The sequence below is a fragment of the Actinomadura napierensis genome (assembly GCF_039529375.1).
GTDB classification, from domain to species: Bacteria; Actinomycetota; Actinomycetes; order Streptosporangiales; family Streptosporangiaceae; genus Spirillospora; species Spirillospora napierensis.
The window spans coordinates 1-57671 of sequence record NZ_BAAAMR010000051.1; the positions used below are offsets into that span (position 1 = coordinate 1).

A 57671-nucleotide genomic window follows, 5' to 3' on the forward strand; every position below is an offset into this window, starting at 1 on the left:
GCGCTGGCGGCCGCCGCGGCCGGCCAGACGGCGTCGCCCGCCCGCGCCCGGACACTGACCCCCAACGACCTCCAGACCGCGCACCTGCGGTCGCCGCTGGGAATCGACGCGACGCGGCCGACGCTGAGCTGGCGGTTCGCCGCCGGGCCGCGCAACGCCTCGCAGACCGCGTACCAGGTCCGCGCGGCGAGCGCGGACACCCGCCTGGACCGCCCCGACCTGTGGGACTCCGGCAAGGTCGCGGGCGGCGCGGTATCCGCGGCCTACGCCGGACGCGACCTCGGCTCGCGGCAGCGGGTGTCGTGGCAGGTCCGGGTGTGGGACGAGCGGGGCCGCGCGTCCGCGTGGAGCGAGCCCGCGCACTTCGAGACGGGCCTGCTCGCCGCGTCCGACTGGACGGCGCGGTGGATCGGGAACCCGGCGTGGTCCGACCCGGAGCCGACCCCGGCGACGGTCGCGTTCACCGCCCGCACCGCCCGGTACGTCCGGCTGAACGTGACGCGGCTCGGCCTTCCGATCAAGGAGGGCTGGCCGTACAAGGTGTCGCGGCTGCAGCTCGCCGAGGTCGAGGTGCGGGACGGCGCGTCCGGCGCCGACGTGGCGCTGCACGCGCCGGTGACGGCGTCGGAGAGCTACACCGTCGCGGGCCAGTGGGAGCCGAAGGCGGTCACCGACGGCTCGCCGACCAGCGACGCCGCGCCGTTCGGTTACACGAGCATGCAGTATCAGGACCAGGACCTCGCCAGCCCGATCTGGCTGCAGATCGACCTCGGCGAGGAGCGGCGGTTCGACCGCCTCCTGCTCTACCCGCGCACCGACGTGATGACCGACGACGGGAAGACGGCCAACTTCCCCGAGGACTTCACCGTCCAGACCTCCACCGACGGCAAGACGTTCGACACCGCCGCCACGGTCAAGGGCCAGCAGGCCCCGCCGCCGCTGCACGCCCAGCCCGAGGCGCTCCCGCTGTTCAAGAAGGAGTTCGACCTCGGCAAGCGGGTGCGGTCCGCGCGGCTGTACGCCACGGCGCTCGGTGTCCTCGACGTCACCGTGAACGGGAGGCCGGTGAGCGATGCCGTCCTCGAACCGCCGTACACCGCGTACAAGCAGCGCATCGTCTACTCGACGTACGACGTGACGCGGCTGCTGCGCCGGGGCGGGAACGCGATCCAGGCCGAGGTCGGCAACGGCATGGCGAACGTCCCGGCCACGCCGGGCCGCTACCAGAAGCTCACCCGCTCCGACGGCAGGCCCGCGTTCCTCGGCCAGCTCGAGATCACCTACACCGACGGATCGCGCGAGGTCGTCGCGTCGGACACGTCGTGGAAGACCGCGCTCGGTGCGACCACGTTCAGCAGCTGGTACGGCGGCGAGGACTTCGACGCCCGCCGCACCCCGGCGGACTGGACGGCCGCCATCCGCCGCGACGCGCCCACCGCGAAGCTCACCGCCCGGGCGGCGCCCCCGATCGAACGGGTCGGCACGTTCCGCACCCGGAAGATCACGCAGCCCAAGGAAGGTGTGTACGTCGTCGACCTCGGGACGAACTTCGCCGGGTGGGCGCAGCTGCGGGTCGGCGGCCCGGCCGGGACGAAGGTGACGATGCGTCCCGGCGAGCTGCTCAACGACGACGGCACCGTCAGCCAGAACACCACCGGCTCGCCGATCTGGGACAGCTACACCCTGTCCGGGAAGGGCACCGAGACCTGGCATCCCCGGTTCTGCTACCACGGCTTCCGGTACGTGCAGCTCGAAGGGCTGCCGTCCGCGCCGGACGACGGCACGGTCACCGGCATCGTGCTGCGCGCCGCCAACGCCACGGCGGGCTCGTTCACCAGCTCGCACGGCCTGCTCAACGACATCCACCGGATCATCGACCGGGCCGTGCAGAGCAACATGTACTCGGTCCTCACCGACTGCCCGCACCGCGAGAAGCTCGGCTGGCTGGAGCAGGCGAACCTCGTCTTCCCGGCCGTCGCCCGCAACTACGACGTGACCGCCTACTACGGCGCCATCGTCCGCGACATCGCCGAGGCGCAGACCGGTGACGGGCTCGTCCCGGACATCGCGCCCGAGTACACGGTGTTCTCCGGCGGCTTCCGGGACGACCCGAACTGGGGCAACGTCATCGTGTTCGCGCCCTGGCAGATGTACCGCGCGTACGGGGACGAGGCGACGCTCCGCACCTACTACCCGAACATGGTCCGCTACGTGGACTACCTGTCGTCCAAGGCGAAGGGGAACCTGCTCGACTACGGCCTCGGCGACTGGATCACCTTCGACAACAGCACCCCGCTCGGCGTCACCGCCACGTTCGGCTACCACCGGGCCGTCACGGCGCTGGCGTCCATCGCCAAGGTCATCGGCAAGGACGACGACGCCGCGAAGTACACCACGCTGGCCGGGGACATCGGCGACGCGTTCAACGGCAAGTACGCGACCGGCGACACCTACGGTTCCGGAAGCCAGGCTTGCGACGCGCTCGCCCTCGACATGGGGATCGTTCCGGCCGCGTCCAAGGACAAGGTGCTCGGCCACCTCGTGCAGAGCATCACCGACAAGGGCTACCACCTCACCGTCGGGGAGATCGCCCTGCCGTCGGTGTTCCGCGTGCTGTCGGCCGCCGGGCGCGACGACGTCATCCACGCCGTCGCCACCCAGACCGGCAACCCCAGCTACGGCTACCAGGTGGTGCACGGCGCGACGTCGCTGACCGAGAACTGGGACGGGCCCACGTCCGGCAACTCGCAGAACCACTTCATGCTCGGCGCGATCGACGAGTGGTTCCACGCCGGGCTCGCCGGGCTGTCGCAGACGGACGACTCGATCGGCTACGCGTCCCTGCTCGTCCGGCCCGCCGTGGTCGGCGACGTCACCCGCGCCGCCGCGACCTACGAGACGCCGCGCGGCCGCGCCGCCGGGTCCTGGCGCCGCACCGGTAAGCGGCTCCACCTCGACGCCACCGTCCCGCCCAACACGACGGCGCGCGTCGAGTTCCCGCTGTTCGGCGGCAAGACCCGGCCGACGGCGCCCAAGGACGCCAAGTGGGTCGGCATCGAGGACGACCGCGCCGTCTTCCAGATCGGCTCCGGCGACTGGACCTTCGAAGGAGCCACGAAATGAGCGAAGCGAACCGGGGGGCGTGGGGAGTCGTCCCCCCACAGGGAGCCCGCATGAGCGACAGCGGGCTGAGCCGGCGGCGGTTCCTCGGTGCGTCGGCGATCGGGGCGACCGGCGCGATCGTCCTCGGGCACGCCGGGACGGCCGCCGCCGCTGCGCCTGCCGGGAAGGGGGTCGCGGCGCGCACGCCGTCCGGGCTGCTGACCTCCCTCCTGCCGGACGGTCTCGGCGTCTCGGCGGCGAAGCCGCGGCTGAGCTGGCAGGTCGCAGACCTCGGCCCCGGGACGAAGCAGACGCACTACCAGGTGCAGTTCGCCACGACCCCGTCGCGGCTGGCCAAGGGCCCGTACCAGTGGGACAGCGGCCGGGTGGCGTCCGCCGCGTCGGTGGCCGTCCCATACGGCGGGCCCGCGCTCGCGGCCGGGACGGCGTACTGGTGGCGGGTCCGGACGTTCGACGGGCACAAGGCGTCGCGCTGGTCGGAGCCGTCGCTGGCCGCGACCGGCCTGGACGGCTGGAAGGCCGAGCCCGTCTGGGTTCCGGCCGCGACCGCGCCCGGCGACGGCGTCCTCAAGGCCCGGGTGCAGATCACCTCGGTCGCGGCGGGCCTGTGGTTCCGCGCGTCCTCGGCGAGCGCCAACTACCTGTGGCAGCTGCGGGCCGGATCGCCGGGCGTGCTGAAGAAGCACGTGTGCGTGAACGGGACGTACCGGGTGCTGGAGGAGAAGGCGCTCGGCGTCCCGATCGAGACGGGCCGCTGGTACGAGGTCACCGTCGAGATGCAGGGCTCGACGTTCACGACCTCGATCGACGGCACGGCCGTCGACACCACGACCGACGCGACGTACGCGACCGGCACGGTCGGGATGCGCAACGGCTCGACCGAGGCGAACCAGTGGGACGCCATCACCTTCACCGCTCCCGACGGCAAGGCCCTCATCAGCGAGGACTTCACCGACGGCCCCGGCACGTTCACCGCCGGGACCGTCTCGGGCGGCGTCCTGACGCTCGGCAAGGGCCAGTCGACGCTGTCGTCGGCGGGCGCGGCGGACGACGACTGGGCGCTGCTGCGCACCGAGTTCACCCCGGCGCGCAAGCCGATCGCCGCCGCCGTCCTGCACGTCGCCGCGCAGTCGCCCACGCCGATCCGGCAGTACCCGGCGAAGATCTGGGTCAACGGCGAGGTCGCCGGGTTCGCGTCCCAGCGCGCCGGAGCGGGCGCGCCGCGCTACCACTCGTTCGACGTCACCGACCTGGTCGAACCCGGGCGCCGCAACGCGCTGGCCGCCCTCGCCTTCACCACCGAGGACAAGCGGTTCGTCGCGCAGCTCGCCGTCACCTACGCCGACGGGACGACCGCCACGTTCGCCAGCGGCGCGTCGTGGAAGGCGCGGCGCCAGGCCGGGATGCTGCGCGACGCGGGAACGATCGGCTCGACCTACTACGTGGGCCCGCAGGAGTACTGGGACCTGCGCAAGGAGCCGGCCGGCTGGACGAGCCCCGGCTTCGACGACTCCGGCTGGGACGCGGTGCAGGTCAAGCCCGCGATCGACGGGCTGGTGCCCGCGCTGGTCGAGCCGGTCCGGCTGCACGACGTCCGGCCCGCGTCGGTACGGAAGGTCGCGTCCGGCACCTGGCTGGTCGACCTCGGCAAGGAGATCGCGGGCGGGTTGCGGCTGTCGGTGCGCGGCAAGGCCGGGCAGACCATCGAGGTCCGGCTCGGCGAGGAGCTGAACGCCGACGGGACCGTGAAGTACGCGCTGCGCGCCGGCGTCACCTACAAGGAGGTCTGGACGCTGCGCGACGGCCGCCAGTCCGCCGAGCACTGGGGCTACCGCGGCTTCCGCTACGCGCAGCTGATCTGCGACGACGACCTCGACCTGTCGGACGCCGCCACCGGCCGCGCCTGGCGCCTCGACTGGCGCGGCTCCGACGCCTCGTTCTCCAGCTCCAGCCCCGATCTCGACCGGGTCTACGAGATGTGCCGGTACTCGATCGAGGCCACGCGCGGCGACTTGTACATCGACACCCCGACCCGGGAACGCGGCCCCTACGAGGGCGACGCGCTGATCAACCAGGCGTCGGAGTACGCGGTGCAGCGGTCGTTCGCGCTGGCCCGCGCGTCCGACTCCTATCTGGCCCGCAACCACACCTGGCCGACCGAGTACAGGCTGATGAACGTGATGTCGGCGTGGCGGGACTACCTGCACACCGGCGACCCCGAGCAGCTGGCCGCCGACTACGACCTCCTCGCGACCAAGCACCTGACGTCCTACATCGGCGACGACGGCCTGGTCCACAAGAAGCCCGGCTCGTCCAGCCAGGACCTCGGCGACCTGGTCGACTGGCCGGTGTCCAACCGCGACGGCTACGTGTTCACCGACGTCAACACGGTCGTGAACGCGTGCCAGTACGCCGCGTTCATCGCGATGGCCGACATCGCGACCGTCCTCGGCAAGACGACCGACGCGGCGATGTGGCGTAAGAAGGGGACAGCGCTCGCGGACGCGATGCGCAAGACGCTGCTGGACGCATCGAACGGCCGGTTCGTGGACGGCGCCGGCACGACCCACAGCGCGCAGCACGCCACCGCGTTCCCCGTCGCGCTCGGCGTCGCCGGTCAGGGCACCGTGCCCGACACGGTCGTCCAGGCGCTGGGGAAGACGCTCGCCGACGGCGGCATGAAGGTCAGCGTCTACGGCGCGCAGTTCCTGCTGGACGCGCTGTTCGCGACCGGCCGGGCCAAGGACGCGATCGGGCTGATGACCGCCACCGGCACGAACTCCTGGCTGCACCTGATGGACGACCTCGGCGCGACCATCGTCGGCGAGGCGTGGGATCCGTCGCTGAAGAGCAACATGACGTTCTCGCACGCCTGGGGTTCGGCGCCCGCCAACGTGATCCCCCGCCATGTGCTCGGCGTGGAGATCACCGCGCCGGGCGCTGCGGAGATCGAGGTGCGCCCCCGGCCCGGCGATCTCACCCGGATCTCCGGCACGGTGCCGACGGTCCGCGGCCCGGTCTCCGTCGCGCTCGACCGCGCGAAGGGCTACCGCCTCGACGTGGACGTGCCGCCGAACACCGCCGCCCGCATCGTCGTGGAACTCGGCGGCACCGACCCCCGGGACGTCCGCGTCACCGGGCCCAACGCCCGCGCCCCCCGCACCTCGAGCCGGGACGCGACCGGACCGCTGCTCACGATCGGCCCGGTCGGCTCCGGCCGCACCACGGTGATCGCGCGCACCTGACCCGCGCGATCGATTCAGGAGGAATGAAGAAAGTGAACGACGACCGTAACGAGCAGGGACCGCGCGGCCTGACCCGCCGGCGCGTGCTGCAGATCGGCACCGCCGCCGCCGCCGTGGCGGCCGCGGCCCCGGCGCTCGGGGGAGAGGCGGTCGCCGGCGCGGCGGCCCGCCCGGGCGCGGGCGGGTTCGCCCGGCCCGGCGCGGCCGTGCGGCCGAGGTTCCGCTGGTGGTGGCAGGACTGGCTGGTCGACCCCGCCGAGATCCGCCGCGAGATCGACCAGATGGCCGACGCCGGGTTCGGCGGCGGCGAGATCTCCGCCGTGCACCACAGCATCAAGGACGCGTCCGTCCTGGACCCGGCGGGCCACGGCTGGGGGACGGCGGCGTGGGTCGCCGGCGTCGAGGCCGCCCTGGACCAGGCCGCCCGGCGCGGCCTGACCGTCGATCTGACGATCGGCCCGGCCTGGCCCGCCGCCCTGCCGACGATCACGCCGGACGACGCCGCCGCCGTCCAGGAGCTGGCCTACGGGTCGGTGACGGTCGCGGGCGGCGCCACGCACGACGGCCCGGTGCCCGAGCCGGTCGCGGCGGCGGCGAAGGGCGTGACGAAGCGGGACCTCGTCGCCGTCCACGCCGTGAAGATCGACACGGCGAACGCCACCCGCAAGGAGACCGGGCTCGACTTCGCCTCCTTCACCGACCTCACCGCGAAGGCGGCGGACGGCCGGATCACCTGGACGGCCCCGGACGGCGGCGACTGGGTGCTGCTCTCCTACTGGCGGCGCGGCAGCGGCCAGCAGCCGGAGGGCGGCCCGCACACCAGCCCCGAGTCCTACGTCGTCGACCACTTCAGCAAGGCGGGCACCCGCGCGGTCACCGCGTTCTGGGAGGCGCGGCTGCTCACCCCGCGCGTCCGCAAGCTGATCGGGAAGGCCGGCGGAACGCTCTTCGAGGACTCGATCGAGCTGGAGACGCCCGCCCTCAACTGGACGCCGGACCTGCCCGCCGAGTTCAAGCGGCGGCGCGGCTACGACCTGATGCCCTACCTGCCGGTGATCGTCCTGAACAAGGAGAACACCGTCCACGCCTACGACGCCGAGCGCACCGCGCACGCCCGGCACGACTTCTGGCTGACGATCTCCGACCTGCTGAACGAGTACCACTTCGAGGCGCTGCGGACGTGGGCGCACTCGATCGGGCTGGAGCTGCGCGCCCAGCCGTACGGGCTGCAGACCGACGCGATCCGGTCCGCGGCGATCCTGGACGTGCCCGAGGGCGAGTCGCTCGGGTTCAAGAACCTGGACGACTACCGCGCGCTCGCCGGAGGCCGCGACATGGCGGGCCGGGAGCTGCTGTCCTGCGAGGCCGGCGCGTACCAGGGCGGCGCCTACAACACCACGTGGGACAAGCTGCTGCGCACGATGGGCGGCGCCTACGCGGCCGGCCTCAACCAGACGGTCTTCCACGGGTTCTCCTATGCGACCGCACCCGGCGCGGCCTGGCCCGGGTTCGCGGCGTTCACCCCGTACAACGGCGGCATCGGTTTCGCCGAGTCGTGGGGGCCGCGCCAGCCGACCTGGCGGCACGTCCCCGACATCGCCGCGTACCTCGGGCGCGTCCACCAGACGATGCGCGCCGGCACGAGCCGCATCGACGTCGCGGTGTTCCGGCAGAAGGGGTACACCAAGACCGGCATCGGCGTCGGCTGGTTCACCAAGTACGGCGTCCCGCTCGGCTGGACGCACCAGATGATCAGCGCGCCGCTGCTGGACCTGCCGTCCGCGAAGGTCCGGGACGGGCGGCTCGCCCCCGACGGCCCCGCCTACCAGGCGCTGTTCGTCGAGGGCGACCGCTTCAACGGCAACGCGTGCACGCTCCCGCTCGCCAGCGCCCGCACGATGCTGAAGTTCGCCAAGGCGGGCCTGCCGCTGGTGTTCCTGGGCGACTGGTCGGCCGCGACGGTCCCGGGCATCGCGAAAGACGGTGAGAACGACGCGCTCCGCGCCGTCCTCAAGGAGATGTTCGCGCTACCACGCGTGAAGAACGTCGCGGCGGAGACCGACGTGCAGGGCGCGCTCGACGCCCTCGGCCTGCGCCCGGAGGTGAGCTACGCGCAGAGCTCGACGCTGCTCAACGCCCACCGGCGCGACGGCCGCGTCGACTACTTCTACCTGTGCGACGGCAAGCACGCCGAGACGGTGAAGCCGCCGGTCGCCGCGATCGACCACGAGGTCACCTTCACCCGCGCCGACCGCAAGGCCGTCCCGTACCGGCTGGACCTGTGGACGGGCGAGACCGAGCCCGTCGCCGTCTACAAGGAGGACGGCGACGGCGTGACGGTCCGCGTCGCGCTCCAGCCGTCCGAGGCCACCGTGATCATGCTGGCGCGCGGCGGGCACCACCCGTCCGCCACCGCCTCGCAGGCCGAGGTCCGGGTGGACGGGCAGCGGCTCGTCGCCCGCGCCACCACCGCCGGCACCTACGCCACGACCCTCGCGGGCGGGCGCACGGTCACGACCACCATCGGCGCCGTCCCCGCCGCGCAGACCCTCACGGCCTGGCGGCTGAGCGTCGAGGACATCACCCCGGACGGCACGAAGCGCCACGACCTGACGCTCGACGCCCTCAAGGCCTGGCCCGACATCCCCGAACTCGCCGACGTCTCCGGCATCGGCACCTACACCACCACGGTGACCTGGGACGGCGGCGCCGGCGCCGTCCTGGACCTGGGCGAGGTCTTCGACACCTGCCGGGTGTCGGTGAACGGCCGCCGCGTCCCGCCGGTCAGCGTGCTGTACCCGACCGTGGACATCGGCCCCTATCTGCGGCGCGGCAGCAACACCATCGAGGTCGAGGTCGCCACGACGCTGAACAACCGGCTGCGGGTGTCCGACCCCGGTGTCTACGGCGGCGCGTCGCGCCAGGCGTACGGGCTGATCGGGCCGGTCCGGCTCGTCCCGTACGGCGAGGCGGTGGTCCCCGCCCGCTGAGCCCGCCCCCGAGAACGAGTGCGGGAGGGCGTTGGCCCGCCCTCCCGCACATGAATCCCCTTCAACCCCGTCCTGCTCACGGAACGGAATCCGAGGAACCCATGCACCACAGCGTATCCAGGCGGCGCATCGCCGCTCTGACCTTGGGAATGTCCGCCCTGCTGGCGGCGCAGGCCGTCCCGGCGTCGGCGGCCCCCGGCCAGGGGAGCGGCCACGGCTCGGCGCCGTGGAAGCGGTACAACCTGTCGCCGTCGTCCCGGACGGTCCGCCCGGTCGCGGTCTACAACACCAGTGGCGACGTCAAGAACCCGGACGCCGTGCTCAAGGGGCGCAAGACCACCCTCAGCGGCGCCGGGTCGTACGTCACGCTCGACTTCGGCAAGGAGGTCGGCGGCCTCACCACCCTGCACTTCGCCGGATCGGACGGCGCGCAGCAGGTCGGGCTGGCGTTCAACGAGTCGTCCACCTACGTCGCCATCGACAGCGACGCCTCCACCGGCGGCCCGCGCAGCCGCGACGGCGCCCTCACCGCCGACGTGGACGGCCGCACGACCTACACCACGCCCGAGAAGTACCTGCGCGGCGGCTTCCGCTACCTGACGATCTTCATGCAGTCCGGCGGCAGCGTCGACCTCGACGAGGTGTCGCTGTACTACACGCCCGCACCGCAGGTGAAGGACCCGTCGAAGTACGCGAACTACTTCTACTCCAGCGACGACCTGCTGAACCGGATCTGGTACGCGGGCGCCTACACCGTCCAGCTGAACACGATCTCGCCGAAGACCGGCCGCGTCTGGGAGGCGCCGGCGCAGCTGTGGGACAACACCGGTGACATCGGCTCTGGCACGTCCATCCTCGTGGACGGCGCCAAGCGCGACCGGACGGTCTGGCCCGGCGACCTCGGCGTCGAGATCCCGAGCGCGTACGCGGCGTTCGACGACACCGCGTCCGCGCGCAACTCGCTCGACGTCATCTACCAGCACCAGCGCGACACCGGCGAGCTGCCGTACGCCGGCCCCGAGCTGAACAAGTACGGCTCGGACACCTACCACCTGTGGACCCTCGCCGCGAGCTGGGACTACTACAAGTACACCGGCGACGCGCGCTGGGTCTCCGGGATCTGGGACCAGTACAAGAAGGCCGTCGACTACACCTCCGCGAAGATGGACGCGAAGGGCCTGCTGTCGATCACCGGCACGTCCGACTCCGTCCGGATCCTGGCCAAGGGCGAGAACCTCATCGCGAACGTGCTGCTGTGGCGCGTCCTCGACACCGGGGCGCAGCTCGCCCGCACCCAGGGCGACGAGGACCTCGCGGCCTCCTACGCGCAGCGTGCCGCCGCGCTGCGCACCGCCATCAACGCCAACTTCTGGGACGATGCCGCCGGCGCGTACAAGTTCTACCCCACCAACGCGATCCACCCGCAGGACGGCAACTCGCTCGCCGTCTGGTACGGCCTCGCCGACCAGGCGCAGGCCCGCCGCATCAGCGCCGAGCTGAAGGGCAACTGGAACGAGGTCGCCTCCACCGCGCCCGAGAACAAGGGCAACCCGGGCGTCTTCTCCGGGTCGATGGAGGTCAACGCGCACTTCGCCGCCGGAGGCCAGGCCGCCGACCAGGCCGGGGTCGACATCATCCGCCGCGAGTGGGGCTACATGCTGAGCAACCCGCAGGGGACCGGCAGCACCTTCTGGGAGTCCTACCGCAACCCCGGCGACGGCTGCGTCTTCTGCAGCGCGTACACCAGCCTCGCGCACGCCTGGGCCACCGGCCCCGTCACCGCGCTGACCTTCGGAGTCCTCGGGCTGAACCCGACCGGTACGGGCGGGCGCTCGTTCGACTTCGTCCCGCACACCGCCGACCTCACCTTCGCCCAGGGCCGCATCACCACGACGGTCGGCGCCGTCGACGGCTCCTGGAAGGTGTCCAAGGGCGCCTACAGCGCCAAGCTGAAGGCGCCGCGCGCCGCGACCGGACGCGCCGGCGTGCCCACGTTCGACCAGCGGATCAAGGTCAGGGTCGACGGGCACCTCGTGTGGGACGGCACCCGGGCGCTGATGAAGGGCGTCCGCACCGACGGCGAGTACGTCTACGTCGACGGCCTGCACGGCAACCACACCCTCCGGAGCGAGCGGGCATGACCGGCGCCCTGAATCGCAGGGCGTTCCTCGGCACGGCGGGCGCCGCTTCGGCGGCGCTCGCCCTCCCCGCCCTGCCCGCACCGTCCGCACGCGCCGGGACCGTCGGCGTCTCACCGAAGCCGGTGCTGGCGCCGTTCCCGCTTTCGGCCGTCACGCTGCTGGACGGCCCGCTGCACGCGAACATGGCCCGGACCTGCAGTTACCTGAAGTTCATCGACGCCGACCGGCTCCTGCACACCTTCCGGCTGACCGCGGGCCTGCCGTCGTCGGCGCAGCCGTGCGGCGGCTGGGAGGCGCCGGACGTCCAGCTGCGCGGCCACTCCACCGGGCACCTGCTGTCGGCACTGGCCCAGGCGCACGCGAACACCGGCGACGACGCGTACGCGGCCAAGGCCCGGTACATCGTCGGCGAGCTGGCGAAATGCCAGGCCGCGTCGCCGTCGGCCGGGTTCGGCGCCGGGTACCTGTCGGCGTTCGAGGAGACGGTCTTCGACCAGCTGGAGGCGGGCGGCCACCCCTGGGCGCCGTACTACACCCTCCACAAGATCATGGCCGGGCTGCTGGACCAGTACCGGCTGAGCGGCAACGCGCAGGCCCTGACCGTGCTCAAGGGCATGGCCTCGTGGGCCGGGGCGCGCACCGCCAAGCTGACCACCGACCAGATGCAGAAGGCGCTGGGCGTCGAGTTCGGCGGCATGAACGACGTGCTCGCCGAGCTGTACCAGGTCACCGGCGATCCGGAGCATCTGGCGACGGCCCGCCGCTTCGACCACGAGGACGTCTACGGGCCGCTCGCCGAGCGCCGCGACGCCCTCGACGGCCTGCACGCCAACACCCAGATCCCCAAGATCGTCGGCGCGTTGCGCGAGTACGAGGCGACCGGCGAGACCCGCTACCACGACATCGCCGCCTATTTCTGGGACACGGTCGTCCACCACCATTCCTACGTGATCGGCGGGAACAGCAACAACGAGCTGTTCGCCCCGCCCGGCGAGATCGCCAGCCGGCTCGGGTCCGACACCTGCGAGAACTGCAACTCCTACAACATGCTGAAGCTCTCGCGGCTGCTGTTCCTGCACGACCCGTCCGAGTCCGCCTACATGGACTACTACGAGTGGACGCTGCTCAACCAGATGCTGGGCGAGCAGGACCTCGGCTCCGAGCACGGCTTCGTCACCTACTACACCGGCCTGTGGCCCGGCTCGCAGCGCGAGGTCAAGGGCGGGCTGAAGGCGGCGCCGGGCAGCTACAGCTCCGACTACGACAATTTCTCCTGCGACCACGGAACGGGAATGGAGACGGCGACGAAATTCGCCGACAGCATCTATTTCCATTCCGGTGACGAGCTCTACGTCAACCTGTTCATCCCGTCCGAGGTGACGTGGAAGGAGCGCGGGATCGGCATCCGCCAGGAGACCGGATATCCGCGTTCCGACCGGATCCGGCTGGCGGTGACGTCCGGCTCGTCGCGGTTCACGCTGAAGATCCGCGTGCCCGGCTGGCTGGACGCGCGGGGTGCCCGTCCCCGGATCCGGGTGAACGGCGCCGCCGTCCCGGTGAAGGCCCGTCCGGGCTCGTACGCGGCGATCGAGCGGCACTGGAAGCGCGGCGACACCGTCGAGGTCGCGATGCCGATGGCGCCCGTCTGGCGGAAGGCGCCCGACAACCCGTGCGTGCAGGCCGTCACCGTCGGCCCGGTCGTGCTGGCGGGGGAGTACGGCGACCGGACGCTCAACGCGTTCCCGGCGATCGACCCGCGCTCGCTGCGCGCCGACCGCCGGACGCCGCTGGCCTACACCGCGTCGGCGGACGGCGCGCCCGTGAAGCTGAAGCCGTTCGCCGAGGTCCAGCACGAGCGCTACACCGTCTACTGGGAGACGCCCGCGCCGCGTCACCAGCCTGCGCTGCTGGCGCACTTCCCGCTCACCGGCCGGAGCCTGGCCGACGCGACGGGCCGGTGGCCGGACGCGTCGCTGGCGTCCGGGGCATCGTGGGCGGACGACGGCGGCGCGGTCGTGCTCGACGGGACGGGCGGCCACGTCGCGCTGCCCGCCGGCCTGCTCGCCGGGCTCGACGCGCTGACCGTCTCCGTCTGGCTGAACCTCGACACGGTCGCCAACAACACGCGGGTGTTCGACCTCGGGTTCAACAAGACGACGTACTTCGCCGTCATCGCCCGGACCGGGTCGGCCAAGGCCCGGTTCACCATGAAGATCACCGGCATGGACGGCGAGGACTACGCCGACGCGGCGTCCGCCCTCCCGGCCGGCGCCTGGACCCACCTCGCCGTCACGGCCGGGGACGGATCGGCCGTCCTGTACGTCGACGGCGTTCCGGTGGGCCGCAACGACGGCCTCGTCATGAGCCCGCTCGCCCTGGGCGCCACCACGCACAACTACCTCGGCCGCTCCCAGGACACCCGCAACCCGGCCATGGACGGCCGGGTCACCGGCTTCCGCCTCCACAACCACGTCCTGTCGGCCGCCGATATCGCCTCCCTGCACGCGCAGGGTCGTTCCTAGGAGAATCCCCCTTGCGCAAGCCGATCCGCGGCCTCGCGGCCGCAGCGGTGACCGTCGTCCTGCCGCTGACCCTCCTCGTCCCGCCCGCGCACGCCGACGCCCGCGCGGGCGCCACCGGCCTGCGGGCCGACGACCTGTCCCAGGCCCTCGGCATCGACGACACCACCCCGCCCCTCACCTGGCAGCTCGGCGGCGGCCGGAACACCGCCCAGACCGCCTACCAGATCCAGGCCGCCACCAGCGAGAAGGCGCTGCACCGCGGCCGGCCCGACCTGTGGGACTCCGGCCGCGTCGCCTCCGCCGCCCAGCGCGCCGACTACGCCGGAAAGAAGCTCGGCAGCCGCACCCGCGTGTACTGGCGCGTCCGCGTGTGGACGGGCCCGAAGGCGTCCGGCTGGTCGTCGGCGTCCTGGTTCGAGACCGGCCTCACCGCCCAGAGCGACTGGCAGGGCCGCTGGATCGGCCAGAAGGACTGGCAGACCAGCACCAAGAAGCCCGACCCGATCGTGGTGAAGCTGCCGAAGACCACCGCCCGGTACGTCCGCCTCGACGTCACCAAGCTCGGACTGCCCCTGGTCGAGCAGGTTCCGGACGAGACGTACCGGCTGCAGCTCGCCGAAATGGAGGTCCGCGACTCCGGCGACCCCGGTACGAACCTGGCGTCGGGCAGGACCGTCACCGCGTCCGACAACGGTGGCAACGTCAACCGCAAGTGGGGCACCCGCTACCTCACCGACGGGACGGAGACGACGAACCAGGAGTTCGCCGGATGGTCCAGCTCCGCCTTCACCAAGGCGGACGTGTCGGACAATCCGCTGACGCTGACGGTCGACCTCAAGGAGGCCAAGGCGTTCGACGAGGTCCTCCTCTTCCCGCGCACCGACCAGCCCGCCGAAGATGGCAAGGTCCCGTACGCGCCCGCCGACTTCACCGTCGGCACGTCCGACGCCGCCGACGGGACGTTCGAGAACAAGGCGTCCGTCACCGGGCAGGCGCCGCCGGAGTCGCCGATCCCCGAGGCGCTGCCGATCTTCGCCAAGGACTTCTCGCTGCCGCGCGGCGTCCGCGACGCCCGCCTCTACGTCGCCGGCCTCGGCGTCTACGAGGCGCGGCTGAACGGCCGCCGCATCGGCGACGCCGAACTCGAACCCGCGAACACCGCCTACGCCAAGCGCGTCCAGTACGCCACCTACGACGTCACGAAGATGCTGCGGGCCGGCGGCAACACGCTCGGCGTCGAACTCGGCAACGGCAACGCCAACGTGATCTCCACGCCCGACCGGTACCGCAAGTTCTCCGGCACGATCAGCGACCCCAAGCTGATGGCGCAACTGGAGGTCACCCTCGCCAACGGCCAGGTCATGCGGGTGTCCAGCGACGGGACGTGGAAGACCGTCCTCGGGCCCGTCACCTCCTCCAACTGGTACGGCGGCGAGGACCACGACGCCCGCCGCGAACGGCCCGGCTGGGACCGGCCCGGCGCGTCCCGCTCCGGCTGGGAGCAGGCCGTCCAGGTCTCCGCGCCCGGCGCGCTCAGCGGGCGCGAGGCCGAACCCGTCCGCGTCGTCGAGACCCTGCCCGGCAAGCAGGCCGGCTCCGGCGACGGCTACCGGGTGTTCGACGTCGGCCGGGTCGTCGCCGGACGTCCCGAGATCACCGTGACCGCGCCCGCCGGCACCTCCGTGCGCGTCTACCCGTCCGAGAGCCTCAAGGACGGCCGCGCCAACCAGTCGATCAGCAACGTCGGCACGCCGATCTGGGACCAGTACACGACCCGCACCTCCGGCGCCGAGACCTGGCACCCGCAGTTCTCCTACCACTCGTTCCGGTACCTGGAGGTGCGCGGGCTGCCCGCCGGCGCGACGATCACCGTCCGCGGCCAGGCGCTGCGCAACGACACCGCGTCCGCCGGCACGTTCAGCTCGTCCAACGAGCTCATCGACGGCATCCACGGCCTCGTCCGCCGCGCCATCGAGAACAACATGCAGAGCATCCTCACCGACTGCCCGAGCCGCGAGAAGCTCGGCTGGCTCGAACAGGACCACCTCGTCGGCGACGCCCTCGCCGCCAACTACGACGTGCACGCGCTGCTGCGCAAGGTCGTCCAGGACATGGCGGACGCGCAGACCGACACCGGGCTCATCCCGTCCACCGTGCCGGACTACACCGTCCTCGCCGGCGCCTACCGCGACGACCCCAACTGGGGCGGCGCGTTCGTCGTCGTCCCGTGGCAGCTGTACCAGAACTACGGCGACACCGAGACGATGCGGACCTACTACGCGCAGATGAAGAAGTACTCCGCGTACCTGGAGGCCCGCGCGGCCGACGGTCTGACCGACTACAGCCTCGGCGACTGGTTCACCCCCGACCGGACGTTCCCGAAGATGGTGTCGGGCACCTACGGCTACTGGCGCGTCAACGACACCCTCGCCAAGATCGCCGGCGTCCTCGGCAACACCGCCGACGCCACCGCCTACAGGGCCAAGGCGGACCAGAGCGTCAAGTCGCTGACCGCCAAGTACTACGACGCCTCGACCGGCACCTTCGCGGGCGGCGGCCAGGGCGCCGAGGCCCTCGCCCTCGACATGGGCGCGGTGCCCTCGTCCGACCGGCAGAAGCTGCTCGACCACCTGGTCTCCACCGTGAAGAACGCCGGCTACCACCTGCAGCTGGGCGAGATCTCGCTGCCGTCGGCCTTCCGCGTCCTGCCCGACGACGTCGTCTACCAGATCGCCACGCAGACCGACAGCCCGAGCTACGGCTACCAGGTCGTGCACGGCAACACCGCGCTCGGCGAGTCCTGGGACGGCGGCAGCGGCCAGTCGCAGGACCACTTCATGCTCGGCTCGATCGACTCGTGGTTCACCTCCCGCCTCGGCGGGATCCGCCAGGCCGCCGACTCCACCGGCTACCGGAACCTGGTCATCGACCCGGCCATCGTCGGCGACCTGACCCGCGCCACCGCGACCCGGCAGACCCCGTACGGCGAGGCCCGATCGTCCTGGACGCGCGACGGCGGCAAGGTCACGCTGACCGTCACCGTCCCGGCCGGCGGCACCGCAGAAGTCCACGTCCCCGGCGCCGCCAAGCCCACCACGGTCGGCTCTGGCACCTGGACCTTCCACGGCACCACCACCACCTGAGCAACCCGGCCCGCCCTCCGATCACCTACCGGAGGGCGGGCCCGGCGCCTCGACGGGCGGCGGCAGTAGTGAGTAGACGGCCCGGTGCGCGTTGAAATGCGCCAGGTGGTAGAGGCGCCCGTCCTTGCGCAGTTCCATCGGCGGCGGGTCGCTCACCTCCCCGAGGTCACGCGGGTAGTCGAGCTCATGGTTCTGCGCGGGGAGCGTCCTTCGGCTCCACCAGGCCACGGCCTTCTCCGCCTCCTCACGGCCCTCCCAGAACCTGACCCCGCCGCCCGGCGCGCCCGGTGCGGTCAGCACGCGCATGAGCGCCGGGTTGTAGACCCCTCTGACCCGGAAGTTCTCCATGTGGCGGCGCGGGACCACCATCCGCACGTATCCGCCGCGCCTGCCGCGGTGCCTGCCCGCCACCAGGAGACTCTCGCCGCCGTCGCCCCACTGCGGCGGCAGCACCCACAGCTTCGTCCCGCCGGAGAAGTGCCGCAGCCCGTACCGGACGTTCAGGCCGCCTTCACCGGACTCCGTTTCCCGCGCCACGTTCGCGACCACGCAGAAGCCGAGCAGTTCACTCACGGGCCCAGGATTCGCCGGGACACGCCACCGCCGCAACGGGTTTGCGGCAGGGGCAGCGGCGCTCGACGACCGGGGCGCGGTCGGCGACCTGGACGCTGAGCTGCGCCGTCGAGGTCACGACGGTGCCGACCGGGGCCTGGGCGAGCGACGCGTTGGTGACGACGGTTCGCCGGCCGAGGTACACGTGCGGCCGGCGGCCACGGCCTTGCCGACGGTCCGGACGCCCGGGATCGCGGCCTTCGGCCCGGTGCCGAGGTGGGAGTACAGGTGCCGGTACATCCCCGCGGGATCGGCGGGCAGGCGGCTCAGGTACGCGTAGTCGGCAGCCATTCCGATGAAGGAGGCGTCATCGGCCTCGGCCCGGCTCGTCTCGCTCATGGTGGGGGCCTCTCGGCTCTGGGTCGGGGCGCCCCTTGTTGCCCGCCCGCGGCCGATCGGTTCTCGGTCAGCGGCCGGTGGAGCCGTCCAGGTGTTCGCGGAGGATGTCGGCGTGGCCGGCGTGGCGGGCGGTCTCCTCGATCATGTGCACCAGGAGCCAGCGCATGGACGGCGGCGGCGTCTCGCGCAGCGAGCGGGCGCCCGGACGGTCCAGGTCCGGGCATGCGGCGGCGATCGCGTCCGAGCGTTCGGCGGCCGCGCGGTAGCCGGCGACGATGTCCGCGGCCGTCTCGCCTGGCAGCGGCGGCTCGCCGTCGTCCAGCAGTGGCGTGTCGGCGCCCTCGTACGCCCACACGAACCAGTTCAGCTCCGTGCGGGTGAGGTGCTTGACCAGGCCGAGCAGGCTCGTGCCGGACGGGACGCCCGGCGTGCGCGCCGCCTCCTCCGGCACGCCGGACGCCTTGGCCACCACGGCGTCCCGCAGGTAGTGCAGGAATGTCAGCAGGGTCGTCCGCTCGTCGGCGTTCAGGCTCGGTGGACGCAGGTCCCCACGTGGTTCGTTCATCGCACCACCGTAGGGCGGACTCAGACCGTGAAGGTCCAGCGGGTGGCGGCGTACGGTTCGACGAACGCCACGCCGATCGCGGCGTGGACGGTGAAGCGGTACACGTGCCACGGCGGCGGGCCGGCGCTCTGCGCGCTGTACGGCGCGGTGAACGCGTCGCCGTCGACCTGGGCGGGCCAGCCGCCCTCGCGGTAGGCGGCCGCGACCGGTTCGAGGACGGCCGGGTCGGTGACGCGCGCGGCCTCGCCTTCGAGGACGAGGTCCAGGCCCTCCAGCCGGGCCGACAGCGTGCAGGCCGGGTTCTCCGCGAGGTTGCGGGACTTGCGCGTGCCCGGCCCGCTGGTGAAGTACAGGTCGCCGTCGTGCCACAGCGCGCCGATGCCCGCCGAGTGGGGCCGTCCGTCCGGGCGGGCCGTGCCGAGGAAGACGGGCGTCTCCATCCGCGGCAGGCCCTTGACCAGCGCCGTCCGGGCCCGCTCCCAGGGCATGGGGCCGCCGCTGTCGTAGATGTCGAGGTCGCTGGCGTCGATGGGTTCGCGGTCGGTCATCGCTGTTCACCTCTCGTCTCGTGGGTCGTCGGGAGATATGACCGGCGGGCGGCCGGGAACTCATCGCGGGCGCCGATTTGACCTCAATCCCGGTTGAGGTGTGAGCGTTGCAGGGAGCGAAGGGAGAGCGCTGATGAAGGTCGTGCGTTTGACGAGGTTCGGAGACCCGGACGTCCTGGTGGTGGGGGAGGCGCCGGAGCCGGCCGCCGGCCCGGGGCAGGTGGTCGTCGCGGTGGCGGTCGCCGAGATCAATTTCGTGGAGACCCAGTTGCGGCGGGGGATCACTCCCGGGCCTCCGCTGCCGGAGCCGCCGTACGTGCCGGGCGGCGGGGTGGCGGGGCGGGTGGCCGCGGTCGGGGACGGCGTCGCGCCCGAATGGCTGGGCAGGCGGGTCGCCACCGGGACCGCGGGCCGTCTGGGCGGCAACGCGGAGCGGGCCGTCGCGGACGTGGACGACCTCGTCCCGGTGCCGGACGGCCTCGGCCTGCCCGAGGCGGCGGCGCTGCTGAACGACGGCGGGACGGCGCTGGGCCTGTTCGAGGGCGCGGGGATCCGCGCGGGCGACCGGGTGCTGGTCGAGGCCGCGGCGGGCGGCCTGGGGAGCCTGCTCGTGCAGCTGGCGCTGTCGGCGGGGGCCCGGGTCGTCGGCGCCGCGCGGGGCGAGGCGAAGCTCGCGCTGGTCCGGGAGCTGGGCGCGGAGGCCGTCGACTACTCCGCGCCGGGCTGGGCGAAGCGGGTGCTGGACGCCGCGGGCGGATTCGACGTGGTGTTCGACGGCGTGGGCGGCGAGATCGGCCGCGAGGCGTTCGGTGTGACGGCCCGGGGCGGGAGGTTCTCCGTGCACGGGGCGTCCAGCGGCGCGGCGACGGTGATCCCGCCGGACGAGGCGGCGGAGCGCGGCGTGACGGTGCTCGGGATCGAGCAGCTCATGGCGTTCGGGGACGGGGCGAAGGAGCGGGCGCGGCGGGCGCTGGAGGCGGCCGCCGCGGGCCGGATCCGTCCGGTCATCGGGCAGCGGCTGCCGCTGGAGCGCGCCGCGGACGCACACGCGGCGATGGAGGCCCGCTCGGTGGTCGGGAAGACGCTGCTCATGGTGTGAGCCCGGCCCGGCCGCGTCCTCCGCGACGAGGGCGCGGGCCCCGCCGGCGTGCCGGTGGGAGCCGTGTCACAGGTTCGGTCCCGGATCTGGCGGGCACGGCTCTCCTGGCACGGCGGATTCCGGGACCGGCGGATTCCGGGCACGCAGCATCGAAGGGGGAGGACCATGACCGTACCGGACGTCAGGCTCAACGACGGGGCCATGATGCCGCAGCTCGGCTACGGGGTGTTCCAGGTGTCCGACGAGGAGGCCGAGCACGCCGTGGAGGTGGCGCTGCGCGACGGCTACCGCAGCGTGGACACCGCCAGCGCCTACGGCAACGAGGAGGGCACGGGACGCGCGCTGCGCGCCTCGGGGCTGCCGCGCGAGGAGCTGTTCATCACCACGAAGCTGTGGAACAGCGACCAGGGCTACGACGAGACGCTCCGGGCGTTCGACGCCAGCATGCGCCGCCTCGGCCTGGACTACCTCGACCTGTACCTGATCCACTGGCCGCTGCCCGAGCGCGGCCTGTTCCTGGACACCTGGCGGGCGTTCGAGAAGCTGAAGGCCGACGGCCGGATCCGCTCGATCGGCGTCTCCAACTTCCGGATCGACGACCTGCGCCGCGTCATGGACGGGTCCGACACGGTGCCCGCGGTGAACCAGATCGAGCTGCACCCCTACTTCCAGCAGGCCGGGCTGCGGGCCTTCCACCAGGAGCACGGCATCCACACCGAGGCGTGGGCGCCGCTCGGCCAGGGCCAGGGGCTGCTGGACGACCCGGCGCTCGCCCGCGTCGCGCAGGCGCACGGCCGGACCCCGGCGCAGGTCGTGCTGCGCTGGCACCTGCAGGTCGGCAACGTGGTGATCCCGAAGTCGGTGACGCCGACGCGCATCGCCGAGAACATCGACGTGTTCGGCTTCGACCTGAGCCCGGACGACATGAAGGCGATCGGCGAGCTGGACAAGGGCACCCGGGTCGGCCCGGACCCCACCAGCTTCAACATGGCCTGATCCGCCCGCCCGGCCCGGCCCGCCCCGCGCGTGAGGCCGGTGGGTGTCAGCGCTTCTCGCCGACGCCCACCAGCCCGGCGAACCGCTCGCCGTCGGTCCTGGCGCCGCCGTCCAGCCACTCGCGCGGGCCGGTCAGGCCGGGCGGCAGCAGTTCGAATCCGTCGAAGAAGCCGCGGATCTGCGCGCTCGGCCGGGCGCCGAGGCGGGCGCTGGCGTCCTCGTAGACGCGCTCGGCCTTCGCCATCGCCTCCGGGAAGGTGTCCGAGGCCAGGTGCGACAGGACCAGCCGGCTGCCGGGCGCCAGGGCGTCCCGGTACCGGGCGACGAGCGCGCCGGGGTCCTCGGCGTCGTCCACGAAATGCAGCACCGACACCAGCATCACCGCCACCGGCTCGGAGAAGTCGAACATCTCGCGGACCGTCGGGTGCCCGAGGATCTCCTCCGGGCGGCGCAGGTCGCCCTGGACGAACCCGACGTGCGCCGCGTCCGCCAGCAGGGCGCGCCCGTGCGCGCACACCACCGGGTCGTTGTCGACGTACACGGTCCGCGCGTCCGGCCGGACGTCCCGGACGGCCTCGTGCACGTTCTCCCGCGTCGGCAGCCCGGACCCGAGGTCGAGGAACTGCGCGACGCCCGCCCGCGCGGCGGCGCGCACCGCGGCGCGCAGGAACGCCCGGTTCAGCCGGACGCCGCGCACCACCCGCCCCTCGGAGATCTCCACGATCCGCGCGGCGGCCTCCCGGTCGGCGGCGAAGTTGTCCTTGCCCCCGAGCCAGAAGTCGTACATGCGTGCGACGTTGGGGGTGCCGGTGTCGAGATCGTCGGTGGCGTCGGTCACGCGGTCATGATCCTCTGGCGGGCGGGGCCGGGCAACCGGAACGCCGGAGGCGGTCAGGGGCGGCGGCGCCAGGCGGTGAGGGCCGCGTCCACGTCGGCGCGGATGCGGTCGCGGGCCGCGCGGCGCGGCACCCCGGACATCAGCAGCGCGTCGTAGCCGGTGTCCAGGTGCCGGATCGAGGCGATGACGGCGAGGGTGACGGCGTTCTCGTCCAGGTCGCGGCCCGCCGCCGTCCGGCCGACCCGTCCGCTGCCGCGCAGCCCGGCGTGCCGGGCGATCTCCTCGGCGCGGCCCTCGGGGCAGCCGGGGAACAGCCGGACGATCTCGGCGGCCATCCGGGCCTGGAAGTCGGCGTCCTGCCCGGTGCGGCGCTCCCGGTCGCGGTCCCGGCGGCGGGCGCGCGCGTCCTCGTCGGCGAGGCACTGCTCCTCGGCCCGCTCCAGCGCCGCCTCCTCGACCAGGATCCCGCGGCGCTCGTAGCGCTTGCGGCGCCGGTTGTGCTGGACGACGACGGCCGACAGGCCGCTCTCCTTCTTCGCGCGGCGGCTCAGCGCGGCGTCCCCGGACGGCAGGAACACCAGGTGGCCGAGGTCGGCGCAGTCCAGGCACAGCGGCGCGCCGTCCTCGATGGCCTGCAGGTCGCCGGGGGAGTGGCAGCCTTCGCACGTCCACTCGCCCGGCGGCATCAGGACGGTGATGTCGGGCGCCTTGGCCTGCCGGGCGGCGAGGCGCTCGCGCTGCGCGGGCGTCAGGTCGGGGGACAGCCAGTGCGTGCGGTGGTCGCGTTCGGCGGCGGCGCTCCCGGCGGCGGTGAAGCGCAGTTCCCGGTGGTCGCGGGTGGCGGCCGGGTAGGGGGTCTCGGCGGGTTCCAGGCCGTTCGCCCGCGCCCAGGCGCGTAGGGCGCCCAGCGCGGCGGCGACCTTGTCGGGACGGACCGTCATCGCGGCGTGCAGGTGGTCGTGCCGGCCCTGCCGCCATTCGTCCACGGTCGCCGTCCGGAGCCAGCCGAGCCGGACGAAGACGTCCACGGGGGCCACGGCCCGCGACCTCTTCAGCAGTTCGCCGGCGGCGTCCGACACCCGGCGCGCCAGCCGGGACTCCTGCACCTCGCTCACGGCGCACCACGGTACCGGCTCCGTCGGACAGGCATCACTGACCTGCATCGATGACGAAAAGTCACGCGGCGTAGCGTTCCGTACATGGGGGATGATCAAGGGAGCTGGACGGGGCCGGGCGGCCTGCGGGTGACGGCGGTGCGGCTGTCGGGCGCGCACCGGGTGTGGGCCGACCGCGCCGGCGTGCGCGGCCGGGACGCGTTCCTGGTGACCAGGGACGGCGCGATCGTCGGCTACTACGCCACCGTGGAGGACCTGGCGGGCGTGCTGGACCTGGCCGAGCTGCGCGCCGACTGAGGGCGCGCCGTCCGGGCGGAGCGGCGAGGCCGGCGGCACATTTCGGACGTTCTCCGCTTGCGGGAATGCGGCGCGTCGTGTAATCGTTTACAAAGTCATCGTGTAAACGATTACACGATCATCTGCGAGGAGGTGGCCCGTGGCCGGGGTCAAGGACGTCGCGCGGCTCGCCGGCGTCTCCGTCGCGACCGTCTCGCGCGTCCTCAACGACAGCGCGCCGGTGACCGAGGCGACGCGGGTCCGCGTCCTGGCGGCGGTGGACGAGCTGGGCTACCGGCCGAACGCCGTCGCCCGCTCGCTGCGCACCGACACCACCCGCACGATCGGGCTGGTCATCGGCGACATCCTCAACCCGTTCTTCACCGAGCTGGCCCGCGCCATCGAGGACGAGGCCCGCGCGTCCGGCTACTCGGTCGTCATCGGCAACGCCGACGAGCGGCCCGAACGCCAGGACCACTACGTCCGGACCCTGCTGGAGCAGCGGGTGGACGGGTTGCTGCTGTGCCCCACCGCGCAGATCACGCCGCTGGTCCGCGACGTCGTCTCCGGCGGCGCCCCGCTGGTGTTCCTCGACCGCACCCTGCCCGGCCTGGACGTGCCGACGGTGCGCGCCGACGGCACCGCCGCGATCGGCGCGCTGGTATCGCACCTGGCGGGCCTCGGGCACCGGCGGATCGCGTTCGTGTCCGGGCCCGCGCTGCTGTCGACCGGCCGCGAGCGGACCGCGGCGTTCACGGCGGCGCTGCGCACCGCCGGGCTGCCGGTCCGCCCCGAGTACCTGGAGGCCGGCGACTTCCAGGCGGCCAGCGGGCGGGCCGCCGCCGCCCGGCTGCTGGACCTGCCCGAACCGCCCGAGGTGATCGTCGCGGGCGACAACCTCATGACGCTCGGCGCGCTGGACGAGATCCGCGCCCGCGGCCTGGCGGTCCCCGGGGACGTGGGGATCGCCTCCTACGACGACGTCCCGTGGTTCACCCATGTGGACCCGCCGGTCACCGCGATCGGCCAGCCGGTCCAGGAGCTCGGCCGGCGCGCGGTGCGCGCGCTGCTGGAGCGGATCGGGGGCCGCCCGGTGGAACCGGTCGTGCTGGACGCGCGGCTGGTCGTCCGGCGCTCCTGCGGCGAACCCGGTGCGCAAGGCAACGAGAGTGAAGGGAGTGGCCGCCCATGAGCCTGCCTGCCGACGAGCTGCCGGACCGCGGGGAGATCCTCCGGGTGCGCGGGCTGCGCAAGGCGTTCCCGGGCGTGCTCGCGCTCGACGGCGTCGACTTCGGCCTGCGGGCCGGCGAGGTGCACGTGCTCCTCGGCGAGAACGGGGCCGGCAAGAGCACGCTGATCAAGACGCTGTCCGGCGCGCACCGCCCCGACGCCGGGACCATCGAGGTGGACGGCCGCGAGGTGCGGATCCGCACGGCGCAGGACGCCGAGCGGCTCGGCATCGCGACCATCTACCAGGAGTTCAACCTCGTCCCGGAGCTGACGGTCGCGGAGAACCTGTTCCTCGGCCGGCCGCCGCGCCGGTTCGGGCTGGTCGACCGCCGGGCGATGAACGCCGCCGCGCGGGACCTGCTCGCGCGGGTCGGCGTCGAGGCCGGCCCGGACGACCGGATGGCGGGCCTCGGCATCGCGCGCAGCCAGATGGTGGAGATCGCCAAGGCGCTGAGCCTGGACGCCCGCGTGCTGATCATGGACGAGCCGACCGCGGTGCTGACCGCCGGCGAGGTCGACCGGCTGTTCGGGATCGTCGCGCGGCTCCGCGAGCAGGGCGTCGCGGTCGTCTTCATCACCCACCACCTGGAGGAGATCCCGCGGATCGGCGACCGGGTCACGGTGCTGCGCGACGGCCGGTCGGTCGCCGAGGTCCCGGCGGACACGCCCCGCGACGAGCTGGTCCGGCTGATGGTGGGCCGCTCGATCGACCAGCAGTACCCGCGCGAGCGCACCGAGGCCGGCCCGCCGCTGCTCCAGGTCAAGGGACTGACCCGCGACGGCGTGTTCGAGGACGTGTCGTTCGAGGTCCGCGCGGGCGAGGTGGTCGGGCTCGCCGGGCTGGTCGGCGCCGGCCGCACCGAGGTCGCCCGCGCGGTCTTCGGCGCGGACCGCCCGGACCGCGGCGAGGTCGTCGTGGACGGCCGGTCGCTGCCGCCCGGCGACGTCCACGCGGCGATGGAGGCCGGGGTCGGGCTCGTCCCCGAGGACCGCAAGGGCCAGGGACTGGTGCTCGGCGCCGACGTCCAGGAGAACCTCGGCCTCGTCACGCTCGGCCGGTTCAGCCGCGGCGGCCTCGTCGACCGGGCCGGGCAGCGCAGGGACGCCGGCGAGATCGCCGGGAAGCTGAACGTGCGGATGAGCGGGCTGCGGCAGGAGGTCCGCACCCTGTCGGGCGGCAACCAGCAGAAGGTCGTGATCGGCAAGTGGCTGCTCGCCGACGCGAAGGTGCTGGTGCTGGACGAGCCGACGCGCGGCATCGACGTCGGCGCGAAGGTCGAGATCTACGAGCTGATCAACACCCTCACCGCCTCCGGGCACGCGGTGCTCATGATCTCCAGCGACCTGCCCGAGGTGCTGGGGATGAGCGACCGGGTGCTGGTGATGGCGCGGGGCCGGCTGGCCGGCGAACTGCCGGCGGCCGAGGCGACGCAGGACGCGGTGATGGCGCTGGCCGTCGCCGGTCCCGGCAGCGCCAGGGAGAAGGACGAGGAGAACGACGATGTCCACTGAGACGTTGCGCAAGCGGCCGCAGGGGCCGCGGTCCGGCGGCGCGGCCCGGGTCGCGGGCCGGCTGCTGGGCGAGAACGGGGCGCTGGCCGGGCTGATCATCCTGGTGGTCGCGCTGGCGATCGCGTCCGGTGACTTCCTGACCGTCACCAACCTGCTGAACGTCGGGGTGCAGGCGGCGGTCACCGCGATCCTGGCGTTCGGCGTCACGTTCGTCATCGTCACCGCCGGGATCGACCTGTCGGTCGGCGCGGTCGCCGCGCTGTCGGCGGTGGTGCTGGCCTGGACGGCGACGCAGCACGGCCTGCCGTGGCCGGTCGCGCTGATCGCCGCGGTCCTGGTCGGCGTCGTCGCCGGGCTGGTCAACGGGGCGCTGATCACCTACGGGAAGCTGCCGCCGTTCATCGCGACGCTGGCGATGCTCGGCGTCGCCCGCGGCCTCGCGCTGGTGATCTCCGACGGCAGCCCGATCGCGTTCCCCGGCGCCGTCACGCACCTCGGCGACACGATCGGGAAGTACCTGCCCGTCCCGGTCATCGTGATGATCGTGATGGGGCTGCTGACCGCGCTGATCCTGGCCCGCACCTACAGCGGCCGCGCGATGTACGCGATCGGCGGCAACGAGGAGGCCGCGCGGCTGTCGGGCATCCGGGTGAACCGGCAGAAGCTCGTCACCTACGCGCTGTCCGGCGCGTTCGCGGCCGTCGCCGGGATCGTGCTGGCCTCCCGGCTGGCCTCGGCGCAGCCGCAGGCCGCCAACGGCTACGAGCTGGACGCGATCGCCGCCGTCGTCATCGGCGGGGCGAGCCTGTCCGGCGGCAAGGGCAAGGCGTTCGGCACCCTGGTCGGCGCGCTGATCCTCGCGGTGCTGCGCAACGGCCTGAACCTGCTGTCGGTGTCGGCGTTCTGGCAGCAGGTCGTCATCGGCGTGGTCATCGCGCTGGCGGTGCTGCTGGACACCGTCCGGCGGCGCGGCCTGAAGGTCCGCCCGGCGACGTTCTGGGCGGGCGGCGCCGCGGTCGTCGCGGTCATCGTCGCGCTCGCCGCGGTCGTCGCCACCACCGGCGACGACGACTCCAAGTCGGGCGGCGCGGCCGGCGGCGGCTCGGTGAAGATCGGGCTGTCGGTGTCCACGCTGAACAACCCGTTCTTCGTCCAGTTCCGCCAGGGCGCGCAGGACGAGGCGAAGAAGGTCGGCGTCAAGCTGACCGTCGGCGACGCGCAGAACGACGCGTCCCAGCAGGTCAACCAGGTGCAGAACTACACCGGCCAGGGGATGAAGGCGATCATCGTCAACCCGGTGGACTCCGACGCCGCGGCGCCCGCGGTGAAGGCCGCCAACCGGGCCGGCATCCCCGTCGTCGCCGCCGACCGCACCGTCAACGGCGCGAAGATCGAGCAGCTCGTCGCGTCCGACAACATCGCGGGCGGCAAGGACGCCGCCGCGCAGATGGCCAAGGAGCTCGGCGGCAAGGGCAAGATCGTCGTGATCCAGGGGCAGGCCGGGACCTCCGCCTCCCGCGAGCGCGGGCAGGGCTTCACCGAGGGCCTCAAGCAGTACCCCGGCATCCAGGTCGTCGCCAAGCAGCCCGCCGACTTCGACCGCACCAAGGGCCTGGACGTCATGACGAACCTGCTCCAGTCCCACCCCGACATCAACGGGGTGTTCGCCGAGAACGACGAGATGGCGCTCGGCGCGATCAAGGCGCTCGGCGGCAAGGCCGGCAAGCAGATCAAGGTGGTCGCCTTCGACGGCACGCCGGACGGCATCAAGGCCGTCCAGGACGGCACGCTCAACGCGACCGTCGCCCAGCAGCCCCGGCTGCTCGGCAAGATGGCCGTCGACAGCGCGCTCAAGGCCGCCAAGGGCGGCAGGCTGGTCGCCAACGCCCCGGTGCCGGTGAAGATCGCCACGCCGGAGAACGCCACCCAGTTCGCCACGCAGTAGAAGGGGAGTGTCGTGCCCGATCAGTACGACGTCGTCGTGGTCGGCTCGGTCAACGCGGACCTGGTGGTCGGCGTCGACCGCAGGCCCGGCCCGGGGGAGACCGTCCTCGGCTCCGACCTCGCCACCCACCCGGGCGGCAAGGGCGCCAACCAGGCGGTCGCCGCCGCCCGGCTCGGCGGCCGGGTCGGGATCGTCGGCCGGATCGGCGACGACGGGCACGGCGCGCTCCTGCGCGACGCGCTCGCGGGCGCCGGCGTCGACCTGGCGCACCTCGCGGTCACGCCGGGTCCGAGCGGCGTCGCGCTGATCACGGTCGGCCCGGACGGCGACAACAGCATCATCGTCTCGCCCGGCGCGAACGCCCGGCTCACCCCGGACGACGCCGCCGCCGCCCGCGACATGATCACCGCCGCCTCCGTGGTGACGTTCCAGCTCGAGGTGCCGATGCCCGCGATCGAGGCCGCCGCCCGCGCGGCGGCCCCGGCGGGCGCCCGGGTCGTGCTGAACCTGTCGCCGACCGCGCCCGTCCCGGACGAGGTCCTCGCGCTCTGCGACCCGCTCGTGATCAACGAGCACGAGGCCGCCTGGCTGCTCGGCGGCCCCGGCGAGACGGCTCCCGAGGAGATGGGCAGGGCGCTCCTGCGCTCCGGCCCCCGCTCGGCCGTCATCACCCTCGGCGCCGACGGCGTCGTCGTCGCCGACGCGGACGGCACGACGCACATCCCGTCGCCGAAGGTGGAGGCCGTCGACACCACCGGCGCCGGCGACGCGTTCACCGCCGCCCTCTGCCTGCGCCTCGCCCGCGGCGACTCCCTGCCCGACGCGGCCCGCTACGCCACCCGCGTCGGCGCCGCCGCCGTCCGCCAACCCGGCGCCCAGACCTCCTACCCCACCCCCGAAGACCTCCCCACCTGACGTCGAGTTGCGGCGAGTCGTCGTTATGGCGGCGTCCATAACGACGACTCGCCGCAAGTGAACGCGGTTCGGTCGCGCCTCAGCGGGGTCTCAGCGGGTGGTGCGGGCGCGGAGGTGGTAGAGGTCGTCGGCGACGTCGTGGACGTCCGCGCCGAGGTCGAAGGCGCTGAACAGGTGCAGGTCGTCGGCGGTCTCGATCTCCAGCATCCGGGTGTGCAGCAGTAGCCGGCGCCGCTCGTCCACCCGGATCGCGGTCACCGCGTCCCACGGGACGCGGCGGTGTCCCGCGTACCCGGTGACGACGGTGACGCCCTCGCGGTCGGCGGCCACCCGGACGGGCGCCAGCAGGTCGCGGAGCGCCACGGCCGCCAGGCCGAGCGCCGCGGCGCCCGCCAGCAGCAGCCGCTGCGAGTCGCCGCCGCTCAGCGCGGCCAGCGCCCCGACCGCCACGACCGCCGCGCACTTGACCCCGACGACCTTGGGCGGCACCCGCCAGCGCCGTCCCTCCTGACCGTCCATGCGCCCCACCGTAGCGGTACGGGTGTTGTGTCCCGTTCAGGCTGGTCTGGCGTTCCGGCCAGGCGGGCGTCCGATAGCGTCGGAGCATGCGACTCGGCGTGCTTGACGTGGGCTCGAACACGGTGCACCTGCTGGTGGTGGACGCCCACCAGGGAGCGCGCCCGATCCCCGCGTTCTCCCACAAGGCGGAGCTGCGCCTGGCCGCGCACCTGGAGGACGGCGACCGGCTGTCGGAGCGGGGCGAGGGCCTGCTGCGCGAGTTCGTCGACGAGGCGCTGCAGATCGCCGAGGACAAGGGCGTCGAGGACCTGGTCGCGTTCGCCACCTCCGCCGTCCGCGACGCCGCCAACGGCGAGGAGATCCTCGACCGGATCCGGGGCGAGAAGCAGGTGGGCATCGACGCGCTGTCGGGCGAGGACGAGGCGCGGCTGACGTTCCTGGCCGTGCGCCGCTGGTTCGGCTGGTCGTCCGGGCGGCTGCTGGTGGTCGACATCGGCGGCGGCTCCCTGGAGATCGCGGCCGGCATCGACGAGGAGCCGGACGCGGCGTTCTCGCTGCCGCTCGGCGCGGGCCGGCTCACCCGGGGCTGGTTCACCGCCGACCCGCCGCCCGCCGGGGAGGTCCGGGCGCTGCGCCGGCACGTCCGCGCGGAGATCGCCCGGCACGTCGGGGACGTGTCCCGGTACGGGCCCGCCGACCACGCGGTGGCCACGTCCAAGACGTTCCGGCAGCTCGCCCGGATCGCGGGCGCCGCGCCCTCGGCCGAGGGACCGTACCAACGGCGCGTCCTTCAGGACGCCGACGTCACCGAGTGGGCCGAGAAGCTCGCCGAGATGACCTCCGCCGAACGCGCGGAGCTGCCCGGGGTGTCGGAGTCGCGCGCGCCCCAGCTGCTCGCCGGGGCGATCGTCGCGGACGCGGCGATGGACCTGTTCGAGCTCAAGGAGCTGGAAGTCTGCCCCTGGGCCCTCCGCGAGGGCGTCATCCTGCGCCGTCTGGACGCCCTCGGCGGCTGACCCGGCCTAGGACCAGCTCGGGTGGCCGAGGACCTTGCCGGGCGGGGTGATGACGCGGTCGCCGGTGCCGTCGGCGCGGACGGCGTGGATCTCCGGGGTGCCGACCGGGCCGCGCACGTAGCAGATCCAGCGGCCGTCGCGGGACCAGCCCGGGTCCATGTCGTGCGCGTCGCCGGAGGTCAGGGCGCGGCCGCCGGAGCCGTCGGCGTTCATCACCCAGATGCCGCTCTTGGCGGAGGGGCCGCGCGTGTAGGCGATCTTCGAGCCGTCCGGCGACCATTCGGGGTCGACGGAGCGGACGCCGTCGTGGGTCACCCGCACCCAGGTCCTGGAGGGGTGGTCGGGGTCGAGGGTGTAGATCTGCTCGACGCCGTCCTTCTTGCTCCAGAAGACGATCCGGCCGGTGGACGACCACATCGGGTCGTCCTTGGCGGAGTCGTCGTCGGTGAGCCGGGTGACCGTGCCGTTCGCGAGGGTGACGGTGAAGATCTGGTGGGTGCCGCCGGAGCCGCCCATGTAGGCCAGGCGTGTGCCGTCGGGCGACCAGGTCACCCGGCCGCCCGAGATGTCGGCGACCTTGTGCACGTTGGTGCCGTTGGCGTTCATGACCTCTGCTGAGGTGGCCCCGTCGACCGACCGGCTGAACGCGATGTACCTGTGGTCCGGTGACCGTTCCGGGAGCGTGTCGCAGGCCGGTCCGCCGACGAGCGTGGCGGGGGCGGGGTCGCCGGGCTTGTAGGTGCCGATGTCGGCGTGGCACTCCTTCGGCCATCCGGGCTCGGTGTCGATCCGCACCAGCATCGGGCCGGTCGGGAAGCCGGTGGCGGCCTTGGCGGTGGAGCCGGTGTCGGCGTTGCCGCCGTGGTCGCCGGGGCGGGTGAGGAAGTAGGCGCCCGCCGCCGCGATCGCGGCGACGACGAGGGCGGCGGCGCCCACCGCCACGGCCGTCCTGCGCCGGTCGGGCCTGCCGGGCCGTTGCTGAGGCACCGTGACGGGGTGCGGGGCGATCTCGTGGGACGGCACCGTCTCCTGGTGCGGGATCTGCTGGCGCCGTTCGGTCGCGGGCATGGGTGCCGGTGCCGGCCGCGGCCGTTCGTTCGCGGGCGCGGTCTGCGGATGCGGCTGGGGCGGGGGCGGGGCCTGCGCCTGGGCCTGCGCCTGGGCGTGCGCGGCGCCGGGGTCGCGGGACGTGACGTCCGGCCGGGGGACGGGCGGTGTCGTCCACGACGCGCCGAGGGTGTGCGACACGTCGGCCTCGCCGGCGCCGCCGACCAGGCCGAGCAGCAGGTCGCGGGCGCCCGGCCGCTGCTCGGGGTCCTTGCGCAGCGCGGACCGCACCAGCCGGGACAGCGGCTCCGGCAGCGCGCCCAGTTCCGGTTCGGCGTGCACGGCGCGGGCCGCCATGAGCTCGAAGGAGCCCTGCCCGAACGGGTTGCGGCCGGTCGCGGCGAAGGCGACCAGGCAGCCCCAGGCGAACACGTCCACCGCCGGGGTGATGCGCTGCGTGGTGATCTGCTCGGGCGCGAACCAGCCGGGGGTGCCGACGACCTGCCCGGTGCGGGTGTGCGAGGACGCCGCGTCCAGCGCCCGCGCGATGCCGAAGTCGATCACGCGGGGGCCGGAGATGGACAGCAGCACGTTGCTGGGCTTGAGGTCGCGGTGCACCAGGCCCGCGCTGTGGATCGCGACCAGCGCGGCGGCCACGCCGACCGCGACGCCGTGCAGCATCCCCGGCGACAGCGGCCCGGTGGCGGTGACGTGGTCGAGCAGCGACGGCCCCTCGATGTACTCGGTGACCAGGTAGGCGAGGCCGAGATCCTCGCCGTGCTCCAGCACCTGCGCGGTGCAGAACGACGCGACGCGTTCGGCGTGTGCCGCCTCGTCGTGGAACCGGGCGAGGAACATCTTGTTGCCGGCGAGGTCCGGGCGGACGACCTTGACCGCGACGGCCTGCCCGCCGGGGTCGCGGCCGAGGTACACCGCGCCCATCCCGCCCTCGCCGATCCTGGCCTCGATCCGGTACCGCCCGACCTGCGTCGGGTCGTCCGGCCGCAGTTCGCGCGGCGCGGGCGCGGCGGACCCTGGATGCGACCGTGGGCTCTCCATCGGCGATCAGCCTTTCGCCGGAGCCGCGCCTTGGCGGCCGCCCCCAACGGGCGGCACGCGACCCTCTCCGTGACAACGATGACACACATCGGACGCGCCGGGCAGTGCCCGGGTTCGGCCTCCGCTCAGTGGAAGTTCCGGGCGCGGACCTTGCCGGGGACGGGTAGCCGCCGCAGCCGGGTGGCGCGGACGTTGGTGACGCCGTCGGCGCGTTCGAGGCGCCCGCCGACCAGCAGCGCCTGGGAGTCGACGGCGAGACCCCGGTGCCGCTGGAACACCTGCGGCGGGCAGACGACGTTGATGATGCCGGTCTCGTCCTCCAGCGTCATGAACACGATGCCGCCGGCGGTCGGCGGGCGCTGTCGGTGGGTGACGAGGCCGGCGACGACGACGTTGGTGTCGGACGGCGTCTTCGCGAGGCGTTCGGACGACAGGGCGCCGAGTTCGTCCAGCGCGTCCCGGACGTGCGCGACGGGGTGGGTGTGGGAGACGCCGGTCGCCCACAGGTCGGCGAGGGTCTCCTCGATCGGCGTCATCGGCGGCAGCGCCGGGGCGGACGCGCCGGGCGTGACGCCTTCGAGCTGCCCGGGGCCGGTGCCGGCGAGCGCGCCCGCCGCCCACAGCGCTTCCCGCCGCGTCATGCCGAGGCAGTCGAACGCCCCGGCGGTCGCGAGCGCCTCCAGGGCCGCCGCCGACAGCGGGACGCGCCGGGCCAGGTCCTCCATGCTCGTGTAGGGGCGTCCGGCCGCGATCTGCTCGGCGGTGTCGTCGCCGAGGTTGCGGATGCCGGCGACGCCGACGCGGATCGCGGGCTGTGGTGCTGCGGGCGCGTGCGGATGCTCCGACCGGACCTCGATGGGCTCCTCCAGCGTCGGGTGGACATCGCTGGCGTTGATGTCGACGCCCCGGACGACGACGCCGTGCCGCCGCGCGTCCGCCAGCAGTGACTGCGAGCTGTAGAACCCCATCGGCTGGTTGCGGACGAGCGCCGCCGTGAACGCGGCGGGGAAGTGCCGCTTCAGCCAGGCGCTCGCGTACACCAGGTGCGCGAAGCTCTGCGCGTGCGACTCGGGGAACCCGAACCCGGTGAACCCGAGGATCTTCTCGTAGACGCTCTCGGCGATCTCGGCCGGGATGCCGCGCTCGGCCATCCCGTCCAGCAGCCGTTTGCGGAGCCGTTCGACGCGTTCGGGTGCGCGCTTGGCGCCCATCGCCTGCCGCAGCTGGTCGGCCTCGTTCGGGGTGAAGCCGGCGCAGTCCACGGCGAGCTGCATCATCTGCTCCTGGAACAGCGGGACGCCGAGCGTCCGCCGCAGTGCCGGCTCCATCAGCGGGTGCGGGCACGTCGCCGGTTCGAGGCCCTTGCGGCGCCGCAGGTACGGGTGGACGGACCCGCCCTGGATCGGGCCGGGGCGGATCAGCGCGACCTCCACGACCAGGTCGTAGAACTCGCGCGGCCTCAGCCGGGGCAGCGTCGCCATCTGCGCGCGCGACTCGACCTGGAACACCCCGACGGTGTCGGCGTCGCACAGCATCTCGTAGACCTGGTGGTCGTCCGGCGGGATCGACTGGAGGTCGTGCCGTTGCCCGTGGTGCTCGGCGACGAGGTCGAAGCAGTCGTGCAGGGCGGCGAGCATGCCGAGGCCGAGCAGGTCGAACTTCACCAGGCCGGCCGCCGCGCAGTCGTCCTTGTCCCACTGCAGGACGCTGCGGTTCGGCATCGTCGCCCACTCGATCGGGCAGATCTCGCCGACGGGGCGGTCCGCGATGACCATGCCGCCGGAGTGGATGCCGAGGTGGCGGGGCAGCGTCAGCATCCGGCCGGCCAGCTCCATGACGTGCGGCGGGATGTCGGTCTCGGACCCGACCGGGTCGCGCGGGTCGATGCTCTTGGACCAGGCGTCCTGCTGGCCGGGGGAGAAGCCGAGCGCGCGCGCCGCGTCCCGGACGGCCATGCGCGGCCGGTAGCTGATGACGTTCGCGACCTGCGCCGTGCACTCGCGCCCGTACTTGCGGTAGACGTACTGGATGGCCTCCTCGCGGCGCTTGTGCTCGATGTCGAGGTCGATGTCGGGCGGCCCGTCGCGTCCGGGGGACAGGAACCGCTCGAACAGCAGCCCGTGCCGGACGGCGTCGACACCGGTGATGCCGAGCGCGTAGCAGACCGCCGAGTTCGCCGCCGACCCGCGCCCCTGGCACAGGATCCCCTTGCGTCGGCAGAACTCGACGATGTCGTGGACGATCAGGAAGTAGCCCGGGAACTTGAGCTGCTCGATGACATCGAGTTCCTTGGCGATCTGCGCGTACGCGCCCGACACCTTCTCGTTGTCCGGCGGGCCGTACCGCTTCAGCGCGCCCTCCTTCACCAGGTGCCGCAGCCAGCTCGCCTCGGTGTGGCCGTCCCCGACGGGCCAGTCGGGCAGCCGGGGCGCGACCACGTCGAACCCGAACCGGCATTCGCGTCCCAGCTCCACCGTGCGTTCCAGCACGCCGGGGAAGCGCGCGAGCCGCGCGGCCATCTCCGCGCCGCCGCGCAGGTGCGCGGTGCCGCTCGCGGGCAGCCACCCGACCATGTCGTCCATGCTGCGCCGCGCCCGCACCGCCGCCATCGCCTGCGCGAGCCGCGCGTCGGCGCCGGGCGCGGCGAAATGCACGTTGTTGGACGCGACGGCGCCCGCCCCGACCCGCCGGGCCAGCGCGAACAGCGCGTCGTTGCGTTCGTCGTCGTCCGGCTGGTCGTGGTCGACCAGCTCCACGAAGACGTTCTCGCGGCCGAACATCTCCATCATCCGGCGCAGCTCGCGCTCGGCCGCGTCCAAGCCGCCGGACTCCAGCGCCGCCGGAACCGGCCCCTTCCGGCACCCGGTCAGCACCGCCCACCGCCCGTCGTGCGCCTCCGCGAGCGCCTCCAGGTCGTAGACCGGGCGGCCCTTGCGCCCGCCCGCGAGCTGCGCCGCCGTGATCGCCGAGCACAGCCGCGCGTAGCCCTGCGCGCCCCGGGCGAGCACCAGCAGATGCCGGCCCGCCGGGTCGGGCTCCCCGGTCTGCGGGCCGGGCAGCCCGAGGCTCAGCTCCGCACCGAACACCGTCCCGATGTCCGACTCGTGCGCCGCCTGCGCGAACTGGACCGCCCCGTACATGCCGTCGTGGTCGGTGACCGCCATCGTCTCCACGCCGAGCCGCGCCGCCTCGGCGACCAGCGCGTCCGGAGAGCTGGCGCCGTCCAGGAAGCTGAACGAGGAATGGACGTGCAGCTCCGCCCACGGCACGCCGCCCTCCGCGCGGCGCGGTAGGCCCGGCTCTTCCGGCAGCTCATCCGGCGTGTGCTCGGCGGGACGCCACGACAGCTTCTCCTCGAACTCCCGCCACGAGATCGGCGGGTTATGCCACCCCACGGCGCACCCGCCTAGTCATAGGTCGCCTCCACGTGCCACCGCTGCCCCTCGACGGTCAGCAGGTAGGCGGCGCCGTCCTCGGTGACGACCTGGAACCGGGCGCGGCGCCGCGCCTTCGCCGGGTCCCACCACCGCTCGTCCGCCGGCCACGGGCCCGTCCACGCCGTGACCGCCGCCGGACGGCCCCCGACCACCAGCGCGGCCGGCGGCGCCGACACCGCGCACCGCGCCGACACCACGACCGGCGCCCCGGACGCGTCGACCAGCTCGGCCTCAGGCGCCGCCGGCGGCACCACGGCCGGCGCGGGCGTCCTCAGCCGGCCCGGCCACGGCCCGTCCGGCAGGCCCGTCGGCGGCAGGTCACCGACCGGGACCCGGACGACCTGCTCGCCCGGCCCGCGCCCGCCCGCCGGCACCGGCCGGGTGATCGCGCCGTGGCCCAGCAGCCCCTGGATCCGGTCGCCGGCCCGCGCGATGCGGTCGGTGACGGCCGTCCGCCCCCACAGCGCCTCCTGCCGGCCCCCGTCCGGGACGAGCTGGTCGGGCGTCAGCTCCAGCCAGGTCACGCCGCCCCACACGGCCTCCTCTTCGGCGGGCGCCTCAATGCCCTCCGGGTCGGTGCCCGCAGCCGGGCGCCCGTCCCGCCAGGCCGACAGCTGCCACCGCACCCGCTCGGCGACGGCCAGCGCCGACAGCCGCCCGTCGTGCCGCCACAGCCGCCGCAGGACGTGCCCGTCGGCGAACCCGGCCTCGACCTCCAGCCGCACGCACGCCAGCCCGCCCGCCGCGAGCCCCTCGTGCAGCTCGTCCGCCAGCCGCTTCGCGGTGAACACCACCTGCTCGGCGTGCTCGGCGGGCGGGTCGAACGCCGCCCGCACCGACAGGTCCGCCGCGGCGCGGACCGGTGCGATCGGGCGCGGCTCCTCGCCCCGCGCCAGCCGGTGCGCCAGCGCCCCGTCCGCCCCGAACCGCCCCGCCACGTGCCCGGACGGCAGGTCAGCGAACGCGCCCAGCGTCTTGATCCCGAGCCGCCGCAGCAGGTCGGCCAGCTCCGGACGGTCCAGCACCGACAGCGGATACGGCGCCAGGAACGCCGCCGCGCCGCCCTCGGGCACCACCGTGCCGCCCTGCCCGGCGCGCGCGGCCAGCTCGGCGGCGAACAGCCCGTCCGCGATCCCCGACCCGCAGTCGTACCCGGCCTCCACCACCGTGTCCTGCACCAGGACCCGCAGCGCCTCCTCGCCGCCGTAGAACCGGGCCGGCCCGCGCGCCGCGATCGCGCACAGTCCCGGCCGCACCACCTCCACCCTCGGCGCCAGCTCCGCGACCGCCTCGACGACCGTCTCGAACAGCCGCCCCTCCGCGTCGGTGTCGCGCTCCCGCACGACGAGGTCGGGGCACCTGCGCTGCGCGTCCCGCAGCCGCTGCCCCCGCCGGACGCCCTCGGCCCGCGCTGCCGCCGAACACGCTGCGATCCGCCCCTGCACCACCACGGCCCCCGCGGCGGCGGCCTCCACCCCGACGGCCGTGACGGGCCAGTCCGGGCACCACACGGCCAGCACCCGCGTCACGCGATCCCCTCCCTGATCCGGACGACGGCGGCCTCGCCCTCGCGACGGGTGTGGACGGCGGCGCCGTCCTTCACCGCGGGGGGCGGGACGATCTCCAGTGGCGGCCGCACCGGGGCGGCGGGCTGGACGGTGCCGTCGGGGGCGGGCAGCCACAGATGGGCGCGGCGGCCCCGGCCGGGGGCGTCGCGGCCCTCGGCGACCACCTGGACGCGCCGTCCGCGCAGGCGCCCGTGGCCGTCGCCGATCCCCTCCCACGCGATCTCGTCCAGGCGCAGGCGCAGCCGGGTGCCCGGCCAGTCGCGGGCGAACGGCCCGGACAGCGCGAGCACGCCGCCGTGCTTGCGGGCGAGGGCGGACAGCCGGCGCACCGCGGCGGCGCCGGGACGCTCCGGCGGGCACAGCAGCACCAGCTCGACCGCCTCGGCCAGCGCGGCGACCACGTCGGGCCAGCGGTCGCCGGGCTCGTCGACCAGCAGCAGCCGCTCGGGCTCGGCGCCCATCCCCGCGGCGGCGGCGACGCCGAACGACGGGACGCCGACGATCCCGCACCAGCCTCCGGAGCCGTCCTCGCCGCCGTGCCGGGAGACGCCCGCGACGAGCGCGAGGGCGAGCGAGGCCGCGCCGGGCCCGTCCAGCCCGACCACCGAGCCGGGGCGCAGCCCGCCGGGCACCACCGGGCGCAGCGCGGGCAGCACCGGGAGCGCGCGGGCGGGCGGCGCGGACGCGTGCTCCAGCGACCTCGCCAGGTCCCGCAGCGCCGCCTCCGGCACGGTCGTCCCTCCTTTCGCGCCCCCGCGTCCAATCTCGAACAAGAGTTCGACCCGTGTCAAGTTACCGCAGGTCACGGTATGGATGTCCGGGACGGCCCGGGGCGGCGAAAAGCCTTGCCGGGTACGGCTTCGCGGCGCCCGGCGGGCAGAATGGGCGTTATGAGGGACGACGTGCGGACGGTGGAATGGGCCGGGGACGGGCTGCGGCTGCTGGATCAGACCGTGCTGCCCGGGCGCGTCGAGCACGTCGTGGTGCGGGACGCCGACGCGCTCGTGGACGCGATCCGGCGGCTGGTGGTGCGCGGCGCGCCCGCGCTCGGCGTGGCCGGCGCGTTCGGCGTCGCGATCGCGATGCTCCAGGCCGAGCGCGAGGGCTGGGACGACGCGGCGCGCGACGCGGCGATCGCCCGGGTCCGGGAGGCGCGGCCCACCGCGGTGAACCTCGCCGCCGGCGTCGACCGGGTCGTCCCGCTCGTCGGCAAGGGCGTGGACGCCGTCGTGGCCGAGGCGCAGGCGGTGCTGGACGAGGACGTCCGGGGCAACCGGGCGATCGGCGCGTCCGGCGCGGACTGGGTCACCGCCCGCACGCCGGACCGCCCGCTGCGGATCCTCACCCACTGCAACGCCGGCGCCCTCGCGACCGCCGGATGGGGGACGGCCCTCGGCGTCGTCCGCGAGCTGCACGACCGGGGCCGGGTGGAGAAGGTCTACGCCGACGAGACGCGCCCGCTGCTCCAGGGGGCGCGGCTCACGGCCTGGGAGCTGGTCAGGGCCGGGATCCCCTGCCTGGTGCAGGCGGACGGCGCCGCGCCGAGCACCGTCCTGCGCGGGCTGGTGGACGTCGCGGTCATCGGCGCCGACCGGATCGCCGCCAACGGCGACACCGCCAACAAGATCGGCTCGGTCGGCGTGGCGCTGGCGTGCGCGGCGGCGGGCGTCCCGCTGGTGGTCGCCGCGCCGTGGAGCACCGTGGACCTCGCGCTCGCGTCCGGCGACCTGATCCCGATCGAGGAACGGGACCCCGGCGAGGTGCTGGCCTGGGGCGGGACGCCGACGGCGCCCGACGGCGCCGGAGGCTTCAACCCCGCGTTCGACGTCACCCCGGCCCGCCTGGTGACCGCGCTGGTCACCGAGACCGGCGTGCTGGAGGTGGCGAAGGGCGAGACGCCCGGCCGGGCCGCGCGGACCTGACGCCCGCGCGGCCCGGACCTCATCGGTCGTCTTCGGGGGTGAGGGTGCGGGTGGCCGCGCGGAGGGAGGCGTACAGGCGCGCCTCGTAGGCCTTCGCGGTCGCCGGGTCGTTCTGCAGGAACAGGGCGTCGTTCAAGCCCGGGAGCCGCTGCGTGGCGTAGCCGGTGTCCATGCCGGGGGCGTAGATCTGGTGCCGGTACCAGGGACGTCCCGGCAGTCCCGCCTGGGTGAGCAGGTCGCGCTCGTCCTGCATGAGCTTGGCGTTCAGCTGCCGGAACTCCGCCGTGTCGCCCTTGCGGAGGGCCTGCTCGGCGCGCGCCTGCAGGGCGTCGGCGGCCTTCTGCCACGCCTTGGCCTGGTCGATGTCGCGGGAGACGTCCACGACCACCTTGCCGAGCCGCTTGCGCTGCTGGTCGGTGAACGCGGTCAGGTATTGCGCGGTCTCGGCGGCGTACGGGGAGTACCGCATGGCGACGACGTCCGCGTCGGCCAGCCGCAGCGTCGCGATGCCGACGAGCCGCGACATCGCCGCGTGGTACTCCCACGTCGGGTCGCCGAAGTGCGACATCCAGTAGAAGTCGTCGCACGAGCAGTGGTAGTTGCCCGACGAACCCGTCGACGAGGAGCCGAGGTTCATCGCGGGCACGCCGTAGCGCTGGAAGAACGCCTGGAAGTCCGAGCCGCCCCCGATGCGGTCGATCGGCGTCTTGCCGCCGTTCTGCGCCTTCCACGCGTCGTAGGCAGTCCCGCCCGTGCCGGGCCAGGCCACTTCCTTGGCGGCGTCGATGACGGACTGGTCCAGCGCGGGCGTCGCCGCGGCGCCGAACTGGGAGCCGCCCGCGCCGTCCATGTTCACGTACGCGACGGCGTTGCGGAGCCGCTCGGCCTGCTGCTCGGCGTACTCGGTGGAGCCGAACAGCCCGTACTCCTCACCGTCCCAGGTGGCGAGCACGACCGTCCGCTTCGGCCGCCAGCCCTGCTTGAGCAGCGTGCCGAGGGCCCGGCCGATCTGCAGGACGTTCTCCGTGCCGGACAGGTTGTCGTCGCTGCCGTACACCCACGCGTCGTGGTGCCCGCCGAGCACGACCTCCTGGTCGGGGCGCTCGCTGCCCGGGATCTTCACGGTGACGTCCCAGAGCTTGCGGACCTGGAAGGTGTTCTCCACGTCCAGGTGCGCCTGCGTGCCGCCCGGGCCGATCCGGTAGGTGAACGGCAGGCCGCCCTGCCAGTCCTTCGGCGCCTCCGCGCCGGTCAGCGAGCGCAGCAGCGGCTCGGCGGCGCCGTAGGAGATCGGCAGCGTCGGGACGAGGCCCTTCAGCATCGGCGCCTCGGACGGCTTGAGCCGGCGGGCGTCCGGCGAGTCGTCCGACCAGCCGGGGGTCAGCGGGTCGCCGGACGCGAGCTGGATCTGCGCGACGCTGCCGCGCTGGATGCCGTCGGGTGCGCGCCACGGCCCGTCCGGGTACACCGCGCCCTTGGTGAAGCCGTCGTCGGCCGGGTCGGAGTAGATGAGCACGCCCTTGGCGCCGCGCTTGGCGGCCTCCCGCGGCTTGATGCCGCGGAACACCTGCCCGTAGCGGACGAGGACGATCTTGTCCTTGACCGAGACGCCGGCCTTGTCGAGCTGCTCGAAGTCCTGCGGGCGGCCGTAGTTGGCGTAGACGACCTGGCCCCGTACGTTCCCGGACGGTGACAGCCCGTTGTGCGCCGGGATGACCTCGTCCCAGTGCTGCTGCCACGGACGCCGCTTCTCCTTGACCGGCAGCGCCGCGCGGCGCGGCGCCGTCATCTGGAGGCTGACCTTCTTCGGCAGCGACGTGTAGGCGTAGTAGGTCTTGACCTCGGGTTCCAGGCCGTACGACCGGAACTGCCGGACGATCCGCTCGACGCGGTGCCGGTCGCCGGTCGTCGTGGTGACGGCGGGCTCGCTCGACAGTTCGGCGTCGAGCGCCCGCGCCTTCCCGGCCGAGGGGATCGCGCTGAACAGCTTCTCGTACTGGCGCTGCCAGCGGGAGTCCTGCGCGGTGAAGCCGGCGATTGGATCGTTCCCGGCGGCGGGCTGCGCGGTGGCGGGGGTGGCGGTGAGGGCGGTGGCTGCGAGTGTGGTGGCGGCGGCGCTCAGGGCCGCCAGGGCCGGGGTTCGGGAGCGGAACACCAGCGTTACCTCCCAGTACGTGCGGTACGGGTGCGCCCGGAACGTACGTCGCGATCAACGGAAGATCCAGAACCCCTGCCGGATCCGGCCACGCCCCCGGCCGTCATGATCATTCCCCGACCGCGATGATCTGCATGTTCCGTTTTCGATCAAGAAAACCGGATCGGTCCCGCCCCGCCGATCCGACATCATGATGTTTGCGACTTTTCGCCTCCGGATCCGTCGCCCGCCGGCGCCCTGTCAAGAAGGGGAGCTCAGTGCGCCCCCTCGCCAGAGCCGACGCCGTACCTGGGACGTCATCGACGCGCAGATCGCGGATCGCCTCCCGCCAGGGCGGGTGTTCGGCCTGTGAGCTTGCCGGAACGTTTGAGCGCGGACGTTCCGGAGCGGGTGCGCGGATGGGCTCTCATGGGCCGTTCGCTCAGCGGCTTTGGCGGTACGTGCGGTATCCGCCGGCGAGGGTGTCCAGGGGGAGTGGCGGCCAGAGCGTCAGCATTCCGCAGCGGCGGTCGATCACGGCGAGCTGTGCTGTCTCGTCGGCGTCGCGAGTGACCCGCCAGGCGGCGAACCCGTCGGGGAACTCCGCGATCCCGACGGGTGCGGGGTCGGCCTCCCGGTTGAACCAGGAGTCGGCGCGGCGCCACGCCTCGGCCCGGTCGATCGTCGCCGGGCGGATGGCGTAGGCGGCGAGGACGTCCGCGACGCCGTGCTGATCACGCTGGTGTAGCCGGTTGTTCTGGTGCCGGTGAAGTCGATGGTGTCGAAGCCATCGATGTCGGTGTCGGTACCGGTGGTGTGGGCGGTGGTGGTGTTGCAAGCCTTGGTCGGGGTCATGTGGTTGGCGATGTTGTAGGTCGTCTGGCTCACGGCCGGGCAGGAGGTTTGATTGCCCGCGACTTCCCGGCGCCGCCATAACCCTGGTGTCTGTCCAGCTAGCGCTAGCGGCCGATGTGCCTTCGGCGTCTTCGCGATGTCGATGAGTTCACCTACTTGTTGATTAATCCGTCTTGTGTGGGTAAAAAAGTCAACAACATTTTCCTTCGCCCTCGGGAGCTTGATCGATGGAGAAGCAGGCGACCCCACTTCAGTTACGTTTCCGAAAGGTTCATCTGATCGCCTCCATGGCAATCGGATGTCCCATATCGATTCTGCTCATCGTCCTCGGAGTGGTCGACATCGAGCATCATCAACAGCGCGGATGGAAGCTCCTTGCAATAGGAGCCGCCATGGCCTTGGTGTTTCTAGTCGGCTTCCCTATCGCGCTTCGGAGAATTCGTCAATGGTCGCGGAGTGAGCACAGGCCTTAGGATCACTTCCGGTACGTAGGGCATGCCCCCCGGAAAATGGCATGCCCTACGTCCAGAAATTCTTGTGTTGCTAGTCGCTCATGACAGCACTACCGGCTTCGGATCCCAGGGCCATGCAGCCGACCTCTCCGATCGCGAGGGACGCGCCTGCGGTTTCCGGCGCTGCCAGCCCGAGTGCGAAATTGCATGCCGTGTCGACTCCAATGTCTGTCAGAGTCCCCAACGCAGCGGTGCCGATGTCCCCCGCTTCCACTGCCTCTGCAGCGCCGGTGCCGCCGAAGAAGGCATCGAATCCCTCGGTAATCCAGCTTTGGCCGGCGGGGTCGGTGTAGTTGGTGGGGTTGTCGGCGGCGTAGGTGTAACGGTTGCCGGCCTTCGGGTCGGCGAGTTCGGTGATGGTGTCTTGCTGGGTGAAACTCCCCTGCCCGGGGGCATAGTAGCGGTGGGAGAGGTAGAGACTGGTGGTGGCGGGATCGGACAGGGCACCGGTGTAGCCCAGCAGGTTCTTGTCGCCGACGGCTTTGCCGGATTGCTCGCCGTAGGGGGTGTAGGTGTAGCCGGTGGCTTTAGCGCCCGCGATGTTGACGGTGGCGACGATGCTGCCGAGTCCGTCGGTGGCGTAGGCGGTGTCGGTACCGCCCACGTTGGCAGCCAGAGGAATGCCGGAATCGTCGCGCTCGATGTAGGTCGTGGCGCCGCCGGTGGTGTAGGCGACGGGGGTGGTGGCTGTGCCGTAAACGATGCTGGTGGTGCCGGTCTTGACGAGTTCGGTTTGGTCGGGGCCGGCGTAGGTATGGCCGGTGGTGGTGTTGCCGACCTTGGTCTGGGTCATTTGGTTGGCGGCGTTGTAGGTCATCTGGGTCACGGTCGGGGAGGAGGTCTGGTTGCCTGCGGCGTCATAGCCGTACCCCGATGAGGTGATCTGATTCGCCGAATTGAAGGTCAGCGTCTGGGTGTGGTGCCGTCGACGGTCTGGCTGGTGCGGTTGCCGTCATCGTCGTAGGCGTAGCCGTAGTCGTGGCCGTTGACGCCGGTGGCCTTGGTGAGCCGGTTGCCCTTGTCGTAGGTGTAGACGCTGGTTTTGTTCACGGCGTTGTCGGTGGACCATTGCCGCAGTCCGGTGTCGTCACCGGTAGCAGTGGAGCAGCCTTGGCCGTCGACGTGCTTGGCGTAGCAGTAGGACAGGTCGGAGATGGTCGGGTTGCTGGTGGAGTTGCCGGTGGTTTTGACGCGGGTGACGCGGTTGGATTTGTCGTAGCTGGTGACCGTGTGCATCGACCAGGCGACGGGGCCGCTGGTGTAGTTGAAGTAGGTGTCGGTGCGGTTGCCGTCGTCGTCGTACTTGAAGAGCCACTGCGTGCCGGTGCCGTCGGTCATCGAGGCCAGCAGGTTGCGGGTGTTGTGGACGTAGTGGTCGGTGCCGCGCGCGTCGAGCTGGTTGAGCAGGTTCCCGGCGGCGTCGTACTGCCAGTCGATCTCCCCGCCGCCCGAGGTCGACTGCCGAGCCGCGGTCAGGTTGCGGCTGGTGTAGCCCCAGGTGGTGGTACCGGTGGCGTCGGTGCGGGTGGAGACGTTCCCGGCCTTGTCGTAGGTGTAGGCAACCGTCGGGGTGCCGTCGGAGTAGCTGATGGCCAACACCCGGTCATCGTCGTCGTAGGTGTAGCTGGTCTTTTTTCCGCTGCCGTCGGTGGCGGTGGCGAGTCGGCCGTAGCCGTCGTAGGTGACGGTCTTCTTCTTCAGGGTGTTGCCGGATGGCGGGGTGACCGAAGCGAGTTGATGGTTGCCGTCGTAGGTGTAGGTGGTGGAGTTGGACCCGTTGGCGGGGTCGGTGGAGTCCTTGACGGTGCCGTGGTCGTTGTAGGACACCTTGGCTTCGGCGGCCAGGGCGTTCTTCGACGAGGTCTGGTTGCCGGCGCCGTTGTAGGTGTAGGTGGAGGAGTCGCCCTGGGTGTCGGTGCCGGCCGACGGCTGGTAGGCCGCGGTCGGGTTCTGGCTGGTGGGGGAGTTGCCGTAGGTCAGCGACGCCGAGGCACCGGTCGGGGAGGCGGACTTGGTCAGCGATTCGCCGTTGTTGGCGCCGAAGGTGTTCTGGGTGAGGCCGCCGTTGCCATTGTCGTAGGAGGCGATGTCGCTGAAGGGGGGTGTAGGTCTTGGAGCGAGTGTTGCCGGCCGGGTCGACGGTCTTGGTGACCCGGGCGTTGGTGTTGATGGTGTAGCTGGTGTGCGGAACGTCGGCGACCGCCTTGGACTGGTCGGTGTTGGGATCGGCGACCTGGGTCTGGGTGCCCGACGGGTAGGCCAGCCGGGTCACCTGCGAGGCGGAGTCGCCGCCCTGGGTGACGGCCAGGACCCGGTGGTTTCCGTCGTAGTCCAGGGTGGTGGTCTTGCCCTTGCCGTTGGTGATCGACGACAGGTTCCCGGAGCTGTCGTAGCCGAACTTGGTCACCTCGCCAGCGGCCTGTTGGATCTGGATCAGCCGGTGGCTGCTGGTGTCGTAGGTGTAGACGACGATGCGCTGACCACCGTTGCCGTCGTCCTCGGTGTAGTTGGTGATCTGGTCCCCGTCGTACATGCCGACCTTGATCTGCCGGCCGGTCGACTCGCCCTTGGGCTTGTAGGTGATCGCCGAGACGTGCCCGCCGGAGTAGCTGAAGTCGGCGGTGTTGCCATTGCGGTCCACCACCTTGGAGGGCAGGCCGGAGGAGTCGAAGTAGCTCTGCTGGCCTGAGCCGTGGTCGAGGTACTTCCAGCCGCCGCCGGACTGGCTGGTCAGGTCGCCCTTGAACTCCTTGGGCGTGCTGTAGCCCGAGCCGGACGGGGTGAACACCCCGGAGACCCCGTCGGGGCCGGCGTAGGTGAGCGAGTTGTCGCTGTTCTTGTACAGCCGCACGTCCTCGCCCAGCCTGGTCCGCCAGCCTGGTGAGATGACGCCGGTGGGGACGTCGGCGGCGTGCAGCAGACTGTTGTAGACCGCGCCGACGGTGACGTTCCCGCCGATCCCGGGCAGCGACATGTCGGTGGAGCGGACCATCGCGTCACCGGACCCGACGTTCACCTTCAATTGCAGGTAGTCGGCCAGGCCGAACGACAAGAATGTGCCGTTGCGGACCGGGCCGATCCCGACCGGCACCGACGCCGCAGCAGCGGCCTTCGGGGCCGCGCTCCCGGAGCCTGCCGCCGGTGCGGACGATGCGGAGCCACTGGGAGTGGGCTGCCCGGCGTTGCTGGAGCCTGTCTTGGCCGGGGCGTAGGTGGGGATGCGGGTGCGGGTCGGGTCGCCGACGGTGCTCGGGGACACCAGGCGTACCGGCCCCGCGCTTGGACGGCCCGAGCTTGGGGCTGGCCGCGTGCGGCGACCCGATCTCCGGATACAGATGCTGGAACTGGAACGGCGCGACCTCGGGGCGCGGCTTGGCGTCCGCGGCACCGGGCATCGCCACCAGACCGGCGGCGGCCAGGACCGATGCGGCGAAACATGCCACAACACGTCGTGACACTGAAACTCCTTTTTGGGCATGGGGATAACACGCCATTGAACGGTTGCTTCCGTAGCTGTGGTTCGTCCCTTCTATGAGCTTGTCCCGGGCACACGAAAGACCGTCGGGGTTATTGCGCTGATGAATGAGGCGCCCCTTGTTCCCGGGGGGAGGGAGGGCGTTAACGGCGGGATCGGATGATGGCGGCGCAGTCTTCAAAGGCCCGCACGGCGGCGCCGTCGGGCAACGCGCCTACCGGCACTCGCGGCAGCGGAAACCGCTTAAGGCACACCACACATGCCTGGCCAAGACGCTGGGGAGCTGTCAGATGCGCCAGTCGACGATCACCGGATCGAGGCGCTTCAAGGACTGGATCGGCCTGGCGCGCCTACGGTGATGGCGAGCATTTCCCTGTCTCCTGTTCTGCGGGGTGCAGTCAGTAGTTGCCAAATGGCAAGGGAGCAACAACAGAGATCGTCCTCCCCAGTCAGAGTCCAGTAAAGAGTCGTTTCGGTCACCGGACGCTACAGAGAGTCAATGTAAGTGGTGTAGGTGTCGAAATGTCATTGGGGCGTACGCAAATGTCGCTGTTCACAGCGTCGCGTAAAGGGGGGAAGCGGGGAGGGCGGTTCGGGCTGATCAAGGAAACGGGACGGGACGGTCCTGGCGATCCGACATCATGATGTTCGTGACGGCCCACCCCTCGAACCGAGCGCAGTCTCCGCCTCCGCGGCCCGTGGTGCTGGAGGCCGTGCTGGAGCGGGTCACGTACGCCAACGAGGACACCGGCTACACCGTCGCCCGCGTCGCGACCGAGCGGACCGGCGGCGACCTGCTCACCGTCGTCGGCGCCCTGCTCGGCGCGCAGGTGGGGGAGAGCCTGAAGCTGACCGGGCGGTGGCGCTCGCACCCCAAGTACGGCAAGCAGTTCGAGGTCGACTCCTACACGACCGTGCTGCCGGCGACCATTCAGGGCATCCGCCGCTACCTCGGCTCCGGCATGATCAAAGGGATCGGGCCGGTGATGGCGGACCGGATGGTCGGCCATTTCGGCACCGACATCCTGCGCGTCATCGAGGAGGAGCCGGAGCGGCTCGTCGAGGTCCCCGGGCTCGGCCCCAAGCGGACCAAGCGGATCGGCGAGGCGTGGGAGGAGCAGAAGGCCATCAAGGAGGTGATGGTCTTCCTGCAGGGCGTCGGCGTCTCGACGTCGCTGGCCGTGCGCATCTACAAGCAGTACGGTGACCGGTCGGTCGAGACCGTGCAGAAATCCCCGTACCGGTTGGCGGCGGACGTGTGGGGCATCGGCTTCAAGACGGCCGACACGATCGCGCAGGCCGTGGGGATTCCCCATGACAGCCCCGAGCGCATCAAGGCCGGGCTCCAGTACACGCTGTCGGAGGGCGCCGACGACGGGCACTGCTTCCTGCCCGAGCCGAACCTCGTCACCGCCGCGGAGAAGATCCTCGGCGTGCCGCGGGAGCTGATCATCCCGGCGCTGGACGAGCTGGCCCGCGACGAGGGCGTCGTCCGCGAGCCGATCCCCGGGCCGGGGGAGGACGCCGCGACGATCCCGGCCGTCTACCTCGTCCCGTTCCACCGGGCGGAGCGGTCGGTGGCGCGCGGCATGCGCGACCTCCTCGACGCCAAGGAGGACCGGCTCCAGGCGTTCGCGGACGTCGACTGGGACAAGGTGCTGCCCTGGCTGAAGCGTCGCACCGGCCAGGCCCTCGCGCCCGAGCAGGAGGAGGCCGTCAAGCTCGCGCTCACGTCCAAGGTCGCCGTGCTCACCGGCGGGCCCGGCTGCGGGAAGAGCTTCACCGTGCGGTCGGTGGTGGAGCTGGCCGCCGCGAAGAAGGCGAAGATCGTGCTGGTCGCGCCGACCGGGCGGGCCGCCAAGCGGCTCGCCGAGCTCACCGGGCACGAGGCCGCGACCGTCCACCGGCTGCTCCAACTGCAGCCTGGCGGCGACGCCAAGTACGACCAGGACAGCCCGCTCGACGCCGACCTCGTCGTGGTCGACGAGAGCTCCATGGTCGACCTGATCCTGATGAACAAGCTGGTCAAGGCGATCCCGCGCGGCGCGCACCTGCTGCTGGTCGGCGACGTCGACCAGCTCCCGTCCGTCGGCGCCGGCGAGGTGCTCGCCGACCTGCTCGGCGCCGAGGTGATCCCGCGCGTCCGGCTGACGAAGATCTTCCGGCAGGCGCAGCGGTCCGGGATCGTGGTGAACGCGCACCGCGTCAACACCGGCGAGCCCCCGCACACCCGCGGCTACCCCGACTTCTTCCTGTTCCCCTGCGAGGAGCAGGAGGAGGCCGCCGAGCTGACCGTCGACGTCATCGCCAACCGGATCCCGCGCAAGTTCGGCCTCGACCCGCGCCGGGACGTCCAGGTGCTCGCGCCGATGCACCGCGGCGTCGCCGGGGCGGGCGCCCTGAACGCGCAGCTCCAGGAGGCCCTCACCCCGCACCGCGACGACCGCCCCGAACGCCGCTACGGCGGGCGGGTGTTCCGCGTCGGCGACAAGGTCACCCAGCTGCGCAACAACTACGACAAGGGCGAGGCGGGCGTCTTCAACGGGACGGTCGGCGTCGTCAGCGCCGTGTCCCTGGAAGAGCAGTCGCTGACCGTCCTCACCGACGAGGACGAGAGCATCGACTACGCCTTCGACGAGCTGGACGAGCTGGCGCACGCCTACGCCATCACGATCCACCGGTCGCAGGGCAGCGAGTACCCGGCGGTCGTGATCCCGTTGACGACCGGCGCGTGGATGATGCTGCGCCGCAACCTGCTCTACACGGGGATCACCCGCGCGAAGAAGCTGGTCGTCCTGGTCGGGTCACGGCGGGCGCTCGCCGCCGCCGTCCGCACGGCGGGCGCGGGCCGCCGCCACACGGCCCTCGCCCACCGTCTCACTCACACGTAGCGGGCCAGCTCCCACGGGTCGTGCGCGGAGAACACCTCGACGCCGTTGCCCGGGTCGAGCGCCAGCTCCCGCAGCCGCGCGACACCGGCGAGCCGCTGCTCCCGATCGACCTCGCCGCCCGCCTGCACCAGCTCCATCAGCGGGTGCGTGACGGGCTCGGGCCGGTCCACCTCGCCGTGGTACATGTACGCGTCGCCGGCGTGCAGCAGCCAGCGGTCGCTGTCCCGCACCGCGACGCCCGCGTGGCCGGGCGTGTGCCCGTGCAGCGGGATCAGCAGGATGTCCTCGGCGACGCCGTCGAGGGCCTGGACGCCGTCGAAGCCGTTCCAGTGCTCGCCCGGCCCGCTCTCGTACGTCACCCACTTCGGACCGTGCGCCAGCTGCGCGGGGGTCTTGCCGCCGTCCGCCCGCTCCGCCTCGAACAGGTGCACCGCCGCGTCGGGGAAGTCGCTGAGCCCGCCCGCGTGGTCGCGGTGCAGGTGGGTGACCGCGATGTGCCGGACGTCCGCGGGGGAGAGACCGAGCGCCTCGATCTGCGCCACGGCCGTCGTGGCCGGGTCCAGCGCCGGCTGTGTTATCTCCACCCAGTCGTCCATCAGCCGCCCGGACGGGTCCGCGATGTCGCCGGCACCGATCCCGGCGTCCACCAGGACGAGCCCGGACGAGTCCGTCTCCACCACCAGGACGTGGCTGACGCCGTGGGCGGGTTTCAACGGGCCGTCCGCCCCGTCGGCCGGCTCGATCTCCCGCATCCGGGCGCAGTCGAGATGGTGCACGCGCATAAGAATCTCCCCGCTAAGAGGTGGCTTGCTCGATGAGGTCGCCGAGGTGCCCGGTGACCGTGCCGATCACGGCGACGTCCTTCTGGACCCGGGCGAGCATCACGGCGCCCTGCAGGGACGACAGGACCGTCGCGGCGAGCGGTTCGGCGCGGTCCTCCGGGACGCCCCAGCCGCGCAGCGCCAGCGCGATGCCCTGCCGCCACTCCCCGTAGACGGTGTCGCACGCGGAGCGGATCGGCTCGCTCTCGGCGGCGGACTCCAGGGCGACGGTCGCGACCGGGCACCCCTTCTCGAAGTCCGATTCGAGGAGGCTGCGGGCGAAGTACTCGCCCATCGCCGCCACGCCGGACCGTGCGTCCTCCGCGGCGAGCACCGACTCCGTGAGGGAGTCGCCGACCTCCCGGCCCGCCAGCGCGACCGACTCCGACGCCAGCTGCTCCTTGCCCTCCGGGAAGTGGAAGTACAGCGAGCCCTTCGGGGCCCGGCTCTCCGCCAGCACCTGGTTCAGCCCGGTGCCGTGGTAGCCCTGCCGTTGGAACAGCTCCGCCGCCGTCCGCAGGACCCGTTCTCTCGTCTCGCCCCGTGGTGCCATGCCGCCACTCTAGACCGACCGGTCTAGCAACTGCAAGTAGACCGGTCACCCTATTTCTGCGAAGGGGTAGTGCCGCGCGGCGGGTCAGCGGTAGAAGTCGTCGGAGTCGCGGGTGGTGCGCTCGGCCGCCGCGGCGGCGGACGCCGCGGCCCGGCGCAGCTGGTGCCCCGCCTGCTGGACGACCCGGATCGGCCGCTCCGGCAGGTGCCGGGTCGCGCCGCGGTGCCGCCGCCAGTGCTCGCGGGCGCGGGCCCGGTGCTCGACCCGCAGGTTCTCGATCAGCCGGTCGATGTCCATGGACACCTCGCCGTACAGCGGCCACAGGTCGCCGGCCGCGGCCCGCTCGTGCAGGCTGCGGGTGAGCCGGGCGCGCCGCTCGCGGGCGATGTCCACCCGCACCTCCAGCTCGTTCTCGGCCAGGTACGGGCGGGCGTCGCGGGCCAGGTCCGAGCGGGCCAGCCGGCCGTAGGCGGCGACGCTGGCGGCTATCCCGGCCAGCGCGTCGCCGAGCTGGCGGCGCAGCGTCGGGTCGGTCAGCAGCCGGCCGCGCGGGCCGAGCCGCTCGTCGTCGGCCAGCGACCGGGTCAGGCCGCGCAGCGACAGCGTGAAATGCTCCATCGTCTCGACGGCGTTGCGCAGCGCCACGCCCGCGTCGACGAGCCGCCGCGCCTGCGTGCGCGGGTTGAGCCGGACGCTCTCCTCCGCGTCCCGCAGGTCCTGGTCGGTGCGGCCGATCTCGCGGGCGAACCGCTCGGCCGCGTCCTGCCAGCCGGCCGCCTCGCCCTCGGCGGGGTCGCCCTGCAGCCCGTCGGCGATCTGCTGGATCAGCTCCCGGAGCTTCTCGGAGACCTCCTGGACGGCCTCCTCCGCGGGCCGCACCCGCACCGACGGCACCAGGAACGTGGCGATCAGGCCGGTGGCGGCGCCGACGAGGGTCTCCACCACCCGGTCGAGCGCGCCCGAGCCGGTGGCCGCGCCCAGCGCGAAGATCAGCATCGCGCTGATCGGCACCTCCAGCATCTGGTCGCCGAGCCGCAGCGCGTGCCCGATGACCAGCGCCGCGAGGATCGACAGGCCGAGGCTCCACCAGGAGAATCCCACCCCGTTGGAGAACAGCACCGCGACCATCACCCCGGAGGTGACCGCGCCGACCCGCAGCAGGCTGGACTTGATCGTCTCGTAGACGGAGTGCTGGACGACCAGCAGCGCGGTCAGCGGCGCCAGCAGCGGCGGCTGGTCGGTGGTCGACGGCACGTGCCGCGCGATCAGGAACGCGGCGACGGCGGTGATCGTCAGCCGGGCGATCCGGTACACCGACGACGGGGCCTCCGTCGCCACCTGGATCGGCGAGCGGACGGCGCGGCCGGTGCGGTCGAGGAAGCCGGGACGGCGGAAGAACGCTTGAGGCATCTGGGCACTGGTGGGTAGGAGTCTGCGGTACGGGAGTCGGCATGCCCTTTCGGGCACCCGATACTCAAGGTCAGACCCATCCGCTTCCTTCCCGGCGCGCGGTGAACCCCCGGCAAAACCGCTCGCCCTCCGCGCTCAGCCCCGCTTGCGGGCGCGGAAGGCCGCGACGTTCGTCCGGTTCGCGCACGCCTCCGAGCAGAACCGGCGCCGCCCCGCCCGGGACGTGTCGGCGTACACCCGGTCGCATCCCTCGGCGTCGCACACGCCCGTCCGGTCGATCCCGTGCTCGACGACCAGCTCCGCGAGGTGCATCAGCGTCGTCGCGCGGAACCGGACCGGCAGCCGCGACGAGGGCGGCGCATAGTGCATGTGGATGCCGTGCGGATCGTGCTCGGCCAGGTGCGGATGCAGCGGCAGCTCCAGCATCAGCCCGTTCAGCAGCCGCATCGCCTCGTCGAGGTCGGCGGCGTCGAAGAACCGGCGCAGCGTCCGCCCCCACCGGCGGAACTCCCCGGCGTCGCCCGGCTCGAACTCGTGCCAGAAGAACCCGTTCTCGCGCAGCAGCCCGCGCAGCGCGTCCGCGGAATCGTCGCCGTCGGCGCTGGTCACGGCGTTGACCAGGGCGACGGCCGCCGCCACTCCGTGGCTCTTGTACCCGGTTATCCGCATTGCCCCGGCTCCCGCTCCCATGCCATCCTGTAAATGGCATCCTAATTTTAACCCTTACAAGCTTCCCAGAGGACGCGCCGTGGAGGAATGCCCCCGCTGTGGCTGGCCCCGCTCCGAGCTCTACGAGGTCCTGTCCCGGCACCTCACCTCCGAGGGCGTGGTCACCTACACCCGCTGCGCCTGCGGTGAGCTGGAGGTGCGCGTCCAGCCGTTCGCGCCCGGCGCCGTCGTCGGCGCGGCGGACCCGCCCGAGCCCGGCCGCTAGTGCCGCCAGCGGGTCGCGGCGGCGATCTCCTGCGGGGTCGCGCCGTCGAACAGCGCGATCTCGCCGCGGCGGACGGCCGCGACGGTGTCGGTGACCGCCTCGCCCAGCGCGTCCCGCAGGACGGCGTCGTCCTCGAACACCGCGACCGCGTCCGCGAGCGAGGCCGGCAGCGGCCTGATGCCGCGCGCTGAGCGCTCGCCGTCGGTCAGCCCGGCCGGATCGACCTCGACCGGGTCCGGCAGCGTCAGCCCGGCCTCCAGCCCCGACCGTCCCGCCGCCAGCAGCGCCGCGAGCGCGAGGTAGGGGTTCGCGGCGCCGTCGAAGCACTTGACCTCCAGGTTCGCCGCGCGGTCCCGCTCGCCCTGCGCCCCGGTGACGAACCGGAGCGCCGTTTCCCGGTTCTCCAGCCCCCAGCACGCGAACGCGCCCGCCCAGTGGGACGGGACGAGCCGCAGGTAGCTGGCCACCGCCGGCGCCCCGATCGCCAGCAGCGCGGGCAGCCGGTCCAGGATCCCCGCCGCGAACGCCTGCCCCGCGTCCGTCATCGCGCAGGGGCCCGTGCCGCCCGCCATCGCGTTCGCCGGGCCGTCCCCGGTGTCCTCCCGCCACAGGCTCAGGTGGACGTGCCCGCCGTTGCCCACCGAGCCCGCCACGACCTTCGGGGAGAACGAGGCGTGCATGCCGTGCTCCAGCGTGACCGCCCGGATCGTCTCCCGGACCAGGACGGCGGTGTCGGCCGCGCCGACCGGGTCCTCGGCCGCCACCGACAGCTCGTACTGCCCGGCGGCGTACTCGGGGTGCAGCTGTTCGACCGAGACGCCCGTCCGGTCCAGCGCGGTGAGCAGCGCCCGCAGGTAGCCGGCCAGCTCGCTGACGCGCGTCATCCCGTACGCGGGGCCGTGGCAGGCGGGCGTGAACTCCTCCGCGGTGGCCGACACCGCCCACTCGATCTCGAGCGCCGTCTTCACCGTCCAGCCGGCGGCGGCGAGCCGGCCGGTCTCGCGGCGCAGCACCGCGCGGGCGTCGAGGGGGTGGACGGCGCCGTCCTGCGCGTACCGGTTCGCGGGGGCGTGCGCCCAGCCCGGCAGCGCCGCCAGCGGGACGAGCCGGTCCAGGTCGGGATGGAGCCGCAGGTCGCCGACCGGTCCGCCGATGTGCCGGCCGGACACGATCGAGTCGTCCAGCAGGAACACGTCGAACACCGGCGACATCCCGACGCCCCAGGTCGCCGCGTGCTCCAGCCGGCCGACCGGGACGGTCTTGGTGCGCGTGATGCCGCTGACGTCCACCCAGGTCAGTGCGACGGCGGCGACGTCCTCGCCGGCCAGCCGCCGGGCGGCCTCGGCCGCCCGCGCGCCGAGCCGGGCGCGCTCGTGCCCGTCGAGGGCGGTGTCGAAGGTCTGTTCCACGGTTCGGCTCCCGGTCGCAGGGCGGCGGACGCGGGCCTTCCGGCAGGGATGCCGCCCGCACAGGCATCGTAGGAAGAACGCTCCGTGATTTCAGGGACGCCGCCCGGTTTCCGGGGACGTATGAGGGGTGCTCGGATATCTGGAGTCGCTGCCCCTGATCGACCACCACTGCCACGGCGTCCACACCGAGGACCTCGATCGCGCGGAGTTCGAGGCGCTGCTCACCGAGGCGGAGACGGCCGGGCCTCCCGGGGCGAGCATGTTCGACACGCAGGTCGGGTTCGCGCTGCGGCGCTGGTGCGCGCCCGTCCTGGACCTGGACGCGCACGCCGAGCCCGACGCCTACCTCGCGCGCCGCGCCGAGCTGGGCGCGGCCGAGGTGAACCGCCGGTTCCTGGCCGCCGCCGGGCTGGACGCCCTCTGCGTCGACACCGGCTTCAACCCGCGCGCGATGCTGGACCCGCCCGCCCTCGGACGGCTCGCCGGGGCGCGGGCACACGAGATCGTCCGGCTGGAGACGGTCGCCGAGCAGGTCGCGGCGGACGGCGTGGACGCCCACGACTTCGCCGACGAGGTCCGGGCCCGCCTCGCCGCCTGCGCGCCGCGCGTGGCGGGCGCCAAGTCGATCGCCGCCTACCGCGCCGGGCTGGAGCTGTCGGGCGTGCGGCCGTCCGACGCGGAGGTGACGGGCGCGGCCGGGATCCTGCTGCGCCAGGAGGAGGCGCGGGTCTGCGACGAGATCCTGCACCGCTTCCTGATCTGGTGCGCGGTCGACCTCGACCTCCCCGTGCAGTTCCACGTCGGGTACGGCGACGTCGACGCCGACCTGCGCCGCGGCGACCCGCTGCTGCTCATCGAGCTGCTGCGGGCCATGGACCGGGCGGGCGTCCCGGCGCTGCTGCTGCACAACTACCCGTTCCACCGGAAGGCCGGGTACCTCGCCCAGGTGCTGTCGAACGTCCACGTCGACGTGGGCCTCGCCACCCACAACCTCGGGCACCGGGCGCCCGCGCTGATCGCCGAGCTGCTGGAGCTGGCGCCGTTCGGGAAGGTGCTGTACTCCTCCGACGCGTTCGGCCTGGCCGAGCTGTACCACCTGGGCGCGCTGCTGTTCCGGCGCGGCCTCGCGGGGTTCCTCGCGGGCGGCGTGGAGGACGGCGCCTGGACGTCCGCCGACGCCGAACGCGTCGCGGGGCTCGTCGCGTCCGGCACCGCCCGCCGCGTCTACCGCATCTGACCCGCCCACCGCATCTGACCCGGCGCCGCCCGCGGGTACGCTCGGGGACGATCTTCGGGAGGTGCCCATGGCAGGACGCGAGCGGCTGCTCGTCATCGGGGGCGACGCGGCCGGGATGAGCGCCGCGTCCCAGGCCCGCCGGCGGCGCGGAGCGGACGACCTGGACGTCACCGTCGTCGAGCGCGGGCATTTCGCGTCCTACTCGGCGTGCGGCATCCCCTACTACGTCGGCGGCGTGATCGACGACGCGGACGAGCTGATCGCCCGCACGCCCGCCGAGTTCCGCGACCGCGGCATCGACCTCCGGCTGTGCACCGAGGCCACCGAGATCGACCTCGACGGGGCGCGGGTGCGCGTCCGGGACGCGGACGGCGGCGGCGAGGCCTGGGAGCCCTACGACCAGCTCATGATCGCGACGGGCGCGGTGCCCGCACGCCCGGACCTGCCCGGCGCGGACGCCGAGGGCGTGCACGGCGTCCAGGTGCTGGACGACGGGATCGCCATCCGCCGCGTCCTGGAGCGCGACAAGCCGCGCCGCGTCGTCGTGGTGGGCGGCGGCTACATCGGCCTGGAGATGGCCGAGGCGATGGTGACGCGCGGCCTCGACGTGACGATCGTGGACGGCGCCGAGCAGCCGATGAGCACACTTGACCCGGACATGGGCGCGCTCGTCGCGGACGCGGTCCGCGGCATCGGCGTCGACCTGCACCTCGGCGACCGGGTCGAGGGCTTCGACACCGGCCCGGAGGGGCGGGTGACGGCGGTCCGCGCCGGGGGCCGCACGATCCCCGCCGACCTGGTCGTCCTCGGGCTCGGCGTCCGTCCCGGCGCCGACCTCGCCCGCGCGGCCGGGATCGAGACGGGGCCGACCGGCGGGATCGTCACCGACCGGCGGATGCGCACCCGCACCGAGCGGGTGTGGGCGGCGGGCGACTGCGTCGAGAACCGCCATCTCGTCTCCGGCCTGCCGGTCGCCATCGCGCTCGGCACGCACGCCAACAAGCAGGGCCGCGTCGCGGGCGTCAACATCGGCGGCGGCTACGCCACCTTCCCCGGCGTGGTGGGCACCGCCGTCTCGAAGATCTGCCACGCCGAGGTCGCGCGGACCGGGCTGAACGAGCGGGAGGCGGCGGCCGCCGGGTTCGACGCGCTGAGCGTCGTGGTCGAGTCCACGACCCGCGCCGGCTACCACCCGGGCGCCACCGTGATGAAGACCAAGCTGATCGCCGAGCGCCGGTCGGGCCGGCTGCTCGGCGGGCAGATCGTCGGCGAGGAGAACGCCGCCAAGCGGATCGACGGCCTGGCCATCGCGCTGTGGAACCGGATGACCGTCGAGGAGATGACCGGCCTGGACCTCGGCTACGCGCCGCCGTTCTCGCCCGTCTGGGACCCCATCCTGATCGCGGCCCGCAAGGCCGCCGAGCTCGTCGAGGAGGACATGCGCCGCTCCCCATGACGCCGGCTTGATCGTTCCGGTGCCGGTTTGTCGGTGATCTCCCCTACGGTGCCGTCATGAGCACGACGGACTCCGCGGCCGACGCCCGCCCCGACGAGAACACCCTGGTGATGCCGGACGCGTGGCTGCGCAGGCTGCACCCCCGCCGCGACCGGCCGCACGCCTGGCCCGCGGTCCGCGCCGACCGGAAGGCGGCGGCCCGGGCGCGGGAGCAGATGGACGGCGTCCGGTCCGGTGTCGAGGAGGTGCTCGCGCTGCCCGG

Annotated in this window: 41 protein-coding genes (1 of these 41 running past the window's edge); 20 read left to right on the forward strand and 21 right to left on the reverse strand. The window is 72.9% G+C overall.

Features of this window, described 5'->3' with window-relative positions; translation table 11 throughout:
• From ABD296_RS26090 to ABD296_RS26115, 6 genes are all read left to right on the forward strand, one after another.
• On the forward strand, nucleotides 1-3123 hold a 3123-nt coding region (locus ABD296_RS26090), incomplete at its 5' end, for a family 78 glycoside hydrolase catalytic domain (protein WP_344272294.1).
• A gap of 50 nt (nucleotides 3124-3173) precedes the next feature.
• Entirely contained in the window at nucleotides 3174-6368 is a 3195-nt protein-coding gene (locus ABD296_RS26095; protein ID WP_344272297.1) for a family 78 glycoside hydrolase catalytic domain, read from the forward strand.
• A gap of 32 nt (nucleotides 6369-6400) precedes the next feature.
• The gene (locus tag ABD296_RS26100) at nucleotides 6401-9358 is read left to right on the forward strand and encodes a glycosyl hydrolase (protein ID WP_344272300.1); all 2958 of its coding nucleotides are present in this window, start codon (nucleotides 6401-6403) and stop codon (nucleotides 9356-9358) included.
• 149 nt (nucleotides 9359-9507) lie between these two features.
• The gene (locus tag ABD296_RS26105) at nucleotides 9508-11499 is read left to right on the forward strand and encodes an alpha-L-rhamnosidase-related protein (RefSeq protein WP_344272303.1); all 1992 of its coding nucleotides are present in this window, start codon (nucleotides 9508-9510) and stop codon (nucleotides 11497-11499) included.
• Nucleotides 11496-14021 carry a glycoside hydrolase family 127 protein gene (locus ABD296_RS26110; RefSeq protein WP_344272306.1) on the forward strand — a complete coding sequence of 842 codons (2526 nt, stop codon included), beginning with the start codon at nucleotides 11496-11498 and terminating at the stop codon, nucleotides 14019-14021. The genes ABD296_RS26105 and ABD296_RS26110 overlap by 4 nt, the downstream gene beginning before the upstream one ends.
• Nucleotides 14022-14032: 11 nt before the next feature.
• Nucleotides 14033-17164 carry a family 78 glycoside hydrolase catalytic domain gene (locus ABD296_RS26115; protein WP_344272309.1) on the forward strand — a complete coding sequence of 1044 codons (3132 nt, stop codon included), beginning with the start codon at nucleotides 14033-14035 and terminating at the stop codon, nucleotides 17162-17164.
• A 21-nt stretch (nucleotides 17165-17185) separates the two neighbouring features.
• Here the strand turns inward: ABD296_RS26115 and ABD296_RS26120 are convergent, their stop codons facing one another.
• The 4 genes from ABD296_RS26120 to ABD296_RS26135 all read right to left on the reverse strand — a co-directional run bounded on the left by ABD296_RS26120 (nucleotide 17186) and on the right by ABD296_RS26135 (nucleotide 19228).
• Entirely contained in the window at nucleotides 17186-17737 is a 552-nt protein-coding gene (locus ABD296_RS26120) for a hypothetical protein (protein ID WP_344272312.1), read from the reverse strand.
• 114 nt (nucleotides 17738-17851) lie between these two features.
• On the reverse strand, nucleotides 17852-18115 hold the full coding sequence (locus ABD296_RS26125) for a hypothetical protein (RefSeq protein WP_344272315.1): 264 nt from the start codon (nucleotides 18113-18115) through the stop codon (nucleotides 17852-17854).
• Nucleotides 18116-18182: 67 nt separating this feature from the next.
• Nucleotides 18183-18680 carry a DinB family protein gene (locus tag ABD296_RS26130; protein ID WP_344272318.1) on the reverse strand — a complete coding sequence of 166 codons (498 nt, stop codon included), beginning with the start codon at nucleotides 18678-18680 and terminating at the stop codon, nucleotides 18183-18185.
• A gap of 20 nt (nucleotides 18681-18700) precedes the next feature.
• Nucleotides 18701-19228 carry a pyridoxamine 5'-phosphate oxidase family protein gene (locus ABD296_RS26135; protein ID WP_344272321.1) on the reverse strand — a complete coding sequence of 176 codons (528 nt, stop codon included), beginning with the start codon at nucleotides 19226-19228 and terminating at the stop codon, nucleotides 18701-18703.
• A gap of 133 nt (nucleotides 19229-19361) precedes the next feature.
• Between ABD296_RS26135 and ABD296_RS26140 the strand changes: the two genes are divergently transcribed.
• Nucleotides 19362-20327: a zinc-binding dehydrogenase gene (locus tag ABD296_RS26140; protein WP_344272324.1), complete on the forward strand. Its 966-nt coding sequence runs from the start codon at nucleotides 19362-19364 to the stop codon at nucleotides 20325-20327.
• 165 nt (nucleotides 20328-20492) lie between these two features.
• Complete coding sequence (locus tag ABD296_RS26145) at nucleotides 20493-21323, forward strand: aldo/keto reductase (protein ID WP_344272327.1); 831 nt, start codon at nucleotides 20493-20495, stop codon at nucleotides 21321-21323.
• Between the two features lie 46 nt (nucleotides 21324-21369).
• Here ABD296_RS26145 and ABD296_RS26150 read toward each other — a convergent pair whose 3' ends face one another.
• Both ABD296_RS26150 and ABD296_RS26155 read right to left on the reverse strand, forming a co-directional pair.
• A complete protein-coding gene (locus ABD296_RS26150; RefSeq protein ID WP_344272330.1) occupies nucleotides 21370-22161 on the reverse strand; it encodes an SAM-dependent methyltransferase in 792 nt (263 codons plus the stop codon).
• A 53-nt stretch (nucleotides 22162-22214) separates the two neighbouring features.
• On the reverse strand, nucleotides 22215-23276 hold the full coding sequence (locus ABD296_RS26155) for a DUF2293 domain-containing protein (protein WP_344272333.1): 1062 nt from the start codon (nucleotides 23274-23276) through the stop codon (nucleotides 22215-22217).
• A gap of 84 nt (nucleotides 23277-23360) precedes the next feature.
• Here ABD296_RS26155 and ABD296_RS26160 point away from each other — a divergent pair, with 84 nt between their 5' ends.
• From ABD296_RS26160 to ABD296_RS26180, 5 genes are all read left to right on the forward strand, one after another.
• A complete protein-coding gene (locus ABD296_RS26160; RefSeq protein WP_344272336.1) occupies nucleotides 23361-23573 on the forward strand; it encodes a hypothetical protein in 213 nt (70 codons plus the stop codon).
• Nucleotides 23574-23712: 139 nt separating this feature from the next.
• Nucleotides 23713-24744, forward strand: a complete 1032-nt coding sequence (locus tag ABD296_RS26165) for a LacI family DNA-binding transcriptional regulator (RefSeq protein WP_344272338.1) — start codon at nucleotides 23713-23715, stop codon at nucleotides 24742-24744.
• Nucleotides 24741-26294, forward strand: coding sequence for a sugar ABC transporter ATP-binding protein (locus ABD296_RS26170; RefSeq protein ID WP_344272341.1), 1554 nt, complete (start codon nucleotides 24741-24743; stop codon nucleotides 26292-26294). The genes ABD296_RS26165 and ABD296_RS26170 overlap by 4 nt, the downstream gene beginning before the upstream one ends.
• On the forward strand, nucleotides 26284-28239 hold the full coding sequence (locus ABD296_RS26175) for an ABC transporter permease/substrate-binding protein (protein ID WP_344272344.1): 1956 nt from the start codon (nucleotides 26284-26286) through the stop codon (nucleotides 28237-28239). The genes ABD296_RS26170 and ABD296_RS26175 overlap by 11 nt, the downstream gene beginning before the upstream one ends.
• A gap of 12 nt (nucleotides 28240-28251) precedes the next feature.
• Nucleotides 28252-29154, forward strand: coding sequence for a ribokinase (locus ABD296_RS26180; RefSeq protein WP_344272347.1), 903 nt, complete (start codon nucleotides 28252-28254; stop codon nucleotides 29152-29154).
• 90 nt (nucleotides 29155-29244) lie between these two features.
• On the opposite strand, the gene ABD296_RS26185 is transcribed toward ABD296_RS26180, so the two are convergent.
• On the reverse strand, nucleotides 29245-29673 hold the full coding sequence (locus ABD296_RS26185) for a PH domain-containing protein (RefSeq protein WP_344272350.1): 429 nt from the start codon (nucleotides 29671-29673) through the stop codon (nucleotides 29245-29247).
• Nucleotides 29674-29759: 86 nt separating this feature from the next.
• Here ABD296_RS26185 and ABD296_RS26190 point away from each other — a divergent pair, with 86 nt between their 5' ends.
• Entirely contained in the window at nucleotides 29760-30689 is a 930-nt protein-coding gene (locus tag ABD296_RS26190; RefSeq protein WP_344272352.1) for a Ppx/GppA phosphatase family protein, read from the forward strand.
• A gap of 6 nt (nucleotides 30690-30695) precedes the next feature.
• Here ABD296_RS26190 and ABD296_RS26195 read toward each other — a convergent pair whose 3' ends face one another.
• From ABD296_RS26195 to ABD296_RS26210, 4 genes are all read right to left on the reverse strand, one after another.
• Nucleotides 30696-32795: a protein kinase domain-containing protein gene (locus tag ABD296_RS26195; RefSeq protein WP_344272354.1), complete on the reverse strand. Its 2100-nt coding sequence runs from the start codon at nucleotides 32793-32795 to the stop codon at nucleotides 30696-30698.
• A gap of 125 nt (nucleotides 32796-32920) precedes the next feature.
• Nucleotides 32921-36190: an error-prone DNA polymerase gene (locus tag ABD296_RS26200; RefSeq protein WP_344272356.1), complete on the reverse strand. Its 3270-nt coding sequence runs from the start codon at nucleotides 36188-36190 to the stop codon at nucleotides 32921-32923.
• 11 nt (nucleotides 36191-36201) lie between these two features.
• On the reverse strand, nucleotides 36202-37761 hold the full coding sequence (locus tag ABD296_RS26205) for a DNA polymerase Y family protein (RefSeq protein ID WP_344272358.1): 1560 nt from the start codon (nucleotides 37759-37761) through the stop codon (nucleotides 36202-36204).
• The gene (locus ABD296_RS26210; RefSeq protein ID WP_344272360.1) at nucleotides 37758-38531 is read right to left on the reverse strand and encodes a hypothetical protein; all 774 of its coding nucleotides are present in this window, start codon (nucleotides 38529-38531) and stop codon (nucleotides 37758-37760) included. The genes ABD296_RS26205 and ABD296_RS26210 overlap by 4 nt, the downstream gene beginning before the upstream one ends.
• 159 nt (nucleotides 38532-38690) lie before the next feature.
• Here ABD296_RS26210 and mtnA point away from each other — a divergent pair, with 159 nt between their 5' ends.
• A complete protein-coding gene (mtnA, locus tag ABD296_RS26215; RefSeq protein ID WP_344272363.1) occupies nucleotides 38691-39722 on the forward strand; it encodes an S-methyl-5-thioribose-1-phosphate isomerase in 1032 nt (343 codons plus the stop codon).
• A gap of 19 nt (nucleotides 39723-39741) precedes the next feature.
• Here the strand turns inward: mtnA and ABD296_RS26220 are convergent, their stop codons facing one another.
• The 5 genes from ABD296_RS26220 to ABD296_RS26240 form a co-directional block, all read right to left on the reverse strand.
• Nucleotides 39742-41877, reverse strand: coding sequence for a M28 family peptidase (locus tag ABD296_RS26220; protein WP_344272366.1), 2136 nt, complete (start codon nucleotides 41875-41877; stop codon nucleotides 39742-39744).
• Nucleotides 41878-42298: 421 nt separating this feature from the next.
• Nucleotides 42299-42694, reverse strand: coding sequence for a hypothetical protein (locus ABD296_RS26225; RefSeq protein WP_344272369.1), 396 nt, complete (start codon nucleotides 42692-42694; stop codon nucleotides 42299-42301).
• 560 nt (nucleotides 42695-43254) lie between these two features.
• A complete protein-coding gene (locus ABD296_RS26230) occupies nucleotides 43255-44040 on the reverse strand; it encodes an RHS repeat-associated core domain-containing protein (RefSeq protein ID WP_344272372.1) in 786 nt (261 codons plus the stop codon).
• 86 nt (nucleotides 44041-44126) lie between these two features.
• Nucleotides 44127-44822 carry a hypothetical protein gene (locus tag ABD296_RS26235; RefSeq protein WP_344272375.1) on the reverse strand — a complete coding sequence of 232 codons (696 nt, stop codon included), beginning with the start codon at nucleotides 44820-44822 and terminating at the stop codon, nucleotides 44127-44129.
• A gap of 4 nt (nucleotides 44823-44826) precedes the next feature.
• Complete coding sequence (locus ABD296_RS26240) at nucleotides 44827-46482, reverse strand: DUF6531 domain-containing protein (protein WP_344272378.1); 1656 nt, start codon at nucleotides 46480-46482, stop codon at nucleotides 44827-44829.
• A gap of 866 nt (nucleotides 46483-47348) precedes the next feature.
• Here ABD296_RS26240 and recD2 point away from each other — a divergent pair.
• Nucleotides 47349-49589 (forward strand): SF1B family DNA helicase RecD2, encoded by a 2241-nt coding sequence (gene recD2, locus ABD296_RS26245; protein WP_344272382.1) that lies wholly within the window; start codon nucleotides 47349-47351, stop codon nucleotides 49587-49589.
• Here the strand turns inward: recD2 and ABD296_RS26250 are convergent.
• The 4 genes from ABD296_RS26250 to ABD296_RS26265 form a co-directional block, all read right to left on the reverse strand.
• The gene (locus tag ABD296_RS26250) at nucleotides 49580-50371 is read right to left on the reverse strand and encodes an MBL fold metallo-hydrolase (protein WP_344272385.1); all 792 of its coding nucleotides are present in this window, start codon (nucleotides 50369-50371) and stop codon (nucleotides 49580-49582) included. The two genes, recD2 and ABD296_RS26250, sit on opposite strands and share 10 nt — an antisense overlap.
• Nucleotides 50372-50384: 13 nt before the next feature.
• Nucleotides 50385-50963 carry a TetR/AcrR family transcriptional regulator gene (locus tag ABD296_RS26255; RefSeq protein ID WP_344272388.1) on the reverse strand — a complete coding sequence of 193 codons (579 nt, stop codon included), beginning with the start codon at nucleotides 50961-50963 and terminating at the stop codon, nucleotides 50385-50387.
• Between the two features lie 84 nt (nucleotides 50964-51047).
• Nucleotides 51048-52373, reverse strand: a complete 1326-nt coding sequence (locus tag ABD296_RS26260) for an FUSC family protein (RefSeq protein WP_344272390.1) — start codon at nucleotides 52371-52373, stop codon at nucleotides 51048-51050.
• A gap of 135 nt (nucleotides 52374-52508) precedes the next feature.
• Nucleotides 52509-53042, reverse strand: a complete 534-nt coding sequence (locus ABD296_RS26265; RefSeq protein WP_344272392.1) for a CGNR zinc finger domain-containing protein — start codon at nucleotides 53040-53042, stop codon at nucleotides 52509-52511.
• A gap of 79 nt (nucleotides 53043-53121) precedes the next feature.
• Between ABD296_RS26265 and ABD296_RS26270 the strand changes: the two genes are divergently transcribed.
• Entirely contained in the window at nucleotides 53122-53307 is a 186-nt protein-coding gene (locus tag ABD296_RS26270) for a hypothetical protein (RefSeq protein WP_344272394.1), read from the forward strand.
• Here the strand turns inward: ABD296_RS26270 and ABD296_RS26275 are convergent.
• Entirely contained in the window at nucleotides 53304-54716 is a 1413-nt protein-coding gene (locus ABD296_RS26275) for a glutamine synthetase family protein (protein ID WP_344272396.1), read from the reverse strand. The two genes, ABD296_RS26270 and ABD296_RS26275, sit on opposite strands and share 4 nt — an antisense overlap.
• Before the next feature lie 127 nt (nucleotides 54717-54843).
• Between ABD296_RS26275 and ABD296_RS26280 the strand changes: the two genes are divergently transcribed.
• The 3 genes from ABD296_RS26280 to ABD296_RS26290 form a co-directional block, all read left to right on the forward strand.
• On the forward strand, nucleotides 54844-55953 hold the full coding sequence (locus tag ABD296_RS26280; protein WP_344272399.1) for an amidohydrolase family protein: 1110 nt from the start codon (nucleotides 54844-54846) through the stop codon (nucleotides 55951-55953).
• A 67-nt stretch (nucleotides 55954-56020) separates the two neighbouring features.
• Nucleotides 56021-57409: an FAD-dependent oxidoreductase gene (locus tag ABD296_RS26285; protein WP_344272402.1), complete on the forward strand. Its 1389-nt coding sequence runs from the start codon at nucleotides 56021-56023 to the stop codon at nucleotides 57407-57409.
• Nucleotides 57410-57465: 56 nt separating this feature from the next.
• A protein-coding gene (locus ABD296_RS26290) for a DUF4132 domain-containing protein (RefSeq protein ID WP_344272404.1) crosses the window boundary here: on the forward strand, nucleotides 57466-57671 show its beginning. It continues 3166 nt past the right edge of the window; only the first 206 of its 3372 coding nucleotides appear in the window; its start codon is at nucleotides 57466-57468; the stop codon falls past the right edge of the window.

What these genes read in the sequence shown, in the direction of transcription:
- ABD296_RS26095 (WP_344272297.1), top strand. Translation starts at nt 3,174, where the DNA reads ATGAGCGACAGCGGGCTGAGCCGGCGGCGGTTCCTCGGTGCGTCGGCG.
- ABD296_RS26105 (WP_344272303.1), top strand. Translation starts at nt 9,508, where the DNA reads ATGTCCGCCCTGCTGGCGGCGCAGGCCGTCCCGGCGTCGGCGGCCCCC.
- ABD296_RS26110 (WP_344272306.1), top strand. Translation starts at nt 11,496, where the DNA reads ATGACCGGCGCCCTGAATCGCAGGGCGTTCCTCGGCACGGCGGGCGCC.
- ABD296_RS26125 (WP_344272315.1), bottom strand. Translation starts at nt 18,115, where the DNA reads ATGAGCGAGACGAGCCGGGCCGAGGCCGATGACGCCTCCTTCATCGGA.
- ABD296_RS26130 (WP_344272318.1), bottom strand. Translation starts at nt 18,680, where the DNA reads ATGAACGAACCACGTGGGGACCTGCGTCCACCGAGCCTGAACGCCGAC.
- ABD296_RS26135 (WP_344272321.1), bottom strand. Translation starts at nt 19,228, where the DNA reads ATGACCGACCGCGAACCCATCGACGCCAGCGACCTCGACATCTACGAC.
- ABD296_RS26140 (WP_344272324.1), top strand. Translation starts at nt 19,362, where the DNA reads ATGAAGGTCGTGCGTTTGACGAGGTTCGGAGACCCGGACGTCCTGGTG.
- ABD296_RS26145 (WP_344272327.1), top strand. Translation starts at nt 20,493, where the DNA reads ATGACCGTACCGGACGTCAGGCTCAACGACGGGGCCATGATGCCGCAG.
- ABD296_RS26160 (WP_344272336.1), top strand. Translation starts at nt 23,361, where the DNA reads ATGGGGGATGATCAAGGGAGCTGGACGGGGCCGGGCGGCCTGCGGGTG.
- ABD296_RS26170 (WP_344272341.1), top strand. Translation starts at nt 24,741, where the DNA reads ATGAGCCTGCCTGCCGACGAGCTGCCGGACCGCGGGGAGATCCTCCGG.
- ABD296_RS26175 (WP_344272344.1), top strand. Translation starts at nt 26,284, where the DNA reads ATGTCCACTGAGACGTTGCGCAAGCGGCCGCAGGGGCCGCGGTCCGGC.
- ABD296_RS26185 (WP_344272350.1), bottom strand. Translation starts at nt 29,673, where the DNA reads ATGGACGGTCAGGAGGGACGGCGCTGGCGGGTGCCGCCCAAGGTCGTC.
- ABD296_RS26190 (WP_344272352.1), top strand. Translation starts at nt 29,760, where the DNA reads ATGCGACTCGGCGTGCTTGACGTGGGCTCGAACACGGTGCACCTGCTG.
- ABD296_RS26195 (WP_344272354.1), bottom strand. Translation starts at nt 32,795, where the DNA reads ATGGAGAGCCCACGGTCGCATCCAGGGTCCGCCGCGCCCGCGCCGCGC.
- mtnA (WP_344272363.1), top strand. Translation starts at nt 38,691, where the DNA reads ATGAGGGACGACGTGCGGACGGTGGAATGGGCCGGGGACGGGCTGCGG.
- ABD296_RS26230 (WP_344272372.1), bottom strand. Translation starts at nt 44,040, where the DNA reads ATGACCTACAACGCCGCCAACCAAATGACCCAGACCAAGGTCGGCAAC.
- ABD296_RS26250 (WP_344272385.1), bottom strand. Translation starts at nt 50,371, where the DNA reads ATGCGCGTGCACCATCTCGACTGCGCCCGGATGCGGGAGATCGAGCCG.
- ABD296_RS26255 (WP_344272388.1), bottom strand. Translation starts at nt 50,963, where the DNA reads ATGGCACCACGGGGCGAGACGAGAGAACGGGTCCTGCGGACGGCGGCG.
- ABD296_RS26260 (WP_344272390.1), bottom strand. Translation starts at nt 52,373, where the DNA reads ATGCCTCAAGCGTTCTTCCGCCGTCCCGGCTTCCTCGACCGCACCGGC.
- ABD296_RS26265 (WP_344272392.1), bottom strand. Translation starts at nt 53,042, where the DNA reads ATGCGGATAACCGGGTACAAGAGCCACGGAGTGGCGGCGGCCGTCGCC.
- ABD296_RS26285 (WP_344272402.1), top strand. Translation starts at nt 56,021, where the DNA reads ATGGCAGGACGCGAGCGGCTGCTCGTCATCGGGGGCGACGCGGCCGGG.